General features: G+C 68.0%; 56 protein-coding genes (1 of these 56 cut by a window edge). 37 read left to right on the forward strand and 19 right to left on the reverse strand.

What is annotated here, in order from left to right:
* The first annotated feature begins 94 nt into the window (after window positions 1-94).
* Complete coding sequence (locus tag OPU66_RS00540; RefSeq protein ID WP_498551648.1) at window positions 95-901, forward strand: DUF1134 domain-containing protein; 807 nt, start codon at window positions 95-97, stop codon at window positions 899-901.
* Between the two features lie 56 nt (window positions 902-957).
* Here OPU66_RS00540 and pyrC read toward each other — a convergent pair whose 3' ends face one another.
* A complete protein-coding gene (pyrC, locus tag OPU66_RS00545) occupies window positions 958-2,037 on the reverse strand; it encodes a dihydroorotase (RefSeq protein ID WP_498551649.1) in 1,080 nt (359 codons plus the stop codon).
* 23 nt (window positions 2,038-2,060) lie between these two features.
* On the opposite strand from pyrC, the gene ygfZ reads away from it, so the two are divergent.
* Window positions 2,061-2,771, forward strand: coding sequence for a CAF17-like 4Fe-4S cluster assembly/insertion protein YgfZ (gene ygfZ, locus OPU66_RS00550; RefSeq protein WP_498551650.1), 711 nt, complete (start codon window positions 2,061-2,063; stop codon window positions 2,769-2,771).
* Here ygfZ and OPU66_RS00555 read toward each other — a convergent pair.
* From OPU66_RS00555 to acnA, 3 genes are read right to left on the reverse strand one after another with little or no spacing between them, the layout of a single operon-like run.
* Window positions 2,728-2,991: a CBU_0592 family membrane protein gene (locus OPU66_RS00555; protein ID WP_498551651.1), complete on the reverse strand. Its 264-nt coding sequence runs from the start codon at window positions 2,989-2,991 to the stop codon at window positions 2,728-2,730. The two genes, ygfZ and OPU66_RS00555, sit on opposite strands and share 44 nt — an antisense overlap.
* A complete protein-coding gene (locus tag OPU66_RS00560) occupies window positions 2,988-3,455 on the reverse strand; it encodes an HIT family protein (RefSeq protein ID WP_498551652.1) in 468 nt (155 codons plus the stop codon). Before OPU66_RS00560 ends, OPU66_RS00555 begins: the two co-directional genes overlap by 4 nt.
* On the reverse strand, window positions 3,455-6,115 hold the full coding sequence (gene acnA, locus OPU66_RS00565; protein WP_498551653.1) for an aconitate hydratase AcnA: 2,661 nt from the start codon (window positions 6,113-6,115) through the stop codon (window positions 3,455-3,457). The genes OPU66_RS00560 and acnA overlap by 1 nt, the downstream gene beginning before the upstream one ends.
* 244 nt (window positions 6,116-6,359) lie before the next feature.
* Here acnA and OPU66_RS00570 point away from each other — a divergent pair, with 244 nt between their 5' ends.
* Entirely contained in the window at window positions 6,360-6,929 is a 570-nt protein-coding gene (locus OPU66_RS00570) for a PEPxxWA-CTERM sorting domain-containing protein (protein WP_498551654.1), read from the forward strand.
* On the opposite strand, the gene OPU66_RS00575 is transcribed toward OPU66_RS00570, so the two are convergent.
* Both OPU66_RS00575 and OPU66_RS00580 read right to left on the reverse strand, forming a co-directional pair.
* Window positions 6,914-8,743, reverse strand: a complete 1,830-nt coding sequence (locus OPU66_RS00575; RefSeq protein WP_498551655.1) for a cation:proton antiporter domain-containing protein — start codon at window positions 8,741-8,743, stop codon at window positions 6,914-6,916. The genes OPU66_RS00570 and OPU66_RS00575 overlap by 16 nt on opposite strands.
* 64 nt (window positions 8,744-8,807) lie before the next feature.
* A complete protein-coding gene (locus OPU66_RS00580; RefSeq protein ID WP_498551656.1) occupies window positions 8,808-10,028 on the reverse strand; it encodes an NADP-dependent isocitrate dehydrogenase in 1,221 nt (406 codons plus the stop codon).
* A 168-nt stretch (window positions 10,029-10,196) separates the two neighbouring features.
* Between OPU66_RS00580 and OPU66_RS00585 the strand changes: the two genes are divergently transcribed.
* Together OPU66_RS00585 and OPU66_RS00590 are read left to right on the forward strand one after the other, a co-directional pair.
* The gene (locus OPU66_RS00585) at window positions 10,197-10,931 is read left to right on the forward strand and encodes a phosphatidylserine decarboxylase (protein WP_498551657.1); all 735 of its coding nucleotides are present in this window, start codon (window positions 10,197-10,199) and stop codon (window positions 10,929-10,931) included.
* A complete protein-coding gene (locus OPU66_RS00590) occupies window positions 10,928-11,707 on the forward strand; it encodes a CDP-alcohol phosphatidyltransferase family protein (RefSeq protein ID WP_498551658.1) in 780 nt (259 codons plus the stop codon). Before OPU66_RS00585 ends, OPU66_RS00590 begins: the two co-directional genes overlap by 4 nt.
* Here OPU66_RS00590 and OPU66_RS00595 read toward each other — a convergent pair.
* A complete protein-coding gene (locus tag OPU66_RS00595) occupies window positions 11,658-11,915 on the reverse strand; it encodes a hypothetical protein (RefSeq protein ID WP_498551659.1) in 258 nt (85 codons plus the stop codon). The genes OPU66_RS00590 and OPU66_RS00595 overlap by 50 nt on opposite strands.
* 178 nt (window positions 11,916-12,093) lie before the next feature.
* Here OPU66_RS00595 and rpsB point away from each other — a divergent pair, with 178 nt between their 5' ends.
* From rpsB to rpmE, 12 genes are all read left to right on the forward strand, one after another.
* Entirely contained in the window at window positions 12,094-12,861 is a 768-nt protein-coding gene (gene rpsB, locus OPU66_RS00600; RefSeq protein ID WP_498551660.1) for a 30S ribosomal protein S2, read from the forward strand.
* A gap of 124 nt (window positions 12,862-12,985) precedes the next feature.
* Complete coding sequence (gene tsf / locus OPU66_RS00605; RefSeq protein ID WP_498551786.1) at window positions 12,986-13,924, forward strand: translation elongation factor Ts; 939 nt, start codon at window positions 12,986-12,988, stop codon at window positions 13,922-13,924.
* 178 nt (window positions 13,925-14,102) lie between these two features.
* Window positions 14,103-14,828 (forward strand): UMP kinase, encoded by a 726-nt coding sequence (gene pyrH / locus OPU66_RS00610; protein ID WP_498551661.1) that lies wholly within the window; start codon window positions 14,103-14,105, stop codon window positions 14,826-14,828.
* A gap of 3 nt (window positions 14,829-14,831) precedes the next feature.
* The gene (gene frr / locus OPU66_RS00615; protein WP_498551787.1) at window positions 14,832-15,389 is read left to right on the forward strand and encodes a ribosome recycling factor; all 558 of its coding nucleotides are present in this window, start codon (window positions 14,832-14,834) and stop codon (window positions 15,387-15,389) included.
* Between the two features lie 50 nt (window positions 15,390-15,439).
* A complete protein-coding gene (locus OPU66_RS00620; RefSeq protein ID WP_498551788.1) occupies window positions 15,440-16,159 on the forward strand; it encodes an isoprenyl transferase in 720 nt (239 codons plus the stop codon).
* Complete coding sequence (locus tag OPU66_RS00625) at window positions 16,156-16,944, forward strand: phosphatidate cytidylyltransferase (protein WP_498551662.1); 789 nt, start codon at window positions 16,156-16,158, stop codon at window positions 16,942-16,944. The genes OPU66_RS00620 and OPU66_RS00625 overlap by 4 nt, the downstream gene beginning before the upstream one ends.
* The gene (locus OPU66_RS00630) at window positions 16,941-18,101 is read left to right on the forward strand and encodes a 1-deoxy-D-xylulose-5-phosphate reductoisomerase (protein WP_498551663.1); all 1,161 of its coding nucleotides are present in this window, start codon (window positions 16,941-16,943) and stop codon (window positions 18,099-18,101) included. The genes OPU66_RS00625 and OPU66_RS00630 overlap by 4 nt, the downstream gene beginning before the upstream one ends.
* Window positions 18,098-19,231 carry an RIP metalloprotease RseP gene (gene rseP, locus OPU66_RS00635; RefSeq protein WP_498551664.1) on the forward strand — a complete coding sequence of 378 codons (1,134 nt, stop codon included), beginning with the start codon at window positions 18,098-18,100 and terminating at the stop codon, window positions 19,229-19,231. Before OPU66_RS00630 ends, rseP begins: the two co-directional genes overlap by 4 nt.
* A gap of 55 nt (window positions 19,232-19,286) precedes the next feature.
* A complete protein-coding gene (gene bamA, locus OPU66_RS00640) occupies window positions 19,287-21,929 on the forward strand; it encodes an outer membrane protein assembly factor BamA (protein WP_498551789.1) in 2,643 nt (880 codons plus the stop codon).
* Window positions 21,929-22,525, forward strand: a complete 597-nt coding sequence (locus OPU66_RS00645) for an OmpH/Skp family outer membrane protein (protein ID WP_498551665.1) — start codon at window positions 21,929-21,931, stop codon at window positions 22,523-22,525. The genes bamA and OPU66_RS00645 overlap by 1 nt, the downstream gene beginning before the upstream one ends.
* Before the next feature lie 2 nt (window positions 22,526-22,527).
* Window positions 22,528-22,995 (forward strand): 3-hydroxyacyl-ACP dehydratase FabZ, encoded by a 468-nt coding sequence (fabZ, locus tag OPU66_RS00650; RefSeq protein ID WP_498551666.1) that lies wholly within the window; start codon window positions 22,528-22,530, stop codon window positions 22,993-22,995.
* A 106-nt stretch (window positions 22,996-23,101) separates the two neighbouring features.
* Complete coding sequence (gene rpmE / locus OPU66_RS00655) at window positions 23,102-23,332, forward strand: 50S ribosomal protein L31 (protein WP_160593128.1); 231 nt, start codon at window positions 23,102-23,104, stop codon at window positions 23,330-23,332.
* A gap of 84 nt (window positions 23,333-23,416) precedes the next feature.
* On the opposite strand, the gene OPU66_RS00660 is transcribed toward rpmE, so the two are convergent.
* Window positions 23,417-24,064, reverse strand: coding sequence for a carbonic anhydrase (locus OPU66_RS00660; RefSeq protein WP_498551667.1), 648 nt, complete (start codon window positions 24,062-24,064; stop codon window positions 23,417-23,419).
* 67 nt (window positions 24,065-24,131) lie between these two features.
* On the opposite strand from OPU66_RS00660, the gene lipA reads away from it, so the two are divergent.
* Together lipA and OPU66_RS00670 are read left to right on the forward strand one after the other, a co-directional pair.
* A complete protein-coding gene (lipA, locus tag OPU66_RS00665) occupies window positions 24,132-25,052 on the forward strand; it encodes a lipoyl synthase (protein ID WP_160593126.1) in 921 nt (306 codons plus the stop codon).
* Window positions 25,053-25,057: 5 nt separating this feature from the next.
* The gene (locus OPU66_RS00670; RefSeq protein WP_498551668.1) at window positions 25,058-25,540 is read left to right on the forward strand and encodes a type II toxin-antitoxin system RatA family toxin; all 483 of its coding nucleotides are present in this window, start codon (window positions 25,058-25,060) and stop codon (window positions 25,538-25,540) included.
* Here OPU66_RS00670 and OPU66_RS00675 read toward each other — a convergent pair.
* Together OPU66_RS00675 and OPU66_RS00680 are read right to left on the reverse strand one after the other, a co-directional pair.
* A complete protein-coding gene (locus OPU66_RS00675; RefSeq protein WP_498551669.1) occupies window positions 25,480-26,004 on the reverse strand; it encodes a CinA family protein in 525 nt (174 codons plus the stop codon). The two genes, OPU66_RS00670 and OPU66_RS00675, sit on opposite strands and share 61 nt — an antisense overlap.
* An 88-nt stretch (window positions 26,005-26,092) precedes the next feature.
* Window positions 26,093-27,277: a bifunctional 2-C-methyl-D-erythritol 4-phosphate cytidylyltransferase/2-C-methyl-D-erythritol 2,4-cyclodiphosphate synthase gene (locus OPU66_RS00680; protein WP_498551670.1), complete on the reverse strand. Its 1,185-nt coding sequence runs from the start codon at window positions 27,275-27,277 to the stop codon at window positions 26,093-26,095.
* A 78-nt stretch (window positions 27,278-27,355) separates the two neighbouring features.
* Between OPU66_RS00680 and dusB the strand changes: the two genes are divergently transcribed.
* The 18 genes from dusB (at window position 27,356) to hemN (ending at window position 47,751) form a co-directional block, all read left to right on the forward strand.
* Entirely contained in the window at window positions 27,356-28,354 is a 999-nt protein-coding gene (dusB, locus tag OPU66_RS00685) for a tRNA dihydrouridine synthase DusB (protein WP_498551671.1), read from the forward strand.
* On the forward strand, window positions 28,330-29,403 hold the full coding sequence (locus tag OPU66_RS00690) for a two-component system sensor histidine kinase NtrB (RefSeq protein ID WP_498551672.1): 1,074 nt from the start codon (window positions 28,330-28,332) through the stop codon (window positions 29,401-29,403). The genes dusB and OPU66_RS00690 overlap by 25 nt, the downstream gene beginning before the upstream one ends.
* 7 nt (window positions 29,404-29,410) lie before the next feature.
* The gene (gene ntrC / locus OPU66_RS00695; protein ID WP_498551673.1) at window positions 29,411-30,835 is read left to right on the forward strand and encodes a nitrogen regulation protein NR(I); all 1,425 of its coding nucleotides are present in this window, start codon (window positions 29,411-29,413) and stop codon (window positions 30,833-30,835) included.
* A 65-nt stretch (window positions 30,836-30,900) separates the two neighbouring features.
* Entirely contained in the window at window positions 30,901-33,132 is a 2,232-nt protein-coding gene (locus OPU66_RS00700) for a sensor histidine kinase (protein ID WP_498551674.1), read from the forward strand.
* Window positions 33,133-33,170: 38 nt separating this feature from the next.
* Window positions 33,171-34,553, forward strand: coding sequence for a nitrogen assimilation response regulator NtrX (gene ntrX / locus OPU66_RS00705; RefSeq protein WP_498551675.1), 1,383 nt, complete (start codon window positions 33,171-33,173; stop codon window positions 34,551-34,553).
* Window positions 34,554-34,668: 115 nt separating this feature from the next.
* Window positions 34,669-35,154, forward strand: coding sequence for an RNA chaperone Hfq (hfq, locus tag OPU66_RS00710; RefSeq protein WP_498551676.1), 486 nt, complete (start codon window positions 34,669-34,671; stop codon window positions 35,152-35,154).
* Between the two features lie 63 nt (window positions 35,155-35,217).
* Window positions 35,218-36,513 carry a GTPase HflX gene (gene hflX, locus OPU66_RS00715; RefSeq protein WP_498551677.1) on the forward strand — a complete coding sequence of 432 codons (1,296 nt, stop codon included), beginning with the start codon at window positions 35,218-35,220 and terminating at the stop codon, window positions 36,511-36,513.
* 47 nt (window positions 36,514-36,560) lie between these two features.
* Window positions 36,561-38,222 (forward strand): formate--tetrahydrofolate ligase, encoded by a 1,662-nt coding sequence (locus OPU66_RS00720; protein ID WP_498551678.1) that lies wholly within the window; start codon window positions 36,561-36,563, stop codon window positions 38,220-38,222.
* A gap of 229 nt (window positions 38,223-38,451) precedes the next feature.
* Entirely contained in the window at window positions 38,452-40,125 is a 1,674-nt protein-coding gene (gene ccoN, locus OPU66_RS00725; protein WP_498551679.1) for a cytochrome-c oxidase, cbb3-type subunit I, read from the forward strand.
* A gap of 11 nt (window positions 40,126-40,136) precedes the next feature.
* A complete protein-coding gene (ccoO, locus tag OPU66_RS00730) occupies window positions 40,137-40,871 on the forward strand; it encodes a cytochrome-c oxidase, cbb3-type subunit II (RefSeq protein ID WP_498551680.1) in 735 nt (244 codons plus the stop codon).
* Window positions 40,868-41,032 carry a cbb3-type cytochrome oxidase subunit 3 gene (locus tag OPU66_RS00735; RefSeq protein WP_498551681.1) on the forward strand — a complete coding sequence of 55 codons (165 nt, stop codon included), beginning with the start codon at window positions 40,868-40,870 and terminating at the stop codon, window positions 41,030-41,032. The genes ccoO and OPU66_RS00735 overlap by 4 nt, the downstream gene beginning before the upstream one ends.
* Entirely contained in the window at window positions 41,025-41,885 is an 861-nt protein-coding gene (gene ccoP / locus OPU66_RS00740; RefSeq protein ID WP_498551682.1) for a cytochrome-c oxidase, cbb3-type subunit III, read from the forward strand. The genes OPU66_RS00735 and ccoP overlap by 8 nt, the downstream gene beginning before the upstream one ends.
* 2 nt (window positions 41,886-41,887) lie before the next feature.
* The gene (gene ccoG / locus OPU66_RS00745; RefSeq protein ID WP_498551790.1) at window positions 41,888-43,381 is read left to right on the forward strand and encodes a cytochrome c oxidase accessory protein CcoG; all 1,494 of its coding nucleotides are present in this window, start codon (window positions 41,888-41,890) and stop codon (window positions 43,379-43,381) included.
* A complete protein-coding gene (locus tag OPU66_RS00750) occupies window positions 43,378-43,860 on the forward strand; it encodes a FixH family protein (protein ID WP_498551683.1) in 483 nt (160 codons plus the stop codon). The genes ccoG and OPU66_RS00750 overlap by 4 nt, the downstream gene beginning before the upstream one ends.
* A complete protein-coding gene (locus OPU66_RS00755) occupies window positions 43,857-45,992 on the forward strand; it encodes a heavy metal translocating P-type ATPase (protein ID WP_498551684.1) in 2,136 nt (711 codons plus the stop codon). Before OPU66_RS00750 ends, OPU66_RS00755 begins: the two co-directional genes overlap by 4 nt.
* Window positions 45,989-46,177, forward strand: a complete 189-nt coding sequence (gene ccoS / locus OPU66_RS00760; protein ID WP_498551685.1) for a cbb3-type cytochrome oxidase assembly protein CcoS — start codon at window positions 45,989-45,991, stop codon at window positions 46,175-46,177. The genes OPU66_RS00755 and ccoS overlap by 4 nt, the downstream gene beginning before the upstream one ends.
* On the forward strand, window positions 46,174-46,389 hold the full coding sequence (locus tag OPU66_RS00765; RefSeq protein ID WP_498551686.1) for a hypothetical protein: 216 nt from the start codon (window positions 46,174-46,176) through the stop codon (window positions 46,387-46,389). Before ccoS ends, OPU66_RS00765 begins: the two co-directional genes overlap by 4 nt.
* Window positions 46,390-46,431: 42 nt before the next feature.
* Window positions 46,432-47,751 (forward strand): oxygen-independent coproporphyrinogen III oxidase, encoded by a 1,320-nt coding sequence (gene hemN, locus OPU66_RS00770; protein WP_498551687.1) that lies wholly within the window; start codon window positions 46,432-46,434, stop codon window positions 47,749-47,751.
* 27 nt (window positions 47,752-47,778) lie between these two features.
* Here the strand turns inward: hemN and mazG are convergent, their stop codons facing one another.
* The 9 genes from mazG to OPU66_RS00815 form a co-directional block, all read right to left on the reverse strand.
* Window positions 47,779-48,594 carry a nucleoside triphosphate pyrophosphohydrolase gene (mazG, locus tag OPU66_RS00775; RefSeq protein WP_498551688.1) on the reverse strand — a complete coding sequence of 272 codons (816 nt, stop codon included), beginning with the start codon at window positions 48,592-48,594 and terminating at the stop codon, window positions 47,779-47,781.
* A 58-nt stretch (window positions 48,595-48,652) separates the two neighbouring features.
* Window positions 48,653-49,279 carry a retropepsin-like aspartic protease family protein gene (locus OPU66_RS00780; protein WP_498551689.1) on the reverse strand — a complete coding sequence of 209 codons (627 nt, stop codon included), beginning with the start codon at window positions 49,277-49,279 and terminating at the stop codon, window positions 48,653-48,655.
* Window positions 49,276-50,058, reverse strand: a complete 783-nt coding sequence (locus OPU66_RS00785; protein WP_498551690.1) for an MBL fold metallo-hydrolase — start codon at window positions 50,056-50,058, stop codon at window positions 49,276-49,278. Before OPU66_RS00785 ends, OPU66_RS00780 begins: the two co-directional genes overlap by 4 nt.
* Window positions 50,055-50,834, reverse strand: coding sequence for a TatD family hydrolase (locus tag OPU66_RS00790; RefSeq protein ID WP_498551691.1), 780 nt, complete (start codon window positions 50,832-50,834; stop codon window positions 50,055-50,057). Before OPU66_RS00790 ends, OPU66_RS00785 begins: the two co-directional genes overlap by 4 nt.
* A complete protein-coding gene (gene metG / locus OPU66_RS00795; RefSeq protein ID WP_498551692.1) occupies window positions 50,834-52,375 on the reverse strand; it encodes a methionine--tRNA ligase in 1,542 nt (513 codons plus the stop codon). The genes OPU66_RS00790 and metG overlap by 1 nt, the downstream gene beginning before the upstream one ends.
* Window positions 52,376-52,380: 5 nt before the next feature.
* Entirely contained in the window at window positions 52,381-53,373 is a 993-nt protein-coding gene (locus OPU66_RS00800; RefSeq protein ID WP_498551693.1) for a DNA polymerase III delta subunit-related protein, read from the reverse strand.
* A complete protein-coding gene (tmk, locus tag OPU66_RS00805) occupies window positions 53,370-54,002 on the reverse strand; it encodes a dTMP kinase (protein ID WP_498551694.1) in 633 nt (210 codons plus the stop codon). Before tmk ends, OPU66_RS00800 begins: the two co-directional genes overlap by 4 nt.
* Window positions 54,003-54,086: 84 nt before the next feature.
* Window positions 54,087-55,250: a lytic murein transglycosylase gene (locus tag OPU66_RS00810; RefSeq protein ID WP_498551695.1), complete on the reverse strand. Its 1,164-nt coding sequence runs from the start codon at window positions 55,248-55,250 to the stop codon at window positions 54,087-54,089.
* A 286-nt stretch (window positions 55,251-55,536) separates the two neighbouring features.
* Window positions 55,537-56,356: the 3' portion of a S41 family peptidase gene (locus OPU66_RS00815; protein ID WP_498551696.1), read on the reverse strand. 2,675 nt of this gene lie beyond the right edge of the window; only the last 820 of its 3,495 coding nucleotides appear in the window; its start codon lies off the right edge, out of view; its stop codon occupies window positions 55,537-55,539.

The following is a 56,356-nucleotide window of genomic DNA, read 5'->3' on the forward strand; positions in this document are numbered from 1 at the left end:
CCCTCCAGACAGGTTGGGCTAGCTTAACCATTGGGGACGCCCCGGCAGCAGCCGGGGCAGGCATATGCACGAGACGGAAAAAGGGACGCAGGGCATGAAGATCACGCAGCAGGGCCGGCACGGCCTCCGGGCGGCGATGATGGCGTCGCTGGCGCTGGGCATCGCCGCCGCGCCGGTGGCGGGGGTGGCGCAGGTCAAGACCATCGACCCCAACAGCGCGATCGACGCCGATCTCGCGCCCCGCACCCAGCCGGTCCCGGCCCCCGCAACACCGCCGGCCGAGACAATCTATTATGGCGACACCAGCCCGCCGGGCCAGCCGGGGCCGGGCCAATCGATCCCGGCTGAGCCGGCTCCCCCCCAGCCGGGCGGCAGCGCCCCGGCGACACCCGCCGCGGTGCCGCCTTCGCCGAACGTCAAGGCGTATCGCGAGGATGATCTGATCGGCGCTGCCGAAGGGGTTTTCGGCAAGGGGGCCAAGGGCCTGGCGGACATTATTCGCAAGGTGTTGAAGGATCAGGGTGAGCCCAGCGCCTATATCACCGGGCGCGAGGCGGGCGGCGCGCTGGTTGTCGGGCTGCGTTACGGATCGGGCACGCTGTTCCACGCGGTCGAGGGCCAGCGCCCGGTTTACTGGACCGGGCCGTCGGTGGGCTTCGACGCCGGCGGCGATGCCGGGCGGACGTTCGTGCTCGTCTACAATCTGCACGACAGCCAGGAGCTTTATCAGCGTTTTCCGGCCGGGCAGGGAACCGCCTATTTCATCGGCGGCTTCACCGCGAGCTATTTGCGGTCAGGCGATGTGGTGCTGATCCCGATCCGGCTGGGCGTCGGCATGCGGCTGGGGGCCAATGTCGGCTATATGAAGTTCACCGAGAAGCAGAACTGGTTCCCGTTCTGACCGGCACCGACCGGGCCGGCGCGCGACGGAAACCGCGCGCCGGATAAAGGCTGTCGTCAGCCGACAAACCGCCAGCGCAGCGTTTCGCCGGCATGGAAGGGGACGACATGGGTGCCGCCGGCCGGCACGCTGTCCGGCACCGTCTGCGGCGCGCGTTCCAGCGTGATCCGCCCTTCATTGAGCGGCAGGCCATAGAAACGCGGGCCGTGTTCGGAGGCAAAGCCCTCCAGCCGGTCGAGCGCGCCTTCCTCTTCGAACACCGTCGCATAGCTTTCGAGCGCATAGGGGGCGTTGAAAATGCCCGCACAGCCGCAGCTGCTTTCCTTGGCATGGATTTCGTGCGGCGCGCTGTCGGTGCCGAGGAAATATTTGGGCGAGCCGGAGGTCGCCGCCCGGCGCAGCGCCAGCCGGTGCCGCTCGCGCTTGGCGACCGGCAGGCAATAGGCATGGGGGCGGATGCCGCCCGCGAACATCGCGTTGCGGTTGATGATCAGATGCTGGGGTGTGATCGTGGCGGCGATGTTCGGCCCGCCATCGGCGACGAAATCGACCGCATCGGCGGTGGTGATATGTTCAAACACGATCCGCAGCGCCGGGAAATCCTGCACCAGCCCGGTGAGCACCGAATCGATGAACGCCGCCTCGCGGTCGAAAATGTCGATATCGGCGTCGGTCACCTCGCCATGGATCAGAAGCGGCATGCCGATGCGCTGCATCGCCTCCAGCGCCGGATAGATGTTGCGGACATCGGTGACGCCGTGCGCCGAGTTGGTCGTCGCATGCGCGGGATAGAGCTTGCACGCGGTCAGCACGCCGGTTTCAAAGCCGTGCGCGATCTCGTCCGGATCGGCGTCGTTGATCATGTAATAGGTCATCAGCGGGGTGAAATCGGTCCCCGGCGGCAGCGCGGCGAGAATGCGGTCGCGATAGGCCGCGGCCGCCGCGACGGTGGTGATCGGCGGCTTCAGATTGGGCATCACGATCGCACGCGCAAACTGTCGTGCCGTATAGGGCGCGACCGAGGCGAGCATGTCGCCGTCGCGCAGATGGACATGCCAGTCATCGGGCCGGCGGATCGTGAGCCGGTCGATGGCAGCGGAACCGGCGGGGGCGGGGCGATGCTCTTCCTTTTCCATGTCGGCCTCCTTAACTGGTGCGCATGGCCCAAACCACCCTTATCGGCCGCGCGATCATCCGCCTTGCGGGCGATGAGGTGCGCGATTTCCTGCAAGGACTCGTCACCCAGGATGTGCGCCGCGTCACCGCCGATGCGCCGCGTTATGCCGGGCTGCTGACGCCGCAGGGCAAGGCGCTGTTCGATTTCATCCTGTGGGCGGACGGCGCGGACATTCTGATCGATTGCGAAGCGGCGGCGGCCGAGGCGCTGGTGCGCCGCCTGTCAATCTACCGGCTGCGGCGGCGGATCGACATCGCCATCGATCCGGGCGTCGCCGTCCACTGGGCGGCGGATGGCGAGCGGGGCGTGGCCGATCCCCGGCTGGCCGCGCTCGGCCGGCGCTGGCTGGAGCGGGCGGAGACGGGTGAGGCGGCAGAGACGGGTGCGGATGCGCGCTGGGCGGCGCACCGCCTGTCGCTCGGCGTGCCGGAAGGGATTGGCGATCTTGGCCAGGACCGGACCTTGTGGCTTGAAACCAATGCCGCCGAGCTGGACGGGGTCAGCTTCACCAAGGGCTGTTATGTCGGGCAGGAGAATACCGCCCGGATGAACTACCGCCAGAAGGTATCGCGGCGGCTGCTGCGCGTCGACGGGCCGGACGGCCCGGTGTTCGACCGCCGCCGGGTCGAGGCACCGGGCGACGACGCCTTCATTCCCGATTGGCTGGCCCCAGCCTTCGCCGCAACCGGATGAGCGCGACGAGCGCGATCCCGGCCCAGATCACGTTGAGCGCGGCCGACGGGATCGCCCCGTTCCAGCCGCTGTTGACGATGAAGCCCACCGCCCCGGCCAGGTTCATCGCCTGATAGGCCGGGCTGGCCGCCGCGATCCGCCCCGCGGTCAGCAGGCCGTACGCGACAAGGATCAGGAGCGCGCCGCCCCAGCCCGCAATCTCGACCCAGATCGGTGTCACCAGCCGAGCGATGCCTTCAGCCGCTGCGCGCCGGCATGGCCCTGCGCATCGGCAGGGCCGGCCCCGTCATAACGGGGGACGATGTGCAGATGGGCGGGAAAGCTGCGGCCCGGGCCAGTGCCGGCCACCGCCGCAACGACGGTAAAGCCGGTGGCACCGAATGCCGCCTGCTGTGCCCGGCCGGTCGCCTCCGCCGCGCGGTAGAGCGCCATGCGCACCGGTTCGGGCAGATCCTCGATCCGTGCCACCGCCTGACGCGGGATAACGAGCGCCTGGCCCGGCGCAGTCGCCGCCGGCGGCAGCGCGATCAGCGCCTCCGCCGATGCGGCGATCACCGCCCGCCCGCCATCGGCGCGCAACAGGCAGGAAAACGGATTGGCCGGATCAAGCAGCGGGGCGGGCAGGGCGACGGGCAGCGGCGCACTCGCCGCTGCCGCCGCCATGGCCAGTCCGGCCAGCATCATCACGAAGCGAGTTTCCGCAGCACGTAGGGCAGGATGCCACCGTTCAGGAAATAGTCCAGCTCGTTCACCGTATCGATCCGGCACCGGGTCGCGAACGTCTCGGTGCTGCCATCGGCACGGCGCAGCGTCACCTCAACGTCCTGACGCGGCTTCAGCCCGGCGACATTGGTGATGGTGAAGGTTTCCGTGCCGTCGAGGCGCAGCGTCTTGCGGTCGACGCCATCGGCGAACTGGAGCGGCAGCACGCCCATGCCGACGAGGTTCGAGCGGTGAATGCGCTCGAAGCTTTCGGCGATGACGACGCGGACGCCGAGCAGGTTGGTGCCCTTGGCCGCCCAGTCGCGCGACGAGCCGGTGCCATATTCCTTGCCGGCAACGACGACCAGCGCCGTGCCATCGGCCTTGTGGCGCATCGCCGCGTCGTAAATCGCCATGACTTCGCCCTGATAGCTGGTCATGCCGCCTTCGACGCCCGGCACCATTTCGTTGCGGATGCGGATATTGGCGAAGGTGCCGCGCATCATCACCTCATGGTTGCCGCGACGCGCGCCATAGGAGTTGAAGTCGGCGCGGGCGACCTGATGCTCCATCAGGTAACGGCCCGCCGGGCTGTCGGCCTTGATCGAACCGGCCGGCGAAATGTGGTCGGTGGTGATCGAATCACCCAGGATCGCCAGCGGCTTGGCATCGACGATGTCGGCAACCGGGGCCGGCGTCATGCCCATGCCCTCGAAATAGGGCGGGTTGGCGACATAGGTCGAACCGGCGCGCCACGCATAGGTGTCGGAGCCTTCGACATTGATGCCGCGCCACTTCACATCGCCGTCGAACACATTGGCATAGCGCGACGCGAACATGTCGCGGGTGACGCTGGCATCCATCAGCGCGCGGACTTCGGCGTTCGAGGGCCAGATGTCCTTCAGATAGACGTCCTGGCCGTCGCTGCCCGTGCCGATCGGCGTCGTCACCATGTCGTCGCGCACCGTGCCCTTGAGCGCATAGGCGACGACCAGCGGCGGCGAGGCGAGGAAGTTGGCGCGCACATCGGGCGACACCCGGCCTTCGAAATTGCGGTTGCCCGACAGGACCGAGGCGGCGACCACGTCATTGTCGTTGATCGACTTGCTGATCGGTGCCGGCAGCGGGCCGGAATTGCCGATGCAGGTCGTGCAGCCATAGCCGACAAGGTTGAAGCCAATGGCGTCGAGATCGGCCTGCAGCCCCGATTTTTCCAGATAGTCGGTGACCACCTGGCTGCCGGGGGCGAGGCTGGTCTTGACCCAGGGCTTGCGGGTCAGGCCCTTTTCGCGCGCCTTGCGGGCGACGAGGCCGGCGGCGACCAGCACCGAGGGGTTGGAGGTGTTGGTGCAGCTGGTGATCGCGGCGATCACGACATCGCCATCGGCAATGCCATGATCGGTGCCGTCGACCGCGTGGCGGCCGGCAGCCCGGCCCTCGACCGATGCGTTGAACACATTATCGACTTCGCCCAGCGACACCCGGTCCTGCGGCCGCTTCGGCCCGGCGAGCGAGGGCTGCACGCTGCCCATGTCGAGTTCGAGCGTGTCGGTGAACACCGGATCCGGCGAGCCGGCATCGCGCCACATGCCCTGCGCCTTGGCATAAGCTTCGGTGAGCGCGATGGTTTCTTCGGGACGGCCCGTGAGGCGCATATAGTCGAGCGTCTGCGCGTCGACCGGGAAGAAGCCGCAGGTCGCGCCATATTCGGGGGCCATGTTGGCGATGGTCGCGCGGTCGGCAAGGCTGAGCGCGTCGAGGCCGGGGCCGTAAAACTCGACAAAGCGGCCGACCACGCCCTTCTTGCGCAGCATCTGGGTGACGGTGAGCACCAGATCGGTCGCGGTGATGCCTTCGGCGAGAGTGCCGGTGAGGCGGAAACCGACGACTTCGGGGATCAGCATCGACACCGGCTGGCCGAGCATCGCGGCTTCCGCCTCGATGCCGCCCACGCCCCAGCCAAGCACACCCAGGCCGTTCACCATCGTGGTGTGGCTGTCGGTGCCGACCAGCGTGTCGGGATAGGCGACCGTCTCGCCCGCCGCATCGGCCGACGACCAGACGGCGCGGGCCAGATATTCAAGGTTCACCTGATGGCAGATGCCGGTGCCCGGCGGCACGACGCGGAAATTGTCGAGCGCCTTGGACCCCCATTTCAGGAACTCATAGCGTTCCATGTTGCGCTGATATTCAAGGTCGACATTCTGTTCGAACGCCTTGGGATTGCCGAACTCGTCGACCATCACCGAATGGTCGATGACCAGATCGACCGGGACCAGCGGGTTGATCTTCTGCGCGTCGCCGCCCAGCCGGTTCATCGCATCGCGCATCGCCGCCAGATCGACGACGCAGGGCACGCCGGTGAAATCCTGCATCAGCACGCGCGCCGGGCGATACTGGATCTCGCGGTCCGAACGGCGCTCGCGCTGCCAGTCGGCCAGCGCCTGCACGTCCTCGACCGTCACGGTGACGCCGTCTTCGAAGCGGATCAGGTTTTCAAACAGCACCTTCATCGAAAAGGGCAGGCGCGACACATCGCCGACCTTCGCCGCCGCCTTGGCGATGGAGTAATAGGCATAGCGCTTGCCGCCCACCTCAAGCACGGAGCGGGTGGAGAGCGTGTCCTGGCCGACAGCGGTCATGGGGCGTGTCCTCTTTTGTCTGGGGCCAGTGGTCCTGGCCGCGTTTCGCTGAAAATCCCGGCGCTCCTAGCAAGCCCGGTCAAGCTCGAAAAGGGCGCGAAATGTGCCATTGCGGCACGGCCGGGCAAAACCGGCCGCCAATCACGCCTTTGTCACATATCTGAAGCCTGTGTTAACTACCCGCTCGTGCCTGACCGGTCGGCATGGCCGCCTGCCACGTCATCGCGCAAAGGGGTAATATAGGATGAAGAAACTGTTTCTGGCCGCCACCGCGGCCATTGCGATTGCTGCCGCGGCGCCGGCCGATGCCGCCACGCTGATCTTCACGATCACCAATGTCGGGGGCGATGATCGCGGCGATTTCAGCTTCACGCTCGACACCACGCGCGCGCCGGACATCGTGCTGGCGGACAGCGTGCGCTACACCTCGGGGATCCAGGTGACCTATCGTGACGTGCCGGGCGTCGGCAACGGCACGCTGTCGACCGGGCTGACGGTGTTCACCAGCCGGCAGCAGGGCGGGCTGATGCTGGGCGCGCTGCCTTTCGGCAATTTCCGCGTGATCAACACCACGCTGATCACCAACACCAGCTTCAACTCGTCGCTGCCGCGCAGCCAGAACCTGCCGGTTTTCCGCCTCGGCACGTTCGACATCTCGACGACCGCGCAGAACAGCGGCCCGCGGCCGTTCGACAATTACCGCATCACCATCGCCGAAGTGCCTGAGCCGGCGACCTGGGCGATGATGGTGATCGGGTTCGGTGCCGCCGGCTATGGCCTGCGCCGCCGCCGCGTCGCCTACACGCTCGCCTGATCCAGCGCCGGGCCGGGCGGAATATCCGTCCGGCCCGCTGCGTCACTCTTTTTCTCGTTCAGGTCCTGAAGCCGAGTGCGCGCCATGCGCGGCTCGCGCTCCAGCTGGCCTGCCTGCTTGATCTGCCGGCGCAGCTCGTCGCGCTTCTCGTGGATCGAGGCGATGACCGGGCCGACCGCGACGCCGAGATCGACAAGCACCGCCTCCGACAGCTGGAGCGAGCTTTCGAGCGTTTCAGGCACCGCATCGGTCGCCCCGGCCTTGTAGAGTTCGGCGGCGTGATCGGCGTCGCGGGCGCGCGCGACGATGGTCAGCCCCGGCACCCAGCCGCGCACCCGCCGCGTCAGCTGCACGCTCAGCACCGGATCATCCATCGTCAGGATCAGCGCCTGGGCGTGGCCGAGGCGCAGCCGGTCGACCATGTCGGGTCGGCTGGCATCGCCGAACAGCACCGGATAGCCGTCGCGCCTTGCAGCTGCGACGGTGTCGATATCCGATTCCACCGCCACGAACGGCTTGCCATGCACTTTCAGCATGTCGGCCACCATCTGGCCGACCCGGCCGAATCCGATGATCACCGTGCCGCCGGGGCTGTCGTCGCCGATGTCCATGTCCGCCAGCCGCTCGATCCGGCGGCCAAGATCGCGACCGAGCCGGGCGAGCAGCGGGGTAAGCGTCAGCCCCAGCGCGGTGACGGTCTGCCAGAAAGCGGCATCGCCGGCTGCGATCAGGCCCGCCTGCGATGCCGCGGCGAGGACGATCAGCGTCGTCTCCGACGGCGAAGCCATCAGCACCGCAGTCTGGACCGCCGCGCCGCGATTGATTGCGGCAAGCCGCAGCAGCACCCCGGTCATCAGGGCCTTGACCAGCATCACGCTGATCAGCGCCAGCGTGAGTTCCGGCCAGCTGGCGATCAAGGCGGCGGGATCCAGGCTCATACCCACGGTGATCAGGAACACGCCCAGCGCCAGCCCCTTGAACGGTGCCGTGATCGATTCGACTTCGCCGCGATATTCGGTCTCGGCGATGATCAGCCCGGCGATCAGCGCGCCGACGATGGGCGACAGGCCGGCGGCGCTGGTCGCAAGGCTCGCGGCGATCACGACCAGCAGGCTGGCTGCCAGGAACAGCTCGGGACTTTTGGTGCGCGCGGCCTGGGCGAACATGCGCGGCAGCACCACCCGGCCGCCCACGACAAGGGCAAGGATCGCAGCACTGCCCAGCGCCAGTGTCTGCGCCAGGTCCGACATCGCATCGCCCGCGCGCGAGCCGATCGCGCTCAGCACGAAGATGATCGGCACCAGCGCCACATCCTCAAGCAGCAGCATCGCAAAAGCGGGTCGGCCAATCGCGCTTTTGGTGCCGACCATCGGCAGCACGAGCGCGGTTGACGACAGCGCGAGCGCTACGCCAAGCCCGAAGGCGGCGGCCGGCTGCATCCCGATCAGCCACAGCCCGGTGCCGATCAGCGCGCCCGACCCGAACAGCTCCGCCACGCCGACGCCGAACACCAGCGCGCGCATCCCCCACAGGCGCCGGAACGAAAGTTCCAGCCCGATGGAAAACAGCAGCAGGATGACCCCGAACTCGGCAAAAGGCTCGATCGCCTCAGGCTCGGAGATGGTAAAATAATAGAGCCAGGGATGGCTGGCGACGAGCTGGCCAAGGCCGAACGGGCCGACCAGCGCGCCGACAAGGATGAACCCGATCACCGGGTTGATGCGGAACCGGGCGAAGGCGGGGATGACAAGCCCCGCCGCGCCCAGGATCACAAGTGCATCGGAAAAACCGCTGCTCGCCAGATTGATCGCCATGGCGGCAGTTTAGCCGGGAAGTGACGTCGAAATCACCCCCCGGCGCGCAAAGGCTGAAATCAGGTCAGGCCCAGTTGGCCATCGCCTTTTCCAGATTGGCGCGGATCGCCTCGAAGAACTGCTCGGTGGTCATCCAGGGCTGGTCCGGGCCGATCAGGATCGCGAGGTCCTTGGTCATCTGACCGCTTTCGACCGTCTCGATGCACACCCGTTCAAGCGTTTCGGCAAAACGCGTCACATCGGGCGTGCCGTCGAACCGGCCGCGATATTTGAGGCCGCCGGTCCAGGCGAAAATCGACGCGATCGGGTTGGTCGAAGTCGCCTTGCCCTGCTGGTGCATCCGGTAATGCCGGGTGACGGTGCCGTGCGCGGCCTCGGCCTCCACGGTCTTGCCGTCGGGCGACAGCAGCACCGAGGTCATCAGCCCGAGCGAGCCAAAGCCCTGGGCGACCGAATCCGACTGAACGTCGCCATCGTAATTCTTGCAGGCCCAGACGAACTTGCCGCTCCACTTGAGCGCGGAGGCGACCATGTCGTCGATCAGGCGATGTTCGTAAACAATGCCAAGCTTCTCGAACTGAGCCTTGAATTCGTTCTCGTAAACTTCCTGGAAGATATCCTTGAAGCGCCCGTCATAGGCCTTCATGATCGTGTTCTTGGTCGACAGATAGACCGGCCATTCGCGCAGGATGCCGTAGTTGAGCGACGCGCGGGCGAAATCGCGGATCGAGTCGTCCAGATTGTACATCGCCATCGCGACGCCCGAGGACGGGAACTGGAACACTTCCTCGTCGATCGTCTGGCCATCCTCGCCCTCGAACACCAGCCGCAGCTTGCCGGGGCCGGGGACGCGGAAATCGGTCGCGCGATACTGGTCGCCGAACGCGTGGCGGCCGACGACGATGGGATCGGTCCAGCCCGGCACCAGCCGCGGGACGTTCTTGATCACGATCGGCTCGCGGAACACGACGCCGCCCAGAATGTTGCGAATCGTCCCGTTGGGCGACTTCCACATCTTCTTGAGGCCGAACTCCTTCACCCGCGCCTCGTCGGGGGTGATGGTCGCGCACTTCACGCCGACGCCGTACTTCTTGATCGCGCGGGCGGATTCGACGGTGATCTTGTCGTCCGTCTCGTCGCGTTTCTCGATGCCCAGGTCGTAATATTCGAGGTCGATATCGAGATAGGGCAGGATCAGCCGTTCACGGATCCACGCCCAGATGATGCGGGTCATCTCGTCGCCATCGAGTTCGACAACGGGCGTTTTCACCTTGATCTTGGCCATCGGCAATCATCCTGTGGTTTCGTTTGCCCCGCCCTTAGGCAAGCCGCGCCGCGCGATCAACTGTGGGATGGCGAGGGGGGATGGGCGAGGGGGGCGATGGCCGCAAGCACCTCCGGGCAACGCCATCCGGCGTTGAGATTGCGCGCCGACCGGCCTAGACGCTGGGGCATGGCTTCTCTCGATACCCCGCCCGCCGCCACCACAACCGTCAAGTGGCGTTTCCCTGCCGTCCATCCCGAAGGGCGCAAGTTCGTCCTGATCGCCGCGCTCATCACGCTGGGCTTTGCGCTGATGGCATGGGAAACGCTCGCCTGGCCGATGGCCGGCATCACCATCTGGGTCGCGGCCTTTTTCCGCGATCCCGTGCGCAGCGTGCCGCAGGGCGAGGGGCTGGTGATCGCGCCGGCCGACGGGCTGATCACCCTCATCCAGCAGGTGCCGCCGCCGCGCGAGCTGGCCGGGCCGGACGGGCTGGGCGATGCGCCGATGGTGCGCGTGTCGATTTTCATGAGCGTGTTCGATGTCCACATCAACCGCGCGCCGGTGGCGGGCCTGATCCGTCAGGTCGTTTATATTCCGGGCAAATTCCTCAATGCCGATCTCGACAAGGCGAGCGAGGACAATGAGCGCCAGCATTTCCTGGTCGAGGCCGATGACGGCACGCCCATCGGCTTCACCCAGATTGCCGGGCTGGTCGCGCGGCGCATCGTGCCGTTCGTCAAGCCGGGCGACCGGGTGGGGCGGGGCGAGCGCGTCGGGCTGATCCGCTTCGGCAGCCGCGTCGACGTCTATCTGCCCGCCGGCACCGCACCGCGTGTCGCGCTCGGCCAGCGCACCATTGCGGGGGAAACCGTGATCGCCCGGCTGGGCGAGGCCGAAGCGGGAGCGGGCCTGCCGCAATGATAGCGCGCCGCCCCCTGCGCGGGATCTCGCTGCGCGCTGTTGCGCCCAATGCCGTCACCGCGCTGGCGCTGTGCATGGGGCTGTCGGGCGTGCGCTTCGCCATTGGCGGCGAATGGGACCGGGCGCTGGGCGCGATCATCGTCGCCGGCGTGCTGGACGGGCTGGACGGGCGCATCGCCCGGTTGCTCAAAGGCGAAAGCCGGTTCGGGGCCGAACTCGATTCCCTGTCCGACGTCATCGCCTTTGGCGTCTCGCCGGCGATCATCCTCTATCTCTGGTCGCTGCAGGCGATGCCCAAATATGGCTGGATCTTCGCGCTTGCCCATGCGGTGTGCTGCGCGCTGCGGCTGGCCCGGTTCAACGCCCAGATCGACGCGGTCGAACAGCCGCACAAATCCGCCGGCTTCCTCACCGGCGTGCCCGCCCCGGCCGGGGCAGGGCTGACCCTGCTGCCGGTCTATATCTGGCTCTGGTCCGGCGAAGCGGTGCTGCGCGAGCCCTGGCTGGTCGCGCCCTGGACCGGCATTGTCGCGTTTCTGATGATCTCGAACGTCGCCACTTACAGCTGGTCGTCGCTGCGCCTGCGCCGCGGCATCAGGCTGGAGGCGATTGCCGGAGTCGCGCTGCTCGGCGGGGCGCTGGTGTCTGACCCGTGGGTCACGCTCACCGTCATCACCGCGCTCTATCTGGCGCTGATCCCGTTCAGCATCCGTTCCTACGCGCGGGTCAGGCGGCAGCGGCAAGCCGCGACGCCCGCAGCGGCCCGGCCTGAGTGAGCGGCTGAGCCCGCCGCAACGCCGGCTTGGCCGGAGAACGGTCGACGGCAACGGCCGGAACATGCAACGGGGCCAGCGCAGCGCGGATGCGCGGCAGATCGCGCAGCACGAGCGCGGCGATGAGGCCAAGCCCCCCGGCCAGCATCAGCGAAAAGACGAACGCGGCAATCACATGGGCGACAGTCAGGTTGGCGGCGAGGGCGAGCATCTTGGCCTCCATTTGTTCCGTTGGCTCTTGTTCGTTCTTTGTTCCGGCGTTGTCAACCCTTGCATTTCCTGTCCGGCGCGGCTAATGCGCCGCCCATTCCACATGAGCGCCGTACATACCGGTGCCGGGGCAACCCGGTTCCAGGCACTCAGAGGTTCAACCGGGTAGGAGAAAGACCATGGCGGTTCCCACCGTCTCCCTTCAGGCGCTTATCGAAGCCGGCGCGCATTTCGGCCATCAGACGCATCGCTGGAATCCGAAGATGAAGCCGTACATCTACGGCGAGCGGAACGGCGTTCACATCCTCGACCTGTCGCAGACCGTGCCGCTGTTCGCGCGCGCGCTCGACTTTGTCAGCCAGACGGTCGCGGCCGGCGGCAAGGTGCTGTTCGTCGGCACCAAGCGTCAGGCGCAGGAGCCGATTGCCGAGGCCGCGCGCCGCGCCGGCCAGCATTATGTCAACCATCGCTGGCTGGGCGGCATGCTCACCAACTGGAAGACGATTTCGAACTCGATCAAGCGCTTCAAGGCGCTGGAAGAGCAGCTGGCGGGCGACACGCACGGCCTGACCAAGAAGGAAGTGCTGCAGCTGACCCGCGAGCGCGACAAGTTCGAGCTGTCGCTGGGCGGCATCCGCGACATGGGCGGCATTCCCGATGTCATGTTCGTGATCGACGCCAACAAGGAAGAGCTGGCGATCAAGGAAGCCAACACGCTCGGCATTCCGGTCGTCGCGATCCTCGATTCGAACGTCTCGCCCGACGGCATCGCCTTCCCGGTGCCGGGCAATGACGATGCCAGCCGCGCGATCCGCCTCTATTGCGAGGCGATTGCCCAGGCCGCGACCCGTGGTGGTCAGGCCGGTGCCGCGCAGCGCGGCGTCGATCTCGGCGCGATGGACACGCCGCCGGCCGAGGAAGTGCTCGGCGAAGACGCGGCCGCCTGAGGCCGATTGACGGGCGCGGGCGGCGATTGATCGTCGCCCGCGCCAGTTTCCCGATTTTGTCACAGCTGCCCGGCAGAGCGCGGAGCGCCGCTGGGCCAAACCCAAGCCAGGAAGGAGCCAGATGATGGCGGAGATTACGGCTGCAACGGTCAAGGAGCTGCGCGAGCGCTCCGGTGCCGGCATGATGGACTGCAAAAAGGCGCTCAACGAAACCGGTGGTGATATCGAAGCCGCCATCGACTGGCTGCGCACCAAGGGCCTCGCCGCGGCTGCCAAGAAGGCCGGGCGCACGGCCGCTGAAGGTCTGGTCGGCGTTGCCGTGTCGGGCACGCGCGGTGCGGTTGTCGAGGTCAACTCGGAAACCGATTTCGTCGCCAAGAACGATCAGTTCCAGTCGTTCGTGCGCGACGTCACCCAGATCGCGCTCGGCACCGGTGAAAGCGTCGAGGCGCTGCTCGCCGCCGCCATGCCGGCCGGTGGCAGCGTGCAGGACGCGCTGACCGCCAACATCGCCACAATCGGCGAGAATCAGTCGCTGCGCCGCGCCCGCGTGCTCGAAGTGAGCGAAGGTGCCGTCGTGTCCTATGTGCACAACGCCGCCGCGCCGGGCCTGGGCAAGATCGGCGTGCTCGTCGCGCTCGAGGGCAATGCCCCGGTCGACCGCATCGAGGCGCTTGGCAAGCAGCTGGCGATGCACATCGCCGCCGCCTATCCCCTGGCGCTGACCGGCGACCTGATCGATCCGGCGCTGATCGAGCGTGAAGCGGCCATCGCCCGTGAAAAGGCCGCCGACAAGATCGCCGGCAAGCCGCCGGAAGTGGCCGAGAAGATCATCAACGGCCCGGTCGAGAAGTTCCGCAAGGAAAATGCGCTGCTCACCCAGGCGTTCGTGATCGACGGCAAGACGCCGGTTCAGGACGTGGTCGCCGCCGAAGCCAAGGCCGCTGGCGGGTCGATCGCGATCAAGGATTTCGTCCGCTTCCAGCTGGGCGAAGGCATTGAGAAGCAGCAGAGCGACTTCGCCGCCGAAGTCGCCGCGACCGCCGGGCTGAAGTCGGCCTGACGATGATGCCGGGCCGGCGACAAGCCGGCCCGGTTGTCACCGGACGGGCGAGGCCATCGCCCCTTTCCCAATCCGGTGGCTTGAGGGGCGCGGCGCTGCCCGCCCGACACGCTTGGATTTCCGCGCCGCCGCCACTAAGGTCGCGCGCCACACCGAACCGAACCCGATCGGACCGACCATGACCCGCCCGCGCTTCAACCGTGTTCTCCTGAAGCTGTCCGGCGAGGTGCTGATGGGGCCGGGCCAGTTCGGCATCGATCCCGACACTGTCGCCCGCGTTGCCGGCGAGATCGCCGCCGCCAAAGAGGCAGGGCACGAGATCTGCGTCGTCGTCGGCGGGGGCAATATCTTTCGCGGCCTGGCCGCCGCCGCCAAGGGCTTTGAACGCGCGACCGCCGATTATATGGGCATGCTGGCGACGGTGATGAACGCGCTCGCGCTGCAGAATGCGCTTGAGCAGATCGGCGTCGACACCCGCGTCCAGTCCGCCATCCCGATGGCATCGGTGTGCGAGCCGTACATCCGCCGCCGCGCCCAGCGTCATCTGGAAAAGGGCCGGATCGTGATCTTCGCCGCCGGCGTCGGCAGCCCGTTCTTCACCACCGACAGCGGGGCTGCGCTGCGTGCGGCCGAAATGAACTGCGACGCGCTGTTCAAGGGCACATCGGTCGATGGCGTTTACGACGCCGATCCGAAAAAGGTCGCCGGCGCGACCCGTTATGAAACCGTGGCGTTCAGCAAGGTGTTGTCGGACGACCTGAAGGTCATGGACGCCAGCGCCATCGCGCTGTGCCGCGACAATGACATCCCGATCGTGGTGTTCAACATCCGCGAACAGGGCAATCTGGCCCAGGTGCTGCGCGGTGAGGGCGTGGCCACGATCGTTCAGAACGAAGGAGCTTGAGTGATGCCCGCTTATGACAAGGCCGATCTGGAACGGCGCATGCACGGCGCGGTCGAAGCGCTGAAGCATGATCTGACCGGTCTGCGCACGGGCCGCGCATCGACGTCGCTGCTCGATCCGGTGCAGGTCGAGGTCTATGGCGCGAACATGCCGCTCAATCAGGTCGCAACCGTGTCCGCGCCCGAACCGCGCATGCTGTCGGTGCAGGTGTGGGACCGGACCAATGTCGGGCCGGTGGACAAGGCCATCCGTTCGGCGGGGCTTGGCCTCAACCCCATTGTCGATGGGCAGACGCTGCGCCTGCCGATCCCCGACCTGACCGAAGAGCGCCGCCGCGAGCTGGCCAAGCTTGCCGGCCAATATGCCGAAAAGGCGCGCATCGCGGTGCGCAATGTGCGCCGCGACGGGATGGACGCGCTCAAGACCGACGAAAAGAAGAACGGCCTGAGCGAGGACGAGCGCAAGCGCGCCGAAACCGACGTGCAGAAGATGACCGATGCGACGATCGCCGAGATCGACGCCGCCGCACAGGCGAAGGAAAAGGAAATCCTCGGCAAGTGACCGGTCAGGGCGCCCCCCTGTCCGCGCCGCCGGTGACGGCGGACGCGGCCATGCCCGGGGCGGGGGGCGAGCCTGCCGGGCCGCGCCATGTTGCGATCATCATGGACGGCAATGGCCGCTGGGCGAAGAAGCGCCGGCTGCCGCGCGTCGCCGGCCACCGCAAGGGTGTCGAGGCGGCGCGCAATGTCGTGCGCGCGGCGGGCGATCTGGGCATCGAGGTGCTGACGCTTTACGCCTTTTCGTCGGAAAACTGGCGGCGTCCGGCCGAGGAAGTGGCCGATCTGATGGGGCTGCTGCGCCATTTCATCCTCGCCGATATCGAGGAACTGGCACAGGCCGGGGTCAGGCTGCGGGTGATCGGCGATTATCGCGCGCTCAGCCCCGATCTGGTGCGTCTGATCGACGGGGCGCTGGCGCGCACTGCCGACAATCGCGGCACCACTCTGGTCGTGGCGCTCAATTACGGCGCGCAGAATGAACTGGTCGAGGCGACGCGGCGGCTGGCCGAACGCTGTGCGCGCGGCGAACTCGACCCGGCCGGGATCGGCCCGGCCCATATCGAATCCGAACTGGCGACGCACGGCCTGCCGCCCGTCGATCTGCTGATCCGCACATCGGGCGAACACCGGCTGTCGAACTTTCTGCTCTGGCAATGCGCCTATGCAGAGCTGCTGTTCGTCGATGCGCTGTGGCCCGATTTCGACGGCGACCGGCTGGCGCAGGCGCTGGACGATTTCGCCCGGCGGGAGCGCCGCTTCGGCGGGCTATGACCGCCGGCAAATCAGGTTCCGATCTCGGCGTGCGTAGCGCGGTCGGCGTCGTGCTGATCGCGGTGGCGCTGCTCGCACTCTGGGCCGGGCCGGTCGGGCTGTGGCTGCTGATCGCGACGGCGGCGATGCTGATGCTCGCTGAATGGTGCGATCTGGCCGAAGCCGACCCTCGTGCCCGGCGGGCCGCGCTGTTTGCCGCCTGTGTGCCGCTGGCGATCCTTGCGCCGCCGCCGGTCGCGGCCGGGCCGGGCGGGCTTGCCCTTGGCCTTGGCGTTGCCGCCGCGCTCGTCACGGCGGGCGTGACGGGGCGGGTGCGGCTGGGGCTTGGCGTGCTTTATGTCGTGCTGCCGGCGGTCGCTCTGGTGTTCATCCGGGGGGAAGCGCGCGGGCTGCTGCTGTGCCTGTGGGTGCTTGCCGGCGTGTGGGCGACCGATATCGGTGCTTATTTCGCCGGGCGGACGATCGGCGGGCCGAAGCTCGCGCCGGCGATCAGCCCCAACAAGACCTGGGCCGGGCTGGGCGGGGGCGTGATCGCGGCGCTTGCATTCGGCCTCATTCTCTGGCGCTTTCTGGAATTGCCGCTGGCGCTGGCGCTGCTCAGCCCGGTGCTCGCGGTGGTCGCCCAGGCGGGTGATCTGTTCGAAAGCGCGCTCAAGCGCCGTGCGGGGGTGAAGGACAGTGGGCGGATATTGCCGGGGCATGGCGGCGTGATGGACCGGCTTGACGGTCTGGTCACCGCCGCGCCGGTCGCGGCGGGTCTGATCCTCGTCCAACGGATGCTATGACAAAGACAATCTCGATTTTCGGGGCCACCGGGTCCATCGGCACATCGACCCTCGATCTGGTCGAGCAGGAGCCGGGGCGGTTCGAGGTGGTCGCGCTGACCGCCAATCGCGACGTGCAGGGGCTGGCGGCGGCGGCGCGGCGCACAGCGGCGCGGCTGGCGGTGATCGGCGAGGAGTCGCTGCTGGGCGAGCTTCAGGCGGCGCTGGCGGGCACGGGCATTGCCGCGGCAGCGGGGGCAGGGGCCTTGGTCGATGCCGCCCGCGCCGGGGCGGACTGGACGATGGCGGCGATCGTCGGCTGTGCCGGCCTGCCGCCGGTGATGGCGGCGATCGAGGCGGGCGGCACCGTCGCGCTGGCCAACAAGGAAGCTCTGGTGTCGGCGGGCGCGCTGATGACGGCGGCGGCCGCGCGCACCGGGGCGCGGATCCTGCCGGTTGATTCCGAGCATAATGCGATCTGGCAGTGTTTCGATCATGACCGGCCCGACCGGGTGGCCCGCATCCTGCTGACGGCGAGCGGCGGGCCGTTCCGCGCCTGTTCGCGCGCTGAAATGGCCGCCATGACCCCGGAACAGGCGGTCCGCCATCCGAACTGGTCGATGGGGGCGAAGATTTCGGTCGATTCGGCGACGATGATGAACAAGGGGCTGGAGCTGATCGAGGCGGCGCGGCTGTTCCCGGTGCCGCATGAGCGGATCGAGATTCTCGTTCACCCGCAATCGGTCATCCATTCGATGGTCGAATATGTCGACGGATCGGTGCTGGCGCAGCTGGGCACGCCAGACATGCGCACGCCCATCGCCTATACGCTCGCCTGGCCCGACCGGATGACGACGCGCGCCGAGCGGCTCGATCTCGTCCGGCACGGCCGGCTGGATTTCGAGGCCCCGGACGAGGACCGCTTTCCCGCGCTCCGGCTCGCGCGCGAGGCGGTGCGTGCCTGTGGCGCGCGCCCGGCGATCCTCAATGCCGCCAATGAAGTGGCGGTGGCGGCGTTTCTGGCACGCCGGATCGGCTTTCTCGACATTGCTGCAATTGTCGAGGAAACGCTCGGCCGCTATGATCCGCCCGCGCCGCGATCGATCGACGATGTGTTCAGCATCGATCAAGCCGCGCGCAGGCAGGCAGAAGCCGCGATGAAGGTGTTTGTCGATTGACCCAGTCTCCCGGCGTGCTGCTGACGGTCCTCGCGTTCCTTGGCGTGATCGGCCCGCTCGTGTTCCTGCACGAGCTGGGCCATTATCTCGCCGGGCGGCTGTTCGGCGTGAAGGCGGAGGTGTTTGCCATCGGCTTCGGGCGCGAGCTGTTCGGGCTGACCGACCGGCGCGGCACCCGCTGGACCTTTGGCTGGCTGCCGCTGGGCGGCTATGTCCGCTTTGCTGGCGATCTGAACGCGGGCAGCGAACCCGATCCGGCCTGGCTGGCACTGCCGGCCGAGGAGCGGGCACAGACTTTTCAGGCCAAGCCGCTGTGGCAGCGGGCGATCATCGTCGCTGCCGGGCCGGTGGCGAACTTCATCGTCGCGGTGCTGATCCTTGCCGCCTTTGCCATGCTGGTCGGGGTCAACCGCACGCCCCCGGTCGCCGGGACTGTCCAGCCGGGCAGCGCGGCGGCCAGCGCCGGCATCCGCGCCGGCGACCGCATCCGCGCGGTCGACGGGCGCGCCGTCGATGATTTCGGCGATATTGCCGAATATGTCGTCGCGCGGCCGGCCATGCCGATCCGCTTCGACATCGAAAGCGACGGCCGGACGCGCACCGTCACCGCGATCCCGGCGGTGCAATACAAGGCCGACCGGTTCGGCAATCGCTATGCATTCGGCCGCATGGGCATCACCTCGCCGACGCCGGTGGTCGAGCGGGTGTCGCTGGCCGAGGCACCGGGCGTCGCGGTCGGCCAGACGATCGGCATCATGCGCACCATGGTCGACGGCATCGGCCAGATCGTGACCGGACTGAGGCCGGTGAGCGAGCTGGGCGGCCCGCTGCGCATCGCCCAGTTTTCGGGCGAGGCGGCGAGCGCCGGGCTGACCAGTCTCGCCTATCTGATCGCGCTGATTTCGATCAATCTCGGCTTCATCAACCTGCTGCCGGTCCCGATGCTCGATGGCGGCCATTTGCTGTTCTACGCGATCGAGGCGCTGCGGCGGAAACCGGTCGACGCCGAGGTGCAGCAATGGGCCTATCGATCGGGGCTGGTGCTGCTGCTGTCGCTGATGCTGTTCGTGACGTTCAACGATCTGGCGGCTTTTGGTCTCTGGCGGGGGCTGGCGGGGTTGATCGGTTAGACGCCATCGGGCAGGGCGCGCGGTGGGCGCGGGACTCTCATTTTCGTCCAAGGGTATTTTGGTGACGGCGACAGCATTTCATCCATTTGGCAGACGCGCGGTTGCGGCCCTGCTTGCGGGCACCATCTGCCCGTCCGTCGCAATCGCGCAGACGGTGGGCGCTCCGTCCACCGCCGCGCCGCCGCCCGCTCCGGTGTTCGTGCCCGCGCCGCAGGGCGACATCATCACCCAGGTCAATGTCGTCGGCTCGCAGCGGATCGAGCCGGATACGGTGCGGTCCTATGTGAAGCTGCGCCCCGGCCAGCTCTACACGGCCGAAGTCGGCGATCAGGCGATCAAGGACCTGTTCGAGACCGAGCTGTTCGCCGATGTGACGGTGCGCGAGACCGCGGCCGGCGTGGTGACGATCGAGGTGAAGGAAAACCCGGTCATCAACCGCATCATTTTCGAGGGCAACAAGCGGCTGAAGGAAGACAAGATCCTGAAGGAGATCCGCCTCGCGCCGCGGCAGATCTTCACCCGCTCCAAAGTTCGCGCCGATGTCGCCCGGATCATCGAGCTGTATCGCCGTCAGGGCCGGTTCGCCGCGACCGTCGAGCCGCAGATGGTGATGCTCGACCAGAACCGGGTCGATATCGTCTATGCGATCTCCGAAGGGCCGAAATCCAAGGTCCGCCAGATCAACATAATCGGCAACGACAAATTCAGCGCCGATCGCCTGCGCGGCGAAATGGCGACCAAGCAGACGCGCATCACCAGTTTTTTCAGCTCCAACACCAGCTACGATCCCGACCGTCTGGCCTATGACCAGCAGAAGCTGCGCCAGTTCTACCTGACCGAAGGTTATGCTGATTTCCGCGTCGTCTCGGCAGTCGCCGAACTGACGCCGGACAAGGAAGACTTCATCATCACTTATGTGATCGAGGAAGGCGAGCGGTATAAATTCGGCGAGGTGAAGGTCGAAAGCGAGCTGCGCGACTTCAAGCCCGATTTCGTCAAGTCGCTGCTGCCGATGAAGGCGGGGGACTGGTACAACGCCAAGCAGGTCGAAGACACGGTCAACTCGATCAGCGAGACCGCCGGCCTGCTCGGCTATGCGTTCGCGCAGGTCGAGCCGAACTTCAACCGCGACGCCGAAACGCGGACGATGGAGCTGACCTTCCAGGTCGCCGAGACGCCGCGCGTCTATGTCGAGCGCATCGACATCAACGGCAATACCATCACGCAGGACAAGGTGATCCGGCGCGAGTTCCGCCTGCAGGAAGGCGACGCGTTCAACGCCTTCCTCGTCAAGCGTTCGAAGGACCGGATTCAGTCGCTCGGCTATTTTCAGGAAAAGTTCGACATCGAGCAGAAACCCGGATCCGGCCCGGACCGCGTCGTTCTCGAAGCGAACCTCGAGGAAAAGCCGACCGGCGAACTTACGCTCTCGGCGGGTTTCTCCAGCCTTGAGCGGTTCATCGTCAATGCCGGGATCTCGCAGAACAACTTCCGCGGACGCGGCCAGTCGGTCAGCGCGTCGGTCAATTATTCGCAGTTCAACAAATCGGTCGAACTGGGCTTTACCGAACCCTATCTGCTCGATCGCAACATCGCCCTTGGCGGCAATATCTTCCGGCGCGATTTCAACCAGTTCAACTTTATCGGCGGGAACCAGCGCAACACCACCTACAGCCAGGTGTCGACCGGGTTCCAGCTGCGCCTCGGCGTGCCGCTGACCGAATATATGCAGTTCCAGGCGCGCTATAACTTCAGCATCGACGATGTGTCGCTGGCGCAGGACTTCTTCACCGGCGGGCGCTGCGATCCGTTCCTGGCCGGGCGCTTCCTGTGCGACACCATCGGCCAGCAGTCGACCTCGTCGATCGGCTATTCGATCGTTTATTCGACGCTCGACAATGGCATCCGCCCGACCCGCGGCAGCCGCATCACCTGGAATCAGGATTTTGCGGGCCTGGGCGGCAGCATCCGTTATCTGCGCAGCCGCCTGAATGCCGACAAATATGTCAATCTCGGCCGTGGCTTCGTCCTGAACTTCGGGCTGGAGGGCGGCTATATCCGCTCGTTCAACCGCACCCAGCGCGACGAGCAGGGCAATGCGATCGAGCCGGTGCGGATCATCGACCGCTTCTTCCTCGGCCAGCCCCAGTTCCGCGGCTTCGAGATTCGCGGCGTCGGTCCGCGCGTGCTGCGCTACCAGCTGGACGAAAATGGCGAGCCGATCATCGGCCGGCGGCGCGAACTGCTCGCCGACGACTCGCTTGGCGGCCGCGCTTATTATCTCGCCAAGATCGAGATGCCGCTGCCGCTGGGCGCGGGGATCCGCGAGCTGGGCATCCGGCCGTCTCTGTTCGTCGATATCGGTTCGGTGTTCGGGGTCAGGCGGCCGCAAACGACGTCGCGCGAAACCTTCCGCGATCCGGCGGACGGCGTGATCAAGGCCAAGTGCCGCAACATCGCAACCGGCCAGCTGTCCTTCCCGGCGGCCGGCGGTGCCTGCCCGACCGGCTCGACCGTGCTGCCGGCGTTCGACGAGCAGTTTCTGGGCGACACCTGGAAGCCGCGCGTGTCGGCCGGCTTCGGGGTCAACTGGAACTCGCCATTCGGCCCGCTGCGTATCGACATCGCCAAGGCGCTTGTTACCCAGCCGGGCGACGATCCCCAGCTCATCACTTTCAACGTAGGGACCCAGTTCTGATGACCAAGCTCACCACCATCGCGCTTGCCGCGCTCGCGCTCTCCGCCGCTCCGGCCGTCGCGCAGAAGCTGCCCAACGCGACCATCGCGGTTGTCGATACCGACCGCATCCTGCGTGAATGCACGGCCTGCCGCGCCGCGCAGACCCAGCTGCAGGCGCAGGTCCAGCAGCTTCAGCAGCGCCAGCAGACGCTGGCCGCGCCGCTGCAGACCGAGGCGCAGCAGCTCCAGACCCAGGTGCAGGCGCTGCAGGGCAAGCAGCCCGATGCCGCGCTCCAGCAGCGCATCCAGGCGCTCCAGACCCGCCAGAACCAGGCCAATGAGGAACTGAGCCGCGGCGAACAGAATCTGCGCTCGATCCAGCAGCATGTGCTGCAGCAGATCAACCAGCGCCTCGGGCCGATCATCGATGCCACGCTCACCGCGCGCGGCGCGAGCGTCGTGCTCGACCGCGGGTCGGTGCTGGCAGTCGCGCCGACGGTCGACCTGACCAACGACGTGCTCGCCCAGCTCAACACCCAGCTGCCCAGCGTCAGCGTGACCCCGCTGCCCCAGCCGGCGCAGCAGCCGGCCCAGCAGCAGCCTCAGGGCCGCTGATCATGGCCGGTGAGGCGGTCGAACGCGGGCCGCTGGACATCACCCGCGTGCTCGCGGCGCTGCCGCACCGCTATCCGATGCTGCTCGTGGACCGGGTCGAAAGCCTGGTCCCCGACCAGTCGATCGCGGCGATCAAGGCGGTGTCGTTCAACGAACCGTTCTTTCAGGGGCATTTCCCCGGTCGGCCGATCATGCCCGGCGTGCTGATCGTCGAGGCGCTGGCGCAGGCCGCCGGTGTGCTGGCGATCGAGACGCTCGAGCTCGCGGGGACGGGCAAGCTCGTCTATTTCATGGCGATCGAGAATGCGAAGTTCCGCAAGCCGGTCGAACCGGGGGTGCTGCTGCGCCTCGAGGTCAGCTTCGTCCAGAAGCGCGCGCGGGTGTGCAAGTTCGCCGGCCGCGCGCTGGTCGACGGCGAACTCGCCGCCGAGGCGTCGTTCACGGCGATGATCGCCGACTCCCCTGCCTGAGGCAGGGCGGGAACGCTCATCGGTTGAACCACCGGGCCGGTTCTGCTACCGGCCCGCCTTCCATTGATCCGGCTGGTCGGAAACCAGCCCTGACGGAGCAAGGCGCATGAAGAAGAACATCCACCCCGACTATCACATGATCAAGGTGCAGATGACCGACGGCACCGTCTACGAGACCCGCTCGACCTGGGGCAAGGAAGGCGACACCATGGTCCTCGAAATCGACCCGCTGGCCCATCCGGCCTGGACGGGCGGTACCCAGCGCCTGCTCGACGCCGGTGGTCAGGTCGCGCGCTTCAACAAGCGCTTTGGCGGCCTCACGCTCGGCAAGAAGTAAGTCGGATCTGCCGGCACCGCGTCACGGGGCGCGGTGCCGGCCACCATCTGGATCAGCCGGCTTATCGATCAGCCGGCATATCGATCAACCGGCAGGCGTCAGCGGCCTGAACGCGCCATCCGCCGGGTCGAGCAGGCTCAGCACCCCGTCCGCGATTGAGAAGATCGCGCCGTGCAGGCGCAGTGCGCCCGCCGCCTCGCGCGGGGCGATGAACGGGAAGCTGCGCAGATTGGCAAGGCTCACCCGCACGCTTTCGCGTTCCAGCGCCGCAATTGCATCCGGCCCGTCGCCATGTTCGGCCAAGACGCGCTGTCGCGCCTGATCGAGCAGGCCGATCCAGTCATGGATGAAACCGCCATCGCCCGGAGCCGATGATTCGAACCGGTGGCTGAGCGCGGCGCTCACCCCGCCACAGGCCCCGTGCCCCATGACGACGATGTCGCGTACCCGGAGCTGCGTCACCGCGAACTCAAGCGCCGCCGACACGCCGTGATGCCCGCCGCCCTGTTCGAACGGCGGCACCAGCGCGGCGACGTTGCGCACGACGAACATCTCGCCCGGCGAGGTGTCGAAAATCTGCGCCGGATCGACCCGGCTGTCGGAACAGGCAATCACCATCACCTGCGGCGTCTGGGCCTCCGACAGGGCGGCCCAGCGTTCGCGCTGCGTGGTCCAGCCGGAGTCATGGAACCGGCGATAGCCCGCGATCAGCGCCTCAAATCCCTGTTTCATCACGGTTGCGGTTAAGGCCGCGCGCCGGGGGTGGCAAGGCCGGCACCGGATCGCTATCTGCACGCTCATGACCGAACCGCTTTCGACCGAGCCGCGCGCGCCGCGCATCCGCAAGCCCGACTGGATCCGCGTCAAGGCGCCGACCAGCACCGGCTTTGCCGAGACCCGCGCGCTGATGCGGCGGCTGAACCTTGCGACCGTGTGCGAGGAGGCCGCCTGCCCGAATATCGGCGAATGCTGGACCAAGAAACATGCGACCGTGATGATCCTGGGCGATGTCTGCACGCGCGCCTGCGCGTTCTGCAACGTCAAGACCGGCATGCCCCGCGCCGTCGATCCCAAGGAGCCGCAGCATGTCGCCGACGCCGCCGCCGAAATGGGGCTGCAGCACATCGTCATCACCTCGGTCGACCGCGACGATCTGCCCGATGGCGGTGCCAGCCAGTTCGTCAAGGTGATCGAGGCGCTGCGCCGCACGACGCCGTCGACCACCATCGAGATCCTGACGCCCGATTTCCGCAACAAGCATGAAGCGGCGGTCGAGGCGATCGTCGCCGCGCGGCCCGACGTCTACAATCACAATCTGGAAACGGTGCCCCGGCTCTACCCGACGATCCGGCCGGGTGCGCGCTATTATGCGTCGCTGCGCCTGCTCGAACAGGTCAAGCGGCTCGATCCGACGATCTTCACCAAATCGGGCATCATGCTCGGGCTGGGCGAAGAGCGGCTGGAGGTGCATCAGGTGATGGACGACATGCGCTCCGCCGATGTCGATTTCCTGACGATGGGCCAGTATCTCCAGCCCACGCCGCGCCATGCCAAGGTTGCCGAGTTCGTGACCCCGCAGGCGTTCAACGCCTATGCGGCGATTGCCCGCGCCAAGGGCTTTCTGCTCGTCGCCTCGTCGCCGCTCACCCGGTCGAGCTATCATGCCGGCGAGGATTTCGAGCGGTTGCGCGCGGCGCGCAACGCCCGTCTGGGGCGCTGATCGCGGTGCCGCGCCACAGCGAGACCCGGCAGCTGCCCTATTCGCCGGAGCAGATGTTCGACCTGGTCGCCGATGTCGCGCGCTATGGCGAGTTTCTGCCCTGGGTCGCGGCGGTGCGGGTGCGATCAGACAGCGAGACCGAAATGGTCGCTGACCTGATCGTCGGCTTCAAGGCGCTGCGCGAACGCTTTACCAGCCGCGTCCACAAGACGCGGCCGGCGCGCATCACCGTCGATTATCTCGACGGGCCGCTCAAGCATCTCAGCAACGAATGGGGCTTCCGGCCGGACGGGCAGGGCGGCACGCTGGTCGATTTCACCGTCGATTTCGCGTTCCGCAACCGGCTGTTCGAAGCGATTGCCGGCCAGATGTTCGACACCGCGCTGCGCAAGATGATCGGCGCGTTCGAGGCGCGGGCCGCTGCGCTTTATTCCGGCGCGACCGACGCCTCGGGCATCAGCAGCTCAAGCGCGCACAACGCCGCCTGAAGCCGGATTCCGCCCCGGCCGAGATCGCCGAACTCGCGCCGCTCGGCCTTGACCTGATCGGGCGCGGCATCGCGTTCGGCGCGGGCGAACACCACGGTGCCGACCGGCTTTTTCTCGCTGCCGCCGCCCGGGCCGGCAATGCCGGTGATCGCCACCGCGACATCGGCGCGCGACCGGGCGAGCGCACCCTGCGCCATCGCCCAGGCGACGGCGACCGATACCGAGCCGAAGGTTTCGAGCACGTCGAGGCTGACCGACAACAGGTCCATCTTCGCCTCGTTCGAATAGGTGACGAAGCTGGTTTCGAACACGTCGGACGACCCGGCAATCTCGGTCAGCGCGGCACTCACCAGCCCGCCGGTGCAACTTTCGGCCACCGCGATGCGCCGCCCGGCAGCGCGATTGGCCTCGATCACCGCGCGCGCAGCCTCGCGCAGCTGTTCGGGCAGCAGATAATCCGTCATTCCAAAACCTCCCTCGGCCCCGGATAACCGGCGATTGCGGCGACCGCGTTGCACCGTGCCGAAGGGCAGGTGACGCGGCGCCGGCCGGTCATGCCAGAGCGTCGATGATCCGCACTGTGGCCACGGCCTGGGCGGCAATGCCTTCGCCCCGGCCGGTAAAGCCCAGCCGCTCCGTGGTCGTTGCCTTGACGCTAATCCGCCCTTCGGGAAGCCGCAACAGCCCGGCAATGTGCGCGCGGATGGCGTCCCGATATGGGCCGATCCGGGGTGCCTCGCAAATGATGGTCAGATCGACATGCTCGATCCGCCCGCCGGCACGCGCGACGCGCAGCGCGGCATGTTCGAGAAAGCGTGACGACGCCGCGCCGCGCCATTGCGGATCGCTGGGCGGGAAATGGCTGCCGATATCGCCATCGCCGATCGCGCCGAGCACCGCATCGGTCAGCGCGTGCAGCGCGACATCGGCATCCGAATGGCCGATCAGGCCCTTATCATGGGGAATGTTGATCCCGCCCAGCCACAGCGGATAGCCGTCGCCCAGCCGGTGGACGTCATAGCCCATGCCGGTGCGCCAGCTGCTCGCCGCCGCCAGCCAGGTCTCGGCGCGGTCGAAATCGGCCGGGTGGGTGATCTTGTCGAGCACCGCGTCGCCGGTGACCAGCGCGACCGGCTGCCCCAGCGCGCGCAGCATCTGGGCATCGTCGGTCGGTTCCTCGGCACCCGCCCAGCCGCGATGGGCGGCAAGGATCGCGTCGAGCCGGAAGGCCTGTGGCGTCTGCACCCGCTGCAACCCGTCGCGCGGCACGATGTCGCCCAGCGTGCCCGCATCGCCACGGGCGAGCGTGTCGGCAACCGGCAGCACCGGCACCGCACCGGCCGCATCGTCGAGCGCCGCGGCCAGCCGGTCGATCACCGCGACCGGGACCAGCGGGCGGGCGGCGTCATGGATCAGCACCCGCGCGCCGTGCCCGAGCGCTGCGACCGCCTCCAGTCCTGCGACCGCCTCCAGCCCCGCTGCGACCGAGGCACGCCGCGTCGCCCCGCCCGCGACCATCGCCAGCACGGGCCTGCCGTCGAGTGCCGCATGTGCTATCTCCTCGGCACCCTCGGCCACCACCAGCACCACGCCGCCGACGCGCGGATGGCGCATCAGCCCGTCATGGGCATGGGCGATCAGCGGCATGCCCGCCAGCGCGCGATATTGCTTGGGCAGGCCGCCGCCTGCGCGCTCACCGCGCCCGGCGGCAACGATCACTGCGATCATATCGGTCATGCCCCGGGCGATAGACCGCTTGCGCCTTGTCGGAAAGGCCCGACACCGCTATGGGACTGCCTCTTTTCAAGGCACATCATGTCGCGACTGAAGCCCATCGAGATCGGTCCGGTGCGGATCGAAAGCCCCGTGCTGCTGGCGCCGATGACCGGCGTCACCGATCTGCCGTTCCGGCGGATCGTGCGCCGTTACGGATCGGGGCTGAACGTGACCGAGATGATCGCCAGCCAGGCGATGATCCGCGAGACCCGCCAGTCGCTGCAAAAGGCCGCCTGGGACCCGATCGAGGAACCGGTGTCGATGCAGCTGGCCGGGTGCAGCCCGCGCGAAATGGCCGAAGCGGCGCGGCTGAACGAGGATCGCGGGGCTGCGATCATCGACATCAATATGGGCTGCCCGGTTAAGAAGGTGGTGAATGGCGATGCCGGATCGGCGCTGATGCGCGATCTGCCGCTTGCCGCCGCGATCATCGAGGCGACGGTGAAGGCGGTCAGCCGCCCGGTGACGCTCAAGATGCGGATGGGCTGGGACCATCAGAGCCTCAATGCGCCCGAACTGGCGCGCATCGCCGAGGATCTGGGTGTTAAGATGATCACCGTGCACGGCCGCACCCGCTGCCAGATGTACAAGGGCGAGGCCGACTGGGTGTTCGTCGCGCGCGTCAAGCAGGCGGTGAAGGTGCCGGTGATCGTCAATGGCGACATCTGCTCGATCACCGATGCCGAACAGGCGCTGGCGCAATCGGGCGCGGACGGGGTGATGATCGGCCGGGGTGCCTATGGCAAGCCGTGGCTGCTCGCGCAGGTGATGCGCTGGTTCGCGACCGGGCAGGCGATGCCCGACCCGACGATCGAGGAGCAATATCACTTGATCGTCGAGCATTACCGGGCGATGCTCGACCATTATGGCGAGACGACCGGCGTCAACATGGCGCGCAAGCATATCGGCTGGTACACGCGCGGCCTGACCGGCTCGGCCGAGTTCCGCAACCGGGTGAATCAGGAAGCATCGGCGGACCGGGTGCTGGCGATGCTGGCCGAATTCTATGCCCCGTGGCTGAGCCGGGCGGCGGCCTGATTTCCGGCGCGGCGGGCATATCGGCGGTGGAGATCATCGCCGCATTGCCCACCCCGCTTCTGGTCCTCGACCCCGATGAGCGGGTGCGCGAGGCCAATGCGGCGGCGGAAAACCTGCTCAATATCGGTGTCGCGACGATGCGTGGCCGGCCGCTGTCCGACCTCATCGTGCCGCCGCTCGATTATGTGCGCCGCACCGGCAGCGACGCCGCGCTGGCGCTTTACGATCAGCCGCTGATGACGACGCGGGGGCTGAGGCTGCGCGTCGATTTCCTTGTCGGCCCGGTGCTCGACCGGCCGGGCTGGCGCGTGCTGGTGCTGCAACAGGGGGCGGTGACGCGCGGGCTGGGCCCGGCGCGCGAACGGGCGGGGCGCAGCGCGGTCGGCGCGGCGGCGATGCTGGCGCATGAGATCAAGAACCCGCTGTCGGGCATTCGCGGCGCGGCGCAGCTGATCGAAAGCGAGGTGCGCGGCGAGGCACGCGCGCTCACCCGCCTCATCCGCGGCGAGGTCGACCGGATCGCCGCGCTGATCGACCGGATGCAGCAGTTCACCGATGAACGCCCGGTGCCGCTGGCGGCGGAGAATCTCTATACCGTGCTCGACCATGTCCGGCTGGTCGCGGCGTCGGGCTTTGCCGCCCATGCGGTGATCGAGGAACGCTATGATCCGTCGCTGCCGCCGGTGCTCACCCACCGCGATTCGCTCGCGCAATTGCTGATCAACCTGCTGAAAAACGCCGCCGAGGCGGTTGCCGACAAGGGGCTGATCCAGATCGCCACCGCCTATCGCCACGGCGTGTCGGTGGCCGATGGCAGCGGCGGGCGCGTCGCATTGCCGATCCAGATCCGCGTCAGCGACGACGGGCCCGGCGTGCCCGAAGATCTGGTCGAGCATCTGTTCGAACCGTTCGTGACCACCAAGCGCGGCGGGCAGGGGCTGGGCCTGGCACTGGCCGACAAGCTGGCCCGCGACATGGGCGGCATACTGCGCTATTCGCGTGAGGAGGGGCGCACGGTGTTCCGCCTGCTGCTGCCGCGCGCGCAATGAGGGGGTGATGGCCCATATCCTGCTTCTGGACGATGATGCCGCGATCCGCACAGTGGTCACCGCCGGGCTGAGACGGGCGGGGCATACGGTGACCGGCGTCGGCACCATCGCCGCCGCTGCCGGAGCGATTGCGCGGGCCGATCTGTTCATCACCGATGTCGTGCTGCCCGATGGCGACGGGCTGGAAGCGGTCGAGCGGCTGGCGGTGCGCCGCCCCGACATTCCGGTGATCGTGATGTCGGCGCAGAACACGCTGACCACGGCGGTGCGCGCGACCGAGCGCGGCGCGTATGAGTATCTGCCCAAGCCGTTCGATCTCGACGAGCTGGTGCGCGCGGTCGACAGCGGCCTGCTGGCGCGTGGCCGCGCCGAGCCTGCGCCGCGCACCGCCCCGCTCGACCGGATGCCGCTGATCGGCCGGTCGGCGGCGATGCAGGACGTCTACCGGACCATCGCCCGTGTCGTCGCCACCGACCTGTCGGTGCTGGTGATGGGCGAAAGCGGCACCGGCAAGGAGCTGATCGCCCGCGCGATCCACGAGCTGGGGCCGCGCGCAGGCGCGCCGTTCGTGGCGATCAACATGGCGGCGATCCCGCGCGAGCTGATCGAATCCGAACTGTTCGGGCATGAGCGCGGGGCCTTTACCGGCGCACAGGCGCGCACGCCCGGCCGTTTCGAACAGGCGCGCGGCGGCACGCTGTTCCTCGACGAGATCGGCGACATGCCGCTCGAGGCGCAGACCCGGCTGCTGCGCGTGCTCCAGACCGGCGAATATCATCTGGTCGGCGGCGCCCGGCTGGAGCGCGCCGATGTGCGCGTGATCGCGGCAACCCACAAGCATCTGCCGCGCCTGATCGAGCAGGGGGTGTTCCGCGAGGATCTTTATTACCGGCTGAACGTGGTGCCGATCGACGTGCCGCCGCTGCGCCGCCGCCGTGAGGATATCGAGCTGCTCGCGCATCATTTCCTCGATCAGGCGGCGGGCGAGGGGCTGCCGCGCAAGACGCTTGGCCGCGACGCGCTCGACCGGCTGGCGGCGCATGGCTGGCCGGGCAATGTCCGCGAGCTGGAAAATCTGATGCGGCGTCTGGCCGTGCTGGCGCGCGAGGACAGCATCGGCGCAGCGACGATCGAACGCCATCTGGGTGCGGCCGCCCAGCCCGCCGATGATCCGCAACAGGCCGATCTGGCTGCACTGGTCGAACGCGCGCTGGCGGCGCAGTTTGCCGAACATCATCCCGACCTGCCCCCGGACGGGCTGTATGACCGGGTGATCGCGACCATCGAGGTGCCGCTGCTGACCGCCGCGCTGGCCGCGACCGGCGGCAATCAGCTGCGTGCGGCATCGCTGCTCGGTCTCAACCGCAACACGCTGCGCAAGAAGCTGGGCGATCACGGCATCGATCCGCAGCGCACCCGCCGGCGCAGCTGACGGGCAGTGTTGCTCCCGGGCAACATGTGCTTGCCCGCGCCACGATCTGTTGTAATGATGCAACGATGAATGCCGGTTTGCATCAGGCGGCGCCGCGTCCGATCTCTCGCTGGCGGCGGGCATTTGCGGTGGCGCGCGGGCGCACCCGCTATGTGCCGCTGCTGGAACTGGCGACGCTGTTTGCCGCCGTCGCCATCGGCATTGCCAGCTATTTCCTGCTTGCCCGACAGCCGGCCAATTCGCCGCTGTCGCCGCCGTTCATGGCGCTGCTGCTGGTTGCCAATCTGGTGCCGGCGATCGCGCTGCTCGTGCTGCTCGGGCGGCGGGTGGCGATGCGTCGTGCCGCGCGCTCGCCGGTCGGCGGGGGCGGGCGGCTGCATGTCCGGCTGGTCGCGCTGTTTTCGACCATTGCGGCGGTGCCGACGCTGCTTGTCGTCATCTTTGCATCGCTGCTGTTCCAATATGGCGTCGAGTTCTGGTTTTCCGACCGGGCACGCGGGATGCTCGAAAACGCAAGCGAGCTGGCCCAGGGCTATTACCGCGAAAAGCGCCGCGACGTCGCCGACGAGACTGTGACGATGGCGGGCGACCTGCGCGATTTCCTGCGCGAAGCGGGGCTGGCCAGCCCTGAGTTTGCCGAGGGCTATGGCTGGCAGGTGCTGGCCCGCAAGCTCAGCGAGTCGGCCATCGTGACGATCTCGCCCGACGGCACGGCGCGGACGCTGGCGATGGTCAATCCCGATGCGCGGCCGGTCGAGGAACGGGTGTCGCCCGATATCGTGCGCCAGCTGGGCCGGGGCGTGCCGGTGGTCGTGACCAACAGCATGGACCGGATCGAGGCGGTGACGCGGCTGCTGCCGGATTCGCCAACCTATCTCTATGCCTCGCGCGCGACCGATCTGAATGCCCTGTCGCAGTCGCGGCGGGCGGCGGCGGTGCTGACCGATTACCGGGCGCTGCTCGAACGCTCGCGCAGCCTGCAATTGCGCTTCAACGCCGCCCTGCTGCTGATCTCGCTGCTGATCGTCGGGGCGGCGGTGTGGATCGCGCTGACCGTCGCCGACCGGCTAGTGAGGCCTGTGGGCGAACTGGTCGATGCCGCGCGCAAGGTTGCGGGCGGCGATCTGGCCGCGCGCGTCGAGGCCCCGCGCTCGCGCGACGAGATCGGCACGCTCGCCTTTGCGTTCAACCGCATGACCGAGCGGCTGCAGGAACAGACCCAGGCGCTGGTTGCCGCCAACGACCAGCTCGACCGCCGCCGGGCCTTTACCGAGGCGGTGCTGTCGGGCGTGACCGCCGGGGTGATCTCGATCGATGCCGAACGGCGCATCCTGCTGATCAACAGTTCGGCGGCGGCGTTTCTGGCGATGGCCGGCGATCCGGTCGGTGCGCGGCTCGACGCGGTTGCGCCCGATCTGGCCCGGCTGATCGACGGCGTGGATCCGGAACCGGTCGTCCAGCTGGTGCGCGACGGCGAGACCCGGACGCTCGCCGTCAAGATCGTCGCCGATGCGCACGGGCATGTGATCACCTTTGATGACATCACCCAGCAGCTGCTCGACCAGCGCCGCGCCGCCTGGTCCGATGTCGCCCGGCGGATCGCGCACGAGATCAAGAACCCGCTGACCCCGATCCAGCTCGCGGCGGAACGGCTCCAGCGCCGTTATGGCAAGGACATCGCCACCGACCGCGCGACCTTTGACCGGCTGACCGAGACCATCGTGCGCCAGGTTGGCGATCTGCGCCGCATGGTCGACGAATTCTCGTCCTTTGCGCGGATGCCCAAGCCGATGTTTGCGGCCGAATCGATCGTCGATATCGCCCGTCAGGCGATGTTCCTGCACGAGGTCGCGCATCCCGGCATCCGCTTTGTCCTGAACGCCCCCGATCCCGCGCCGGGGCTGGTGTGCGACCGCCGCCAGCTGGGCCAGGCGCTGACCAACATCGTCAAGAACGCGGTCGAGGCGATCGGCCGGCGTTCGGGCGAGGGTGCCGCTTCGGGCACGGTCGAACTGACGATTGCCGATGAAGGCCCGCGCCGGCTGGTGGTGACGGTCGCCGATGACGGGGCCGGCCTGCCGGGCGAGCGGGCGCGGCTGTTCGAGCCTTATGTGACGCTGCGCGCGCGCGGCACCGGCCTTGGCCTCGCGATCGTGAAGAAGATCGTCGAGGAGCATCTGGGCACGATCGATTTGCATGACCGGGACGGGGGCGGGGCGGTGGTCCGCATTCTCCTCGATCCCGGCGCGCTCGCCCCGCTGGCGGGCAGGACGGACGGGCTGGACAGCGCCGCGTGACGCGGGCGCGGCGGCAGGATGGTGATGGAAGGACGGGAATGGCGCTCGATGTTTTGATTGTCGACGACGAGCAGGACATTCGTGACCTCGTCTCCGGCGTGCTGGAGGATGAGGGCTATACCGCGCGCGGCGCGGCCGACAGCGACAGCGCGCTGGAGGCGATCCGCGACCGGCGGCCCTCGCTCGTCCTGCTCGATGTCTGGCTGCAGGGGTCGCGGCTCGACGGGCTCGATCTGCTCGAAGAGATCAAGCGCCGCGATCCGTCGCTGCCGGTGCTGGTGATTTCGGGGCATGGCAATCTCGACACCGCCGTGACCGCGATTCGGCGCGGGGCGGCCGATTTCATCGAAAAGCCGTTCGAGGCCGAGCGGCTGCTGCATCTCGTCAGCCGCGCGACCGAGACCGAGCGGCTGCGCCGCGAGAATGCGACGCTCAAGGCGCAGATCGGCGGGGGTGACGAACTGACCGGCAACAGCTCGGCGATCAATGTCGTGCGCGCGACGCTGAAGCGCGTGGCGCCGACCGGCAGCCGCGTTCTCGTCACCGGGCCGGCGGGGGTGGGCAAGGAAGTGGCGGCCCGGCTGCTGCATCTGTGGAGCCCGCGCGCCGATGCCCCGTTCGTGATCGTCAGCGCCGCGCGGATGACGCCGGAGCGGGTCGAGGAGGAGCTGTTCGGCGTGGAAGAGGGCGGCGAGGTCAGCCGCCCCGGCCTGCTTGAACAGGCGCATGGCGGCACGCTGTTCCTTGACGAGATTGCCGACATGCCGGTTACCACCCAGGCCAAGATCCTGCGCGTGCTGACCGATCAGAGCTTTGTGCGCATCGGCGGCCAGCGCACGGTGAAGGTCGATGTCCGTGTCGTGTCGGCGACCGCCCGTGATCTGCCCGACGAAATCGCCGCCGGACAATTCCGCGAGGATCTCTATTACCGGCTGAACGTGGTTCCCGTGCATCTGCCGCCGCTAGCCGAACGGCGCGAGGACATTCCCGCCCTCGTCGACCATTTCGTCGCCCGCTATGCCGCCGAACGGCGGGTGCCGACCCCGGACCTTGCCGACGATGCGGTGGCGGCGCTTCAGGCCTATGACTGGCCGGGCAATGTCCGCCAGCTGCGCAACATCGTCGAACGCACGATCATCATGGCGCCGGGCGACCGGATCGGCCGGATCGAGCTGGACATGCTGCCGCCCGAAATCCTGTCGGCCCAGCCACAGGTGGCGACCAGCGCGAGCGCGACCGCGATCATGGGCGCACCGCTGCGCGAGGCGCGCGAGACGTTCGAGCGCGAATATCTGCGCATCCAGATCCGGCGGTTTTCGGGCAACATCTCGCGCACGGCCAGCTTTATCGGGATGGAAAGATCGGCCCTGCACCGCAAGCTCAAGCTGCTCGGCCTTGCCGACCAGCGAGAGGAGGACTGAACGGGGAATGCGCGGGGCGTAACTGCCTCTCGACGTTACGGACCGCGGCCGCTATGTTGGCTCCGCCTGTGTTTGGGCGGGCCTCAAAGCCGCCGGAAAGAGCGGAGGATCTGACATGGCCGACAAGGTCAATAATCTTCAGGACATGTTCCTGAACTCGCTGCGCAAGTCGAAGACGCCGGTGACCATGTTCCTGGTCAAGGGCGTGAAGCTGCAGGGTATCATCACCTGGTTCGACAATTTCTCGGTGCTGCTGCGCCGCGACGGCAATTCGCAGCTGGTCTACAAGCATGCGATCTCGACGGTAATGCCTGCCCAGCCGGTCGATCTCGCCCCCATCGAACGCGCCTTTGCCGAAAACGGCAAGCGCCCGGCGCTGCTGCAGGAAGTGTTCCTGAACGCGGTGCGCCGCAGCGGCGATCCGGTGACGATGTTTCTCGTCAACGGCGTGATGCTGCAGGGCGAGGTTGCGGCGTTCGACCTGTTCTGCCTGTTGCTGCGCCGCGACGATCAGACCCAGCTGGTCTATAAGCACGCCATTTCGACCGTGCAGCCGGCGCACCCGCTCAATCTGGCCGAAGAGCAGGATCAGGGCGACTGATCCCGCGCCGGGCTTGATCCGCCCGCGGTTGAGCCGGGGCGTCATCGTGCCTATCTGGTGGCGATGAGTGGTTTTGAACGTGATCCGGACGAGTTTGCGCGTGGCGCGCGGGCCGTCATCGCCCATCCCGACCTGCGCCAGGGCGATCCGCGCGACACCGAGGCGCGGCTGGACGAAGCCGCCGGCCTTGCGCTTGCCATCGGCATCGATGTGCGTGAGCGAATCGCGCTGCGCGTGCGCGCACCCAAGCCCGCGACGCTGTTCGGCAGCGGCCAGGTCGAGGAGATCGCCGCCGCCATCGCCGCGCACGACGCGCAGCTGCTGATCGTCGACGGGGCGATCACCCCGGTCCAGCAGCGCAATCTGGAACAGGCGGTCAAGGCCAAGGTGATCGACCGCACCGGGCTGATCCTTGAAATCTTCGGCGAACGCGCCGCCACCGCCGAGGGGCGGTTGCAGGTCGAGCTCGCGCATCTCGATTATCAGGCCGGACGGCTGGTGCGCAGCTGGACCCATCTTGAGCGGCAGCGCGGCGGCTTCGGCTTTCTGGGCGGTCCCGGCGAAACCCAGATCGAGGCCGACCGGCGGATGATCCGCGACCGCATGGCGCGGCTGAGGCGCGAGCTGGAGACGGTGACGCGCACCCGCACCCTCCACCGCGACCGGCGGCGGCGCGCGCCCTGGCCGGTGATCGCGCTGGTCGGCTATACCAATGCCGGCAAATCGACGCTGTTCAACCGGCTGACCGGGGCGCGGGTGATGGCCGAGGATCTGCTGTTTGCAACGCTTGATCCCACGATGCGCCAGATCAGCCTGCCGGGGCTGGACAAGGCGATCCTGTCCGACACCGTGGGTTTCGTCTCCGACCTGCCGACCCAGCTGGTCGCGGCGTTCCGCGCCACGCTGGAGGAAGTGATATCAGCAGACCTGATCGTCCATGTCCGCGACATCGCCCATCCCGACAGCGACGCGCAGGCATCCGATGTCGAAAAGGTGCTGGCCGAAATCGGGGCCGAGGCCCCGCGCATCGAGGTGTGGAACAAGACCGACCGGCTGGGCGAGGCCGGCGAGGCGGTGCGCGCCGAGGCGGCGCGGCGTGACGATGTCGTGCTCGTCTCCGCCCTCACCGGCGACGGTGTCGATGCGCTCAGGCGGCTGCTGTCGGATCGGTTGACCGCGAGCAACCGCGTCCGCCATGTCGATCTGGCGCTGGCCGATGGCGCGGGGGCGGCCTGGCTGCACGAACATGGCGAGGTGCTGGGCAGCGCGATCCACGACGACCGGGTCGCCTTCGACGTGCGCCTGTCGGATGCCGACTGGAACCGCTTCCTCACCCGGACGGAGCAGCCGCGGGGCTGAACGGCGGGGGATTTGGCGCGCCTGCCGAAATCGCTTACGCCTGCGCAATGACCATCGACCTCGAGATCGCCCGCGCAACGCCGCTCCAGCCCATCGGCGCGATTGCCGCGCGCGCAGGCATCCCCGAGGCGGCGGTCGAGCCTTATGGCCGCCTCAAGGCCAAGATCCTGCCCGAAATGCTGCCCCCGGCCGGGCGCGGGCGGCTGATCCTCGTCACCGCGATCAATCCCACCCCGGCGGGGGAGGGCAAGACGACCATGTCGGTCGGGCTGGCCGATGCGCTCAACCTGACCGGGCGGCGCACGATGCTGTGCCTGCGCGAGCCCTCGCTCGGCCCCTGTTTCGGGCAGAAGGGCGGCGCGACCGGCGGCGGCCATGCCCAGATCGGGCCGATGGACGACATCAACCTGCATTTCACCGGCGATTTCCACGCCGTCACCGCCGCGCACAATCTGCTCGCGGCGATGATCGACAATCATGTCCATTGGGGCAATGCGCTGGGCATCGATGTGCGCCGGATCAGCTGGCGGCGGGTGCTCGACATGAATGACCGCGCACTGCGCCAGACCGTGCAGGGGCTGGGCGGACCGGGCAGCGGCTTTCCGCGCGAATCGGGCTTCGACATCAGCGTGGCGTCGGAGGTGATGGCGATCCTGTGCCTGGCCGAGAACGCCGCCGATCTGCACGATCGGCTGGGCCGGATCGTGATCGGCCAGACCCGCGAGCGCCAGCCGGTGACGGCGCGCGACCTGAAGGCCGATGGCGCGATGGCGGTGCTGCTGAAAGATGCGCTGCGGCCCAATCTTGTCCAGACGCTCGCCGGCAATCCCGCGCTGGTCCATGGCGGGCCGTTCGCCAACATCGCCCATGGCTGCAACTCTGTGATCGCCACGCGCACCGCGCTTGGCCTTGCCGATTATGTGGTGACCGAGGCCGGCTTCGGCGCCGATCTGGGTGCGGAGAAATTCTTCGACATCAAATGCCGTCAGGCGGGCCTTGTGCCCGATGTCGCCGTGCTGGTGGCGACGGTCCGGGCGCTGAAGATGAATGGCGGCGTCGCCCGCGCAGAACTGGCGCGCGAGGATGTGGACGCGGTGGCGCGCGGCGCGGCGAATCTCGTACGCCACATCGAAAATCTGCGCCTGTTCGGGGTGCCGGTGGTCGTCGCGCTCAACCATTTTCACGGCGACAGCGATGCCGAGATCGCCGCGGTGCGCGCGGCAGCCGCCGGGGCAGGGGCGGACATGCATCTCTGCCGCCACTGGGCCGAGGGCGGGGCGGGGGCGACCGCGCTGGCCGATGCCGTCGCCGCGCTGGCCGAGGGCGGCTCGGCGCAGTTCGCGCCGCTCTATCCCGATGATCTGCCGCTCATCGACAAGATCGAGACGGTGGCGCGGCGCATCTACCGGGCCGAACGGGTCGAGGCCGGCCCGGCGATCCGCAGCCAGCTCGCCGCCTGGGAAGCCGCCGGGCATGGTCGGCTGCCGGTGTGCATCGCCAAGACGCAATACAGCTTTTCGGCCGACCCGGCGCTGCTCGGCGCGCCCGAGGGTCATGTCCTGCCGGTGCGCGAGGTGCGGCTGGCCGCCGGCGCGGGGTTCGTCGTCGCGATCTGCGGCGACATAATGACGATGCCCGGCCTGCCGCGCCAGCCGGCGGCCGAGGCAATCCATCTTGACGAAGACGGGCTCGCGCAGGGCCTGTTCTGACCCGAAACGACCGTTTCTGAATGGGTTGACCAAGTCCGCCTGTGCCGGCGGGCTGGGCGTTTTGCGCCCTGCGCCGCCCGCGCGGTCGGCCTTCCCCGGCCTCATCCGTAGATAACCGTATTCAGCCGCGGTGCAGCAAAGGGGATTTGCTCAGCGGGGCACACAGGCCGGTTTCGGCTCGAACACCCCCTTTCATGGCGCCGGATTCGGCTCGCGCAGGGAAAAGGGAATGGTCACTCTCACGCTCAAGACATTCGGCTGGCTCGGCCTGGCGCTCATCGCGCTCGCCGCCGCCATCGCCGCAGCCGATGCCGGCTTTGCGACACATATGACGATTGCGGCGCTGGCCGCGCTCGTCACCGCCTTCGTCACCGCGCGCGGCGCGGGCAATCCGGCGCTCGGGCGGCCAAAGCCTGCACCCGCCGGCTATGACGATGATCTGATCCGGCTGGGCGTGATCGCCACGATGTTCTGGGGCATGGCCGGCTTCATCGCCGGCCTCTACATCGCGCTCCAGCTCGCGTTTCCCGCGCTCAACCTCGGGCTTGAATACACGACCTTCGGGCGGCTGCGGCCGCTGCACACCTCGGCCGTGATTTTCGCCTTTGGCGGCAATGCGCTGATCGCCACCAGCTTCTGGGTCGTGCAGCGCACCTGCCGGGCGCGGCTCGCCTTTCCCGCGCTCGCCCGGTTCGTGTTCTGGGGCTATCAGCTGTTCATCGTGCTGGCGGCGACCGGCTATCTGCTCGGCATCACCGAGGGCCGCGAATATGCCGAGCCGGAATGGTATGTCGATATCTGGCTGACGTTGGTCTGGGTCGCGTATCTGGCGGTCTATATCGGCACCATCGTGCGCCGGCACGAGCCGCATATCTATGTGGCCAACTGGTTCTATATCGCCTTCATCGTCACCGTGGCGATGCTCCACCTCGTCAACAACCTGTCGCTGCCGGTCAGCCTGGTCGGTGCCAAATCCTATTCGGCCTTTGCCGGGGTGCAGGATGCGCTCACCCAGTGGTGGTATGGGCATAACGCCGTCGGTTTCTTCCTGACCGCCGGTTTTCTGGGCATGATGTATTATTTCGTGCCCAAACAGGCCGAACGCCCGGTCTATAGCTATCGGCTGTCGATCGTCCATTTCTGGTCGCTGATCTTCCTCTATATCTGGGCCGGTCCGCATCATCTGCATTACACCGCGCTGCCCGACTGGGCGCAGACGCTGGGCATGGTGTTTTCGATCATGCTGTGGATGCCCAGCTGGGGCGGGATGATCAACGGCCTGATGACCCTGTCGGGCGCGTGGGACAAGATCCGCACCGATCCGATCATCCGCATGATGGTGCTGGCGCTCGCTTTCTACGGGATGAGCACGTTCGAAGGCCCGCTGATGTCGGTCAAGGCGGTCAACTCGCTGTCGCACTATACCGACTGGACGATCGGCCATGTCCATTCGGGCGCGCTGGGCTGGGTCGGCATGATCAGTTTTGCCGCCGTCTATTTCATGACGCCGCGCCTGTGGCAGCGTGAACGGCTCTATTCGCTGCGCATGATCAACTGGCACTTCTGGTGCGCGACGGCGGGCATCGTCCTCTACGCCTCGGCCATGTGGGTCGCGGGCATCATGCAGGGGCTGATGTGGCGCGAATATGGGGCGGACGGCTATCTCGTCTATTCCTTCGCCGAAGTCGTCGCCGCGATGAAGCCCTATTATCTGATCCGGGCGGCCGGCGGGGCGCTCTACCTGCTCGGCGCGGCGTTCATGGTGTGGAACATCACCCAGACGATCCGTGGCCGGCTGCGCGACGAAGCGCCGCTCGACGACGCGCCCTATGACCCCGCTGCCGACCGTCCGCTACCCGCCCGCGCCGCCATGGCGCCGGGCCATGCGATCGCCGCTGAATAAGGAACCCCGACATGGCGACCAAAATCCTCGACCATGGCAGGATCGAACGCAACGTCACGCTGCTGATGGTCCTGTCGCTCATCACCGTGGCCATTGGCGGCATCGTCGAGATCGCGCCGCTGTTCTGGATCGACTCGACGATCGAAAAGGTCGACGGCGTCCGGCCCTATACCCCGCTCGAACAGGCGGGCCGCGACATCTATGTCCGCGAAGGCTGTTTCAACTGCCACAGCCAGATGATCCGTCCGTTCCGCGACGAGGTCGAACGCTATGGCCATTACAGCCTGGCGGCCGAGAGCATGTACGACCACCCGTTCCAATGGGGATCGAAGCGCACCGGGCCGGACCTTGCCCGGGTCGGCGGCCGCTATTCGGACGAATGGCATGTCCAGCATCTGAAGAACCCGCAGCAACTGGTCCCTGAATCGATCATGCCCGGCTATGCCTTTCTCGCCACGCGCGAGCTGAAGGTGCCGGACATGGCGGCCAGCCTGACCGCGCTGCGCCGGGTAGGCGTGCCCTACCGCGACGACCAGATCGCCAGCGCCGGGGCCGATCTGTTCACCCAGGCCGATCCCGCCGCCGACAGCAGCGCGTTTCTGAAGCGTTATCCGACCGCGCAGGTGCGCGATTATGACGGCGATCCCAAAAGGGTGACCGAAATGGATGCGCTGGTCGCCTATCTGCAGATGCTCGGCACGCTGGTCGACACCCGCAAGGCGGCGGCGATGGAGCAGGCCAAATGAGCTACCATCTGCTGCGCGAGCTGGCCGACAGCTTCGGCCTTCTTTTCCTGGTCATCGTCTTTCTGACCGCCGTCATCCGCGCCTTCCGGCCCGGTGCCCGGACCCATCATCTGAACGCCAGCCTCATTCCGCTGAGCGACGAGGAACCGCGTCATGGCTGACACGAAACTGCCCCCGGTCGAAACCACCCAGCATGAATGGGACGGGATCGAGGAACTGAACACCCCGCTGCCGCGCTGGTGGCTGTGGACCTTCTATGCGACGATCATCTTCTCGGTCGGTTACATGATCGCCTATCCGGCGGTGCCGCTGCTGAGCAGCGCGACGGCGGGGATGCTGGACTGGAGCAGCCGGGGCCAGTTCGCCCAGGAACAGGCAGCGGCAAAGGCCGCCCGCGCCGGCACCGAACAGGCGCTCGCCAGCCTGCCGATCGAGCAGATCGCCGCCGATCCCCGGCTGATGCGCGCGGCGGTCGAGGGCGGTCGCGCGGCGTTCAAGGTCAACTGCGTCCAGTGTCACGGGGCCGGGGCGGCGGGTTCGCCCGGCTATCCCAACCTCAACGACAATGACTGGCTGTGGGGCGGCGATCTGCGCGCGATCCACACCACGCTTGAACATGGCATCCGCCATCCGGGTGACGAGGCCACCCGCATGTCGCAAATGCCGGCCTTTGGCCGCGACGGCATCCTGAATGCGGGGCAGATCGCCGATGTCGTCTCGCATGTCCGGGTGATTGCCGGGGCCGAAGCGCCGAGCCGTGCCGCACAGCGCGGGGCGCAGCTTTATGCCGACAATTGCGCCGCCTGCCACGGCGCGGAGGGCAAGGGCGACCGCGCGCTCGGCGCGCCCAATCTGACCGATGCGATCTGGCTTTATGGCGGTGATCGCGCGGCGCTGACCCAGACGGTCGCCAATGCCCGCTACGGCGTGATGCCCGCCTGGAACCGCAAGCTTGACGCGGCGACGATCAACATGCTCGCCGCCTATGTCCACAGCCTGGGCGGCGGGGAGTGACGATGAACGCCGCCGGGGCCGGCACCGCCGCGCGCAAGGGGAAGGGCCAGCGCCCGGCCCCGCCGCCGCCGCCCGAGAGCCTTTATGCACGGCGCGCGGACATTTTTCCGCGCGCCGTGGACGGGTTTTACCGGCGGCTCAAATGGGCGATCATGGCGGCGACGCTGGCCGTCTATTACGTCACGCCCTGGCTGCGCTGGGACCGGGGGCCTTATGCGCCTGATCAGGCGGTGCTGGTCGACCTTGCCCATCGCCGCTTCTATTTCTTCGCGGTCGAGATCTGGCCGCACGAGTTTTATTATGTCGCCGGCCTGCTGGTGATGGCCGGGATCGGGCTGTTCCTGATCACCTCCGCCGTCGGCCGGGCCTGGTGCGGCTATGCCTGTCCGCAGACGGTGTGGACCGACCTGTTTCTGCATGTCGAACGCTGGATCGATGGCGACCGCAATGCCCAGCTGAGGCTGCGCGCCGCACCCCTCGGCCCGGCCAAGATCCTCAAGCGACTGGCAAAGCACGGCCTGTGGCTGCTGATCGCCATGGCGACCGGCGGGGCGTGGATCTTTTATTTCGCCGATGCGCCGACGCTGGCGCGCGATTTCCTGACCGGGCAGGCGGCGATGGTCGCTTACGCCACGGTCGGCGTGCTCACCGCCACCACCTATGTCTTTGCCGGCTGGATGCGCGAACAGGTGTGCATCTATATGTGCCCCTGGCCGCGCATCCAGGCGGCGATGCTCGACGAACGCTCGCTGATCGTCACTTACAAGGACTGGCGCGGCGAACCGCGCAGCCATGGGGCAAAGCGCGCCGAGGCGGCGGGCGCGCCGACCGGGGACTGCATCGACTGTTCGGCCTGTGTTCAGGTCTGCCCGACCGGGATCGACATTCGCGAGGGGCCGCAACTGGCCTGCATCACCTGCGCCTTGTGCATCGATGCGTGCGACGCGGTGATGGCGAAGATCGACCGGCCGCGCGGGCTGATCGATTATGCGACGTTCGAGGATTGCCGCGCCGAAGCGGCCGGCGCGCCGCCAGTGCCGATCCGGCGGACGCTGCTGCGGTCGCGGACCCTGCTTTATTTCGGGCTGTGGGCGGCCGTCGGGATGGCGATGGTGCTGTCGCTCGGCGCGCGCACCCGGCTTGACCTGTCGGTGACGCCCGACCGCAACCCGCTCTGGGTGCGGCTGGCCGATGGCGACATCCGCAATGCGGTGACGGTCAAGGTCCGCAACATGGAGGCGCGGCCCCGCCCGGTCCGGATCGAGCTGGTCGGCCTGCCCGGCGGGATGCTGTGGGATTCGCTCGCCACCGAACGCAGCGCCGCACGCGGCCTGACGATCACCGTGCCCGCCGATCAGGTCGAGCAGCGCCGCATCTATGTCCGCGCGCCGCGCACCGCTCCGGACAACTACGCATTGAGGCTGGTCGCCCTCGATGGTGAACCGGCGGGCGATACCGATGAGCTGCGGTTCGAAACGCCGGAGGAGGGCAGGTGAGCAGACAGGCACGACTGGCGGGCAGGGGCACGCCGCGCGGGTTCACCGGCCGCCACATGGCCGGGGCGATCATCGGCTTTTTCGCCGTGGTGATCGCCGTCAACCTGACGATGGCGGTGCTGGCGACGCAAAGCTTTGGCGGCAAGGTGGTCGACAACAGCTATGTCGCCTCGCAGCGCTTCAATGGCTGGCTGGCCGAGGCGCGGGCGCAGGAGGATGCCGGCTGGCAGGCAGGTTTTGCCGCCGATGCCGGCCATGTCGTCATCACCAGCCGCCCCGGCAGCCGGGTGGAGGCGGTGGCCAGCCATCCGCTCGGCCGCGCGCCCGAACGGACGCTTGGTTTTGTCGAGGTGCAGCCGGGCCGTTACCGCTCGCTCGCGCGGCTGCCGGCCGGGCGCTGGCAGCTGCGCGCGACGATCCGGGGGGCAGAGGGTGACGCCGCCGGCCCGGCGCGCTTTGCCGCGGATTTGCGGCTGTGACCGTCGCGGTGTCGCACAGCGAGTTCGCTTTGCCCGGTGTGCGCTGCGCCGGCTGCATCGCCAAGATCGAACGCGGCCTTGCGCCCATGGCCGGGGTGCGCGCGGCGCGGGTCAACATGACCACCCGGCGCGTCGCCATCGACCATGCGCCCGACCTGACCCCCGATCAGCTGCGCGCCGCGCTGGCCGGGATCGGGTTCGAGGCCCAGCCCATCGCCGCCGCCGCTGCCGCGCGCGAGGACGCGACCGAAAGCCGAACGCTGATCCGCGCGATGGCGGTTGCGGGCTTTGCGGCGATGAACATCATGCTGCTGTCGGTGTCGGTCTGGTCGGGCGCGAGCGGAGCGACGCGCGACCTGTTCCACTGGCTGTCCGCGCTGATCGCGATGCCGACCGTCGCCTATGCCGGGCGGCCGTTCTTCGCCTCCGCATGGGCGGCGGTGCGGCGCGGGCGGACGAACATGGATGTGCCGATTTCGATCGGCGTGATCCTTGCGACCGCGCTCAGCCTGTTCGAGACGGTGACCGGCGGCGAACATGCCTATTTCGACGGCGCGGTGTCGCTTTTGTTCTTCCTGCTGGTCGGGCGCGTGCTCGACAGCGTGATGCGCGACCGCGCCCGGTCGGGCGTCGCGGCGCTGCTGCGCGAGACGGCCCCCGGCGGCACGGTCGAACTGGCCGACGGGCAGACGGCATGGCGGCGCGCCGACGAGATCGCGCCGGGCATGACGCTGATCGTCGCCGCCGGCGAAAGGCTGGCGGCGGACGGCGTGGTGCTGGGCGGCGACAGCCGGCTCGACATGTCGCTGATCACCGGCGAAAGCCGCCCGGAGCCCGTCGCGCCCGGCGCGCGCGTGGTGGCCGGCACGCTCAACATCGATGCGCCGCTTTCGATCCGGGTGACGGCGGCGGGCGCGGACACGACCATCGCCGGCATCGCCCGGCTGATGGATGCGGCGGGGCAGGGGCGCTCGCGCTATGTGCGGATCGCCGACCGGGCGGCGCGCTTCTATGCGCCTGCCGTGCATCTGCTCGCGCTGCTCAGCTTTGCCGGCTGGATGATCGCAGGCGCAGGGTGGCATCAGGCGCTGCTCGTCGCGGTCGCGGTGCTGATCATCACCTGTCCGTGCGCGCTCGGCCTTGCCGTGCCGGCGGCGCAGATCGTGGCGGCGGGCGCGCTGATGAAGCGCGGGGTGCTGATCAAGGACGGCTCGGCGCTCGAACGGCTGGCCGAGGCAGATTGTGTGCGCTTCGACAAGACCGGCACCCTCACGCTGGGACGGCCGATCCCGGTCGGTGCGCTGCCGCTGGCGGATGCGGAACGCCCGGTCGCGCTGGCGCTGGCGCGGGCGAGCACCCATCCGGTTGCACGCGCGCTCGTGATCGAACTTCAGCGCGCAGGCGTCGTCGCCGCCATGCTGGACGATGTGCGCGAAACGCCGGGGCTGGGGGTCGAAGGGCGGGTCGTCGGCGGCGATGCCGCCGGTCTGGTCGCGCGGCTCGGGCGCACCGAATGGGTGGGGCTGGGCATATCGGCGCATGACGGGCTGGAAACCGGCTTCCGGCTGGGCGAGGACGCGCCCAAGCGGCTCTGCTTTGCCGACCGGATGCGCGACGATGCCGCCGCGACCATCGCCGGCATGAAGGCGCTGGGCATGGATGTCGGCATCCTGTCGGGCGACCGGGGGGAGGCGGTGCGCCCCATTGCCGCCGCGCTCGGGCTGACCGCGCAGGTCAGGATGCGGCCCGAAGACAAATTGGCGGCGATCGACCGGCTGAAGGCGGCGGGGCATCATGTGCTGATGGTCGGCGACGGGCTGAATGACGGGCCGGCGCTTGCCGCCGGTCATGTCTCGCTGGCCCCGGCCTCGGCCAGCGATGTCGGCCAGACCGCGGCCGACGCGGTGTTCATGGGTGACAGCCTCGCCCCGACGCTGGGCGCGGTGCGCGCGGCGCGGGCGACACGGCGGATCGTCGGGCAGAATTTCGCGCTGGCCATCGGCTACAATGCGCTGGCGGTGCCGCTGGCGATCCTCGGCCATGTCACGCCGCTGGTGGCGGCCATCGCCATGTCAAGCTCGTCGCTGATCGTGGTGGCCAATGCCCTGCGGCTGAGGAGCTGTGCACGATGAACGGCCTTGCCTTTCTGATCCCTGTCGCGCTGCTGCTCGGGCTGGGCGGGCTGGCGGCGTTCCTCTGGTCGCTCGGGGCCGGGCAATATGACGATATGGATGGGGCCGCGCTGCGCATCCTGATCGACGAGGAGGCGGCAGGTGCCGCCATGACGCCGGGGATCGGCACGGAGCCACGGCCATGACCGGGCGGGCGATCCTGCCGATAGCGGCCATATTGATGCTCGCCTGGCCAGCGGCGGCGCGCGACACCGGGCGGCACATCATGGTCGCGACCTGCAATGGCGGCCAGATCCGCATTCCGCTGGGCGGAGACGGGGATGGCGGCAGGCGCGACGACCGGCCCTGCGTCTCGGCCTGTCACGCGCCGCTGCCCGGCCGCAAGAGATCCGTATAACAACCTATAGCTGGTCGGGGCGGGGAGCGCGAAGCTGCGCCCATGTGGCCCTATCATCCCGATCTGCTCGCCCGGCCGGTGCCGCGCTACACCAGCTATCCGACCGCCGCCGAGTTCACCGAAGGGGTCGACCGCAGCGCGCATGACGCGGCGCTGGCGGCCATTCCGGCAGGGGCGGAGGTGTCGCTTTACCTCCACATCCCCTATTGCCATGAAATCTGCTGGTATTGCGGGTGCAACACCGGTGCCGCCAACCGCGCTGCCCGGCTGACCGCCTATCTCGACGCACTGAGCGCCGAAATCGACCTGCTGTCGCGGCGCGTGGCGGCATGGGTGCGGGTGGGGCGGATCGCCTTTGGCGGCGGCAGCCCCAATGCGATTTCAGCCGAGGCGATGGCCGGGCTGGTCGCCCAGCTGCGCGACCGGTTCGACGCGCCGGCCCCGATCCTGTCGACCGAACTCGATCCGCGCAGCTGGAACGACGGGTGGGGAGACATGCTCGCCGCGTGCGGGTTCCAGCGCGCCAGCCTGGGCGTGCAGAGCTTCGCGGCTGATGTGCAGGCGCGGATCGGCCGGGTGCAGCCCACCGAAATGATCGCTGACGTCACCGCCGCGCTGCGCAGGGCGGGAATATCGTCGATCAACCATGATCTGATGTACGGCCTGCCGGGGCAGGACATCGCGGCGCTGGAGGACAGCATCCACCAGTCGGTTGCCCTTGGTGCCGACCGGCTGGCGGTGTTCGGCTATGCGCATGTGCCGCACATGCTGCCGCGCCAGCGGCGGATCGATGCCAGCCATCTGCCCGATGGCTATGCCCGGTTCCGCCAGGCGGCGTTCGCCCATCATCTCCTCGCCCGGCATGGCTATCTCCCGATCGGCTTCGATCATTTCGCCAAGCCAGAGGATCCGATGGGACGGGCGGTCCGGCAGGATAGGATATTCCGTAACTTCCAAGGCTTTACCGATGACCCCTCACAATATCTTTTGGGGCTGGGGGCCAGTGCGATCAGCCAGTTTCCGCAGCTGATCGTCCAGAATGACAAGAGTGCGGGCCGTTACCGGATGAACGTCACAGCCGGGCTGCTGGCCACCGAACGCGGGGTGCTGCGCGACGGGGAGGACCAGATGCGCGGCCGGATCATCGAACATCTGCTGTGCCGGGGCCATGCTGCGCTGCCGCCCGGGCGTTTTGCCGACGCGCTGGACCGGCTGATGCCGTTTGCCGAAGCGGGGCTGGTGACGCTGGGCAGGGGCGAAATCCGCATCGACCCGTCGGCCTTGGCCTATGCGCGCGGCATCGCTGCCTGTTTCGACCGCCACCGCGAAACCGGGCAACGCCAGTTCAGCAGCGCGGTATAGCGCCGTGCCTGATCCGATTGCATCGGATCAGCCGTGCCCGGTCTCGTGCTTTGCGCGCTGCCACAGCTGCTCCTTGGCGGCGAGGTCGAGGGTGGCGAAATCCTCAGCCATTGCCTCCATCGCCCGAAAGCGCGTTTCGAACTTACGATTGGCTGCCCGCAAAGCTTCTTCCGGGTCGATGTTCAAATGGCGCGCGAAGTTGACCACGGCGAACAGCAGATCGCCGATCTCGTCTGCCCGGTCCTCCGCATCGGCGGAATCGACCTCGGCCAGTTCCTCGAGGATCTTGGCCCGCGCGCCCGCCGCGTCGGGCCAGTCGAAGCCGGTGCGCGCGGCGCGCTTCTGCAGCTTTTCCGCGCGCAGCAGCGCCGGGAGCGCCTGAGCTACGCCGGCGAGCGCGCTGGCATCGGCGCTGGCGGCGGCGCGTTCGGCCGCCTTGACGGCTTCCCAGCCGGGCGTCGTTCCGTCGCCGAAGACATGCGGATGGCGGCGCTCCATCTTGTCGCTGATGCCCGAAAGCACATCGGCCAGATCGAATGCGCCCATTTCCTCGCCAATGCGCGCATGAAACACCACCTGAAGCGCCAGATCGCCAAGCTCGTCGCGAAGCGCGGGCAGATCATGCCGCGCAATCGCGTCGGCGACCTCATAGGCTTCCTCGATGGTGTAAGGCGCAATCGTCGCAAAGCTCTGCGCGACATCCCATTCGCAGCCGCGTTCCGGATCGCGCAACCGCGCCATGATCGAGGCCAGCCGCGCCAGCGCCGCGGGGGCGTTCTTCGGATCGGTGGCCTCGGGGGCCGTCCCGGGCCCGGCAGGGGCGCTCTCGCTCGTTCCGCTCATCGTGAGAATATCCCGATAATATACATTATGTAAAATACGCACTCGTCCAGCACCGGGTTCACGCCCCCTCGGGCGTGGTCATGGCACCCTCGGGCTCGAGGATCAGCGTCCGGCCCTCGACCCGCCATGACCGCAGCGACGACAGGAAGTTCATGCCCAGCACATTGGTGTCGCCAAAGGCCGGCGCGACCACCGCCGCGAGATCGCGCGCCACAATCGGGCCAACCCGCAGTTCGGCGATCCGCGCCCGGCGCGCCTCGACACGACCATTTGCCGTGCCCCGCACGACTGGAAAGCCATTGTCCGCAATATCCAGCCCGGCCGCGCGGGCCTGATCCAGTCCCATCGCCGTGCGCGTCGCACCACTGTCGATCAGGAAGCGGCGCTCGATGCCATTGACGCGCGCCCGCACCCAGAAATGGCCATCCTCCGCCATCGGAACGTGCAGCGTGCCGCCGACCGTGCGGCCCTGTTCGCCGGCCAGATCGCCCATGATCCGGCTGGCAAGCCGACCCAGCTCAACCCGGTAGCTGGCGGCAACCAGCACCGCGCCGATGATCAGCAGCCACCCCGCCGCCATGCGCGCCAGCGAGCCGAGCGGCAGCCGCCGCGCGATCAGGCCGGAGCCGACCAGCACCAGCATCAGCACCGCCCCGGCCAGCTGGGCATATTGATCGCCGCTCATCCCAGCACCAGCTGCTGGCCGTCATAAGCCGGTGCCATGCCCTCGGGCAGCTCCGCGCAGAGCGTGCGGTAATCCATCGAATTGTCCATATGGGTCAGCAGCGCCCGGCCGGGCCTGACCTCTGCGATCCAGCGCAGCACATCGTCCAGATGGGCATGGGTCGGATGCGGCGCGCGGCGCAGCGCATCGACGATCCACAGGTCGCAGCCTTGATACAGACTCTGCATGTCATCGGTCATGCGATTGAAATCGGTGGCATAAACCACCGACTTGCCCCGGCTGTCGAAGCGCAGCCCGGCCGAGGTGATGCCCCCGTGCGGCTGGTCGGTCACGCGCAGCCGGATGTCGCCGATCGCCATGTCGTCGCCCAGCGCATCGAGCGTCGCAATCGCCGGATAGCCCGGTTCGCCGCTGAACACATAGCCGAAGCGCCGCCGCAGCACCGCCGCCGTGTTCGGCCGCGCATAGCCGGGAACCGGCCGGCCCATGCGGTGGAACAGCGGCCGCAGATCATCAAGGCCATGGACATGATCGGCATGGTCATGCGTCCAGATGACCGCGCTCAGCCAGCCGATTCCGGCACCGAGCAGCTGCTCCCGGAGATCGGGCGTCGTATCGACCAGAATGCGCGTGTCGCCGCTTTCGACCAGGATCGAGACGCGGCGGCGGCGGTTGCGCGGCTCGGCGGGATCGCACGCGCCCCAATCGCCATCATTGCCATCCCCGCCGACGCGCGGCACGCCCGATGACGTGCCGCAGCCGAGGATGGTAACCTTCACCGCGCGGCCTTGGTAAATAGCCGGTGAAAGTTTGCGGTCGTCGTCTCGGCCAGCGCCGCGGCAGCGGTGCCGCGCAGACCGGCGAGAAATTGCGCGGTATCGGCCACGAACGCCGGCTCGCACGGCTTGCCGCGATGTGGCACCGGGGCAAGGAAGGGCGCATCGGTTTCGATCAGCAGCCGGTCTTCGGGGATCATCCGCGCCGTTTCCTGCAGGTCGCGGGCGTTCTTGAACGTCACGATGCCCGACAGCGAGATATAGAAGCCGAGGTCGAGCATCCGCACCGCGAAATCGTGGCTGGCGGTGAAACAGTGGATGACGCCGCGATATTCGCCGGCCGCCATTTCGTCGGCGATCAGCCTGTGGCTGTCCGCCTCCGCATCGCGGGTGTGGACGATGATCGGCAGACCGGTCTGGCGCGCGGCGGCGATATGGGCGCGGAAACTGTCCTGCTGCCGCGCGCGGTCGCTATGGTCGTAATAATAATCCAGCCCGGTTTCGCCGATGGCCACCACCTTGGGGTGCGCGGCGCGCGCGACCAGCCGGTCGGTGTCGATCTCGGGATGGGCATCGGCTTCGTGCGGGTGGATGCCGACACTGGCCCAGATATCGTCATGGCGCTCGGCCACGCCGATCACATCATCCCATTCGCGCGCCCGCGTCGAGATGTTGAGCATCGTCGCGACGCCCGCTGCGCGCGCGCGCGCGATCACGCCGTCCTGATCCTCGACCAGCCCGGCATAGTTCAGATGGCAATGGCTGTCGGTGAGGCGCATCACCCCTCCCCGTCGGCCGGCAGATCCAGCCGGGGAAAGATCGGGCTGGGCGCGGCCAGCATCGTGCTGTCCAGCCAGTCGCGGTCGGCAAGATCGGCATAGCCGCGCCGGTCGCCGGCGACGCCGAGCAGGTCGAGCAGCCGGTCGGCCGAGCCGGGAATGACCGGCCGGATCGCAATCGCCAGATCGCGCAGCGCGAGCAGCAGCGTGCGCAGCACCGCCTCCATTCGCTCCGGATCGGTCTTGCGCAGCGCCCATGGGGCCTGGGCATCGACATATTGGTTGCACGCAAACACGCCGCGCATCCACGCCTCGCACGCCTGCGACAGCGCCAGTTCGCCAAAGGCCGCCGGCACGTCGTGGCGCGTCGCCTGCGCGACCAGATCGAGCAGCGCATCATCGGCGGCATCGCCGCGCCCGGCACCCGGCACCCGGCCCAGATTCTTGGCGATGAAGCTCAGCACCCGCTGGGCGAGATTGCCGAAGCTGTTGGCCAGATCGGCATTGACGCGGGTGACGATCGCCTCGGCCGAATAGCTCCCATCCTGCCCGAACACGACCTCGCGCAGCAGGAAATAACGCAGCCCGTCGACGCCGAACCGTTCGGCCAGTTCAAGCGGATCGACGACATTGCCGAGCGATTTGGACATTTTCTCGCCGCGGTGGAGCAGGAAGCCGTGGCCGAACACCTGATGCGGCAACGCAATTCCCGCCGACATCAGGAATGCCGGCCAATAGACCGCGTGGAAACGCACAATATCCTTGCCGATGACATGCAGATCGGCCGGCCAGCGCCCGGTATAGCCGGCATCGGGATAGCCCGCGCCGGTCAGATAATTGGTGAGCGCATCGACCCACACATACATGACATGGCCGTCCGCCCCCGGCACCTTCACCCCCCAGTCGAAGCTGGTGCGCGACACCGACAGATCGGCCAGCCCCGCCTCGACAAAGCGGATCACCTCGTTGCGGCGCGCCTCGGGGCGGATGAAATCGGGATTGTCGCGGTAAAGCGCGAGCAGCGGTTCCTGATAACGCGACAGGCGGAAAAACCAGCTTTCCTCGACCGTCCATTCGACCGGGGTACCCTGCGGCGACAGGCGCACGCCCCCTTCCCCGTCGACCAGTTCCTTTTCATCGTAAAAGGCCTCGTCGCGGACCGAATACCAGCCCTCATAACGTCCCAGATACAGGTCGCCGCGCGCCGCCATCGCGTTCCAGATCGCCTGGCTCGCGGCGTGATGATCCGGCTCGGTGGTGCGGATGAAACGATCATATGAAATATTGAGGGCGTCGCACATCGCCCTGAAATAAGACGACATCTCGTCGGCAAGCGCGGTCACGTCCACGCCCTTGTCGCGCGCCGTCTGGACCATTTTCAGCCCGTGTTCGTCGGTACCGGTCTGAAAAAACACTTCGCGGCCCGACATGCGCTGGAACCGGGCGACGGCATCGGCCGCAATCGCTTCATAGGCATGACCGATATGAGGCCGGCCATTGGGATAGCTGATCGCGGTGGTGAGATAAAAGGGCTTGGCCATGGCCGTCAGCCTTTAGCGTGTGCGCGCGTCCGGGCAAGCGCGGCCACATGGCCGCACAGTTGAAATACCGTCGCCTGCGGGTCGAGCGACAGCGGCAATGCGCTGGCGGCAAGATCGCGCGCGCGTTCCCATTCGCCCAGGATCGCGGCGAGCTGCGCGCCCCGCGCGGTGCGGGCGCGATCGACCAGAAAGGCCGGCGCGCGCTCGAGAAACGCCTGATAGCGCGGCTGCACCGATTTGGCCGACAGCGCCTTGGCAAGCGCCAGCCGCTCGGCATTGCCGGCATCGCCGGTGTCCGCGATCCGGGCGAGCGCCGCGTCCAGCCCGGCAAGGTCGAGCCCGGCAAAGCGCAGCGCCTGCCCCGGCGCGCCGCCGCCCGCGCGCACCAGCGCGGTCAGCTCGTCCGGGGTCGCCCCGGCCAGCGCATCGGCCAGCGCTGCTGCCATGACGTCATCGCCAAGTGACTGGAAACGCAGAATCCGGCAGCGCGACCGGATCGTCGGCAGCAGCCGCCCGGGCGAATGGCTGACGAGCAGGAAGATCGTGCCCGCCGGCGGCTCTTCGAGGCTTTTGAGCAGCGCGTTGGCCCCCGCGCGCTCCAGATCGTCGACCGCGTCGATCACGATCACCCGGCGGGTGGACAGCGCCGGGGCCATGCCCAGCATCGGGATCAGCGCGCGGATCTGATCGATGCTGATGTTGCGCGCCAGTTCCTCGCCCCGCCCCTCGCGCACCAGCCGTTCGATCACCCGGAAATCGGGATGGGCGTCGGCGGCGATCAGCTTTGCGGTCGGGTGATCGGCGGGCACCGTCAGCCCCTCGCCCGCAGGCGGCGGGCCGGCGGCTTCGGCCAGCAGCCGCGCGGCCGCCGCACGGGCAAAGCCGCCCTTGCCCACCCCTTTCGGCCCGGCGAGCAGCCAGGCATGGTGCAGCCGCCCGCCGCGCATCGCCTCGACAAAGGCGGCGGTCTGCGCCTCGTGCCCGCGCAGCGCCGTCATGACGTCAGATCGTCGAGCGCGGCGAGCAGCCGTGCGGTCACCGCCTCGGCCGGGCCATCGGCGGCGATCAGGCGAAACCGCTCCGGCTCGCGCGCGGCGAGCGCCACGAACGCCTCCGCCACCCGGTCCAGAAACCCGTCATTGCGCGCGGCGAAACGGTCGGCATCGGCGCCGTCGCGGGCGACCATCCGCGCGGTGGCGGCAGCCACCGGCATGGTCAGCACCAGAGTGCGGTCGGGCATCAGCCCTTCGCTGCCGACGCGGTGCAGCGCCAATATCTCGTCATCGGTCAACCCGCCGGCCAGCCCCTGATAGGCGCGGGTGGAATCGATGAACCGGTCGCACACCACCCAGCAGCCGGCGGCCAGCGCCGGGCGGATCACCCGTTCGACATGGTCGGCGCGCGCGGCGGCGAACAGCAGCGCCTCGGTGCGCGGCGACCAGCGATCGACCGCGCCGGTCATCAACAGCCCCCGGATCGCCTCCGCCCCCGGCGTGCCGCCCGGTTCGCGCGTGGTGACGACATTCAGCCCGCGCGCCTTCAGCGCCTCGGCCAGCAGCAGCAGCTGGGTCGATTTGCCCATGCCTTCCCCGCCTTCAAGGCTGATGAACCGGCCGGTCACGCGCATGGCCCCGTCAAAGGCCCCGTCAATCTCGGAAACACGGGCGGGCGGATCAGGCGGGGCATCGAACCTCTGGACGGGTTGAACGGATCATGACGCGGGCACGACCGCATCGGCCAGCAGGCCGACCGACAGCGCGTAGAAGTTGGAACAATTATAGTCGAGGATCACGCGATAGTTGCCGGTGAGCAGATAAGCGGGGGCGCCCGGCCCGTCCGGCTCGATCAGGCTTGCCAGCTCGTCATCGGCCAGCGCGGGGCCACCGGTCTGCACGACGCCGCGTGCGCGCCATTCGGCCACGGTCAGCCAGCGGCTGTGCCGGCCATGCACGCGCGGGCAGCGCGGCGAGTCCAGCCGCCCGGCAATCGCCTGCCGGTCCAGAAAGGGCGGCGCGCTCGCCGGCACGCCCCAGGGCCGGCCCCGCCGCCACCCGGCATCGACGAAATAGGCGGCGATGGAGGCGAGCGCATCGGCCTCGCTGCCCCAGATATCGGCGCGGCCATCGCCGTCGCCGTCGCGCGCAACGCGCAGATAGACGCTGGGCAGGAACTGCGGATGCCCGGTCGCCCCGGCCCAGCTGCCCTTGATCCGTTCGCGCGGAATGCCCCGGTCGATCAGCTTGAGCGTCGCGATCAGCTCGGCGGTGAACAGCTCCCGCCGCCGCCCCTCATAGGCAAGCGAGGCGAGCGACCGGGGCAGATCGAACCCGCCAGTATAGCTGCCATAATTGGTTTCATGCCCCCAGATGGCGACGATCACCGGCGCGGGAACACCGGTCTGTGCCTCGATCCGCGCCAGGATCGAGGCCAGCGCCTGATAACGCGCGCGGCCGCGGGTGATGCGCGCGGCATCGACATGGCGGGCGCGATAGGGCGCAAAGGCGGGAATGCGCGCGGCGGGCGCGGTGGATGCCGGATTGCCGCCGGGCTGCGACCGGTCCAGCTCGATCACGCGCGGGTTGAAGCTGAGTGTCGGCAGCACGGCATCGAGCGTCGCCGCGCTCACCCCCTCACCCAGCGCCCGGGCACGCAGCTGCGCCAGAAACGCGGCAAAGCCCGCCTCTGCGCCAGCCCCCGGCGTCGCTGCGGCCGGATCGCCGGCCTGGGCGATTTGCGCCACGCCCGGCTGGCCCGGAGCCGCTGGAACACCGCCTGCCGGCTGCGCCAGCGCCGGCCCGGCAAGCAACGCCGTCAGCGCCCCTCCCCGCAGCCCCGCGCGCCACAGCCCTGCGGCCCTGCGCCATGATCCGCCCATCGCCATCTCCTCGCCCCTTCCCTGCCACAGGAGCGGGCGGGCGCGAAGATGGCTTGTCGCAGCCCCGCCACCGCCCGTCCCGGCTTGCTGCCCCTTTGTGGTGGCGCGCGGCAACGGGCCGGGATGCAATGGGATGCCCCTGCACCATCATGACGGTGCGGTGATGTGGTCGCTGCCCACCGGCGTCTTCACCGCCTTTGCCCGCAAAGCGCCGGTCCGCTTTCGGCTATGGTCGATCAAGCCTCGCCAGCGCTTCAGGCGGGTTTTTCCGGTGTCCGCATGGTGATCACCTTCGCGGAAGCGCAAAAACGTCACCTCCCGGCGTGCCAAGCGTCGGGAGTGGCCGCGGCACCAGCGTCGGCACCGGTTCGCGCAGGATCTTCGCTTCCAGCAGCGCGACAGCCGCGCGCAGCTGCGCGTCTTCGCCCTTAAAGGTTGCGGCCGGCGGATTGTCGACCTCATGATCGGGCGACACGCCATACCCCTCGACGATCCAGCGCCCGTCGATGCTGTACTGCGCGTTCTCGGCGATCCGCACCCCGCCATTGTCGGCAAGGCGGTTGCGATCCGACAGCCATATGCCCGCCCCTGCGGTCCGCTGGCCAATGAGCGGAGCCAGCCCGAGCGCCTTGACCGCACCGGCAAAGGTTTCGCCGTCCGAATAGGTGCGCTCGTCGATCAGCACCGCGACATGGCCGCGATATGCGTTCTGCATGTTGGTCGTCGCAGTCCCGGTTCCGTCGGGCTTGGCCCAGAACGCCCAGGCGCGGCGCATCAGCATGGCGACAATGATGCTGTCGATATTGCCACCATTGTTGCCGCGAACGTCGATGACAAGGCCCGGCTTGTCGAGCTGGGGAAACCAGTCGCGGGCAAAGCTTGAAATGTCGGACGATCCCATCGAACGCAGGCTGATATAGCCAATCTTCCCGCCCGACAGCGTGCTGGTCTGGGCGCGCTTTACCTCGACATGATCGAGATAATTTGCCGTCTCAAGCCCCTGGATCGTCATCGGTTCCACGATCGCGCTGAGTGTCGTTCCTGCGCGCACGAGATCGAGCCGGACCTGCTGGCCCGCCTTGCCCGCCAGTGCGAGCCGGAGATCG

This window comes from Sphingomonas sp. URJC2 (genome assembly GCF_059803575.1).

Coding starts and splice junctions, on each gene's coding strand:
- OPU66_RS00540 (WP_498551648.1), top strand. CDS start 95: ATGAAGATCACGCAGCAGGGCCGGCACGGCCTCCGGGCGGCGATGATG.
- pyrC (WP_498551649.1), bottom strand. CDS start 2,037: ATGGAAAAGGAAGAGCATCGCCCCGCCCCCGCCGGTTCCGCTGCCATC.
- ygfZ (WP_498551650.1), top strand. CDS start 2,061: ATGGCCCAAACCACCCTTATCGGCCGCGCGATCATCCGCCTTGCGGGC.
- OPU66_RS00560 (WP_498551652.1), bottom strand. CDS start 3,455: ATGATGCTGGCCGGACTGGCCATGGCGGCGGCAGCGGCGAGTGCGCCG.
- acnA (WP_498551653.1), bottom strand. CDS start 6,115: ATGACCGCTGTCGGCCAGGACACGCTCTCCACCCGCTCCGTGCTTGAG.
- OPU66_RS00570 (WP_498551654.1), top strand. CDS start 6,360: ATGAAGAAACTGTTTCTGGCCGCCACCGCGGCCATTGCGATTGCTGCC.
- OPU66_RS00575 (WP_498551655.1), bottom strand. CDS start 8,743: ATGGCGATCAATCTGGCGAGCAGCGGTTTTTCCGATGCACTTGTGATC.
- OPU66_RS00580 (WP_498551656.1), bottom strand. CDS start 10,028: ATGGCCAAGATCAAGGTGAAAACGCCCGTTGTCGAACTCGATGGCGAC.
- OPU66_RS00585 (WP_498551657.1), top strand. CDS start 10,197: ATGGCTTCTCTCGATACCCCGCCCGCCGCCACCACAACCGTCAAGTGG.
- OPU66_RS00590 (WP_498551658.1), top strand. CDS start 10,928: ATGATAGCGCGCCGCCCCCTGCGCGGGATCTCGCTGCGCGCTGTTGCG.
- OPU66_RS00595 (WP_498551659.1), bottom strand. CDS start 11,915: ATGCTCGCCCTCGCCGCCAACCTGACTGTCGCCCATGTGATTGCCGCG.
- rpsB (WP_498551660.1), top strand. CDS start 12,094: ATGGCGGTTCCCACCGTCTCCCTTCAGGCGCTTATCGAAGCCGGCGCG.
- tsf (WP_498551786.1), top strand. CDS start 12,986: ATGGCGGAGATTACGGCTGCAACGGTCAAGGAGCTGCGCGAGCGCTCC.
- pyrH (WP_498551661.1), top strand. CDS start 14,103: ATGACCCGCCCGCGCTTCAACCGTGTTCTCCTGAAGCTGTCCGGCGAG.
- frr (WP_498551787.1), top strand. CDS start 14,832: ATGCCCGCTTATGACAAGGCCGATCTGGAACGGCGCATGCACGGCGCG.
- OPU66_RS00620 (WP_498551788.1), top strand. CDS start 15,440: ATGCCCGGGGCGGGGGGCGAGCCTGCCGGGCCGCGCCATGTTGCGATC.
- OPU66_RS00625 (WP_498551662.1), top strand. CDS start 16,156: ATGACCGCCGGCAAATCAGGTTCCGATCTCGGCGTGCGTAGCGCGGTC.
- OPU66_RS00630 (WP_498551663.1), top strand. CDS start 16,941: ATGACAAAGACAATCTCGATTTTCGGGGCCACCGGGTCCATCGGCACA.
- OPU66_RS00645 (WP_498551665.1), top strand. CDS start 21,929: ATGACCAAGCTCACCACCATCGCGCTTGCCGCGCTCGCGCTCTCCGCC.
- fabZ (WP_498551666.1), top strand. CDS start 22,528: ATGGCCGGTGAGGCGGTCGAACGCGGGCCGCTGGACATCACCCGCGTG.
- rpmE (WP_160593128.1), top strand. CDS start 23,102: ATGAAGAAGAACATCCACCCCGACTATCACATGATCAAGGTGCAGATG.
- OPU66_RS00660 (WP_498551667.1), bottom strand. CDS start 24,064: ATGAAACAGGGATTTGAGGCGCTGATCGCGGGCTATCGCCGGTTCCAT.
- lipA (WP_160593126.1), top strand. CDS start 24,132: ATGACCGAACCGCTTTCGACCGAGCCGCGCGCGCCGCGCATCCGCAAG.
- OPU66_RS00675 (WP_498551669.1), bottom strand. CDS start 26,004: ATGACGGATTATCTGCTGCCCGAACAGCTGCGCGAGGCTGCGCGCGCG.
- OPU66_RS00680 (WP_498551670.1), bottom strand. CDS start 27,277: ATGACCGATATGATCGCAGTGATCGTTGCCGCCGGGCGCGGTGAGCGC.
- dusB (WP_498551671.1), top strand. CDS start 27,356: ATGTCGCGACTGAAGCCCATCGAGATCGGTCCGGTGCGGATCGAAAGC.
- ntrC (WP_498551673.1), top strand. CDS start 29,411: ATGGCCCATATCCTGCTTCTGGACGATGATGCCGCGATCCGCACAGTG.
- OPU66_RS00700 (WP_498551674.1), top strand. CDS start 30,901: ATGAATGCCGGTTTGCATCAGGCGGCGCCGCGTCCGATCTCTCGCTGG.
- ntrX (WP_498551675.1), top strand. CDS start 33,171: ATGGCGCTCGATGTTTTGATTGTCGACGACGAGCAGGACATTCGTGAC.
- hfq (WP_498551676.1), top strand. CDS start 34,669: ATGGCCGACAAGGTCAATAATCTTCAGGACATGTTCCTGAACTCGCTG.
- hflX (WP_498551677.1), top strand. CDS start 35,218: ATGAGTGGTTTTGAACGTGATCCGGACGAGTTTGCGCGTGGCGCGCGG.
- OPU66_RS00720 (WP_498551678.1), top strand. CDS start 36,561: ATGACCATCGACCTCGAGATCGCCCGCGCAACGCCGCTCCAGCCCATC.
- ccoN (WP_498551679.1), top strand. CDS start 38,452: ATGGTCACTCTCACGCTCAAGACATTCGGCTGGCTCGGCCTGGCGCTC.
- ccoO (WP_498551680.1), top strand. CDS start 40,137: ATGGCGACCAAAATCCTCGACCATGGCAGGATCGAACGCAACGTCACG.
- OPU66_RS00735 (WP_498551681.1), top strand. CDS start 40,868: ATGAGCTACCATCTGCTGCGCGAGCTGGCCGACAGCTTCGGCCTTCTT.
- ccoP (WP_498551682.1), top strand. CDS start 41,025: ATGGCTGACACGAAACTGCCCCCGGTCGAAACCACCCAGCATGAATGG.
- ccoG (WP_498551790.1), top strand. CDS start 41,888: ATGAACGCCGCCGGGGCCGGCACCGCCGCGCGCAAGGGGAAGGGCCAG.
- ccoS (WP_498551685.1), top strand. CDS start 45,989: ATGAACGGCCTTGCCTTTCTGATCCCTGTCGCGCTGCTGCTCGGGCTG.
- OPU66_RS00765 (WP_498551686.1), top strand. CDS start 46,174: ATGACCGGGCGGGCGATCCTGCCGATAGCGGCCATATTGATGCTCGCC.
- hemN (WP_498551687.1), top strand. CDS start 46,432: ATGTGGCCCTATCATCCCGATCTGCTCGCCCGGCCGGTGCCGCGCTAC.
- mazG (WP_498551688.1), bottom strand. CDS start 48,594: ATGAGCGGAACGAGCGAGAGCGCCCCTGCCGGGCCCGGGACGGCCCCC.
- OPU66_RS00780 (WP_498551689.1), bottom strand. CDS start 49,279: ATGAGCGGCGATCAATATGCCCAGCTGGCCGGGGCGGTGCTGATGCTG.
- OPU66_RS00790 (WP_498551691.1), bottom strand. CDS start 50,834: ATGCGCCTCACCGACAGCCATTGCCATCTGAACTATGCCGGGCTGGTC.
- metG (WP_498551692.1), bottom strand. CDS start 52,375: ATGGCCAAGCCCTTTTATCTCACCACCGCGATCAGCTATCCCAATGGC.
- OPU66_RS00800 (WP_498551693.1), bottom strand. CDS start 53,373: ATGACGGCGCTGCGCGGGCACGAGGCGCAGACCGCCGCCTTTGTCGAG.
- tmk (WP_498551694.1), bottom strand. CDS start 54,002: ATGCGCGTGACCGGCCGGTTCATCAGCCTTGAAGGCGGGGAAGGCATG.
- OPU66_RS00810 (WP_498551695.1), bottom strand. CDS start 55,250: ATGGGCGGATCATGGCGCAGGGCCGCAGGGCTGTGGCGCGCGGGGCTG.